We start from the raw sequence: 56,289 nt of genomic DNA, 5'->3' as shown, positions 1-56,289 counted from the left end.
ACCTGACCGCCGACACCCCCACCGATCCCAAGAAGCTGAAGAACCCCAATACCCTGGTCTTCACCTTCACCCCGGTGGAAGATCCGGCCGTCTACGACAAGATCTTCAAGCCCTTCACCGACTACCTGTCGCAATGTACCGCCAAGAAGGTGGTCTTCTTCCAGGTGCAATCCAACGCCGCTGAGATCGAAGCCATGCGCTCGGGCCGCCTGCACGTCGGCGGCTTCTCGCCGGGACCGACCAACTTCGCCGTCAACATCGCCGGTGCCGTGCCGTTTGCCGTCATTGGTGATGCGAAGGGTTATCAGGGTTATACCCTCAACGTGATCGTGCGCAAGGATAGCCCGATCCAGAAGATGACCGACCTCAAGGGCAAGAAGGTCGCCCACACCGCGCCTTCGTCGAACTCCGGCCACATGGCCCCGATGGCCTTGTTCCCCAAGCTGGGCGTGACCCCGGACAAGGACTACAAGGTCATCTTCTCCGGCAAGCATGACCAGTCCATCCTGGGCGTGAACTCGGGCGACTACGATGCTGCCGCCGTCGCCTCCGACGTGTTTGACCGCATGGTGGAACGTGGCGTCATCAAGGCCGAGAACTTCCGCGTCATCTGGCACAGCGAGAAATTCCCGACCCAGGACTTCGCCTATGCGCATGACCTGGAGCCGAACTTCCGCGACAAGATGCTCAAGTGCTTCTACGACTATCGTTTCACCGATGAGCTCAAGAAGGCCTTCGCCGGTTCCGATCGCTTCTACCCGATCAACTACAAGAAGGACTTCGAGATGGTGCGCTTCGTCGCCCAGTCCGCCGGTGAATCCTTCAACCGCGCCGCCTACGACAAGCAGAACGCCGGCAAGAAGTAAACATCGCCAGCAGGCATCCGCGGCCGTCCCGGTCCGGATGCCGCACCAGGATCCAATCACGCACCAGCAACACGGCCCCTGCTCTACGGCAGGGGTTGCGGCCCTTCGCATCCCGCGAGCTGCCGCGCAACACCAGAAACATCACCAGAGAAAGCGCCTCCCATGTCACACGCCATCGAAATCCAGGGCCTGGTCAAGGAATACAAGCCCGGTCATCCCATCCTCAAAGGCATCGACCTGAAGATTGGCGACGCCGGGCTGATCGCCATCATCGGCCCGTCCGGCACCGGCAAGTCCACCCTGATCCGCTGCATCAACCGCCTGGTCGATCCCAGCCGTGGCGCGATCTGGTTCGAGGGCGAAGGCAAGCGCGTGAACCTGGCCGAACTGCGTGGCCGCGCCCTGCGCGAACAGCGCCGCCACATCGGCATGGTGTTCCAGGAATACAACCTGGTGGAACGCCTTTCCGTCATGGAGAACCTGTTGTGCGGAAGACTGGGTTACGTCAATGCCTTCACCGCCTGGCGCCGCAACTTCGCCAAGGAAGACATCGCGCACGCCTTCGAGCTGCTGGACACCGTGGGCCTGGGCAACTTCGCCAACCAGCGTGCCGATGCGCTGTCGGGCGGCCAGCGCCAGCGCGTGGGCATCGCCCGCGCCCTGATGCAGCGCCCGCGCCTGCTGCTGGCCGATGAACCGACTTCTTCGCTCGACCCCAAGACCTCCTTCGAGATCATCTCGCTGCTCAAGGAACAGGGCCGCGCCCAGAAGATCCCGGTCATCGTCAACATCCACGACGTGGAGCTGGCCAAGCGCTATGCCGACCGCATCATCGGCATGTCCGGCGGCCACGTGGTCTACGACGGCAATGCCGAGAACCTGTCGGATGACTTCCTCAAACAGATCTACGGCGGCGAGGATTGGCTGGCATGACGACTTCCACGACTTCCTCCACGCCCCGCGTGAGCCTGGCCTTCAAGCCGCAGCTGGCCACCCGCGTGGTGATCTGGCTCATCGCCCTGTATGCGATCTATGCCGCCACGCAACTGGGTTTCTCCTGGGAGCGCTTCTCGTCCGGTCTCGGAAACGGCGCCAAGTTCCTGGGCCGCATGTTCCCGCCCGACCTCTCCAAGGGCGACATCCTCTGGGGCGGCATCAAGGAGACCCTGCAGATCGCCGTGCTGGCGTCGCTGTTCGGCATCCTCTTCTCGCTGCCCATCGGCCTCATGGGCGCACGCAACCTGATGCCCTCGTGGATCTCCTGGCCTGCACGCGCGCTGGTGTCGGTGTGCCGCTCGCTGCATCCGGTGATCGTGGCCATCCTGTTCGTCAAGGCCGTGGGCTTTGGCGCACTGGCCGGTGTGCTGGCGCTGATCGTGGCGTCCATCGGTTTCATCGGCAAGCTCTTTGCCGAAGCCATTGAAGAGATCTCCATCAAGCAGGTCGAGGCCATCCGCGCCACCGGTGCCTCTTTCATGAACGTCATTCTCTTCGGTGTGCTGCCGCAGGTGATGTCGCGCTTCGTCGGTTTCTCGACCTACCAGCTCGATTCCAACCTGCGCAACTCGACCATGGTCGGCATCGTCGGTGCGGGCGGCGTGGGCGGCGTGCTGTTCTCCGCCTTCCAGCGCTTCGACTACGACTTCGTGCTCACCATCCTGGTCACCATCATCACCATCATCGTCGTCGGCGAATTGCTGGCCAATTCGGTCAAGAAGGTCTTCAATGTCTGATACCGTCCTCCCCCGCCCCGCTGCCGCGCTCAACCCGGCCGAGCGCGAATGGCAGCGCCATACGCCCATGCAGCGCATCCTGCGCTTCACCGTGTGGCTGGTCATCGCCCTGGCCGTGGTGCAATCGCTGCGCTACATCGAGATCATCCCCGAGTTCCTCTACGATGCGCCCGAGCAGATGAGCGACATGCTCGCCCGCATGTGGCCCATCGACTGGGCCTACTTCAGCAGCGACGTGAAGGCCGGCCTGGTCGAGACCCTGCACATCGCCACCCTCGGTACCCTGCTCTCCATCGTGCTGGCCATCCCCTTCGGCCTGCTGGTGGCGCCCAACCTGACCCGCCATCGCGGCCTGAACCTGTTCGCCCGCATCGTGCTGGTGGCCAGCCGCTCGGTCAATTCGCTGGTGTGGGCACTGCTGTTCCTGGCCATCTTCGGACCCGGCCCGCTGGCAGGCACCCTGGCCATCGCCTTCCGCTCCATCGGCTTCGTCGGCAAGATGGCCGGCGAGACCATCGAACAGATGCCGCGCGGCCCCATCGAAGCCCTGCAGGCGTCGGGCGCGAGCAAGTTCTCCGAGATCTGGTATGGCTACTGGCCGCAACTGAAGCCCGCCTTCATGTCCATCGTGCTGCTGCGCTGGGACATCAACGTGCGTGAATCGGCCGTGCTGGGCATCGTCGGTGCCGGCGGCGTGGGCATGGTGCTCGATACCGCCTTGAACCTGTTCCAGTGGCCGCGCGTGGCGACGGTCCTGGTCTCGATCTTCGCCATCGTGATCGTGACCGAAGTGGTGGTCACGCAAATCCGCAAGCGCATTCTCTGACCGGGAGCCAGCATGAAAGCACGTGGCATGGAAGGCATCACCTATCCCCCGCAGTACGATGTGCTGGTAGTCGGCGGCGGCATCAACGGCGCCGGCATCGCGCGCGATGCGGCCGGGCGCGGCTTGTCGGTGGCGCTGTGCGAGCAGCACGACCTGGCGCAGCATACTTCGTCGTCCTCCAGCAAGCTCATTCACGGTGGCCTGCGCTACCTGGAACATTATGAGTTCGGGCTGGTGCGCAAGGCATTGATCGAACGCGAGGTACTCTTGCGCAGCGCCCCGCACATCATGTGGCCGCTGCGCTTCGTGATGCCGCATGACCAGGGGCAGCGTCCGGCCTGGCTGATCCGTTTGGGCATGTTCCTCTACGATCACCTGGCGCGGCGTGAACTGTTGCCCGGTTCGCGTGCGCTGGACCTGCGCCGTCACGCCTCGGGTGCGCCATTGAAAGCGCAGTTCACGCGTGGCTTCGTCTATTCCGATGGCTGGGTCGACGATGCCCGGCTGGTGGTGTTGAACGCCATGGATGCCGCCGAAAAAGGCGCGCACATCATGACCCGCACCCGCTGTGAATCCCTGACCCGCCAGGACAACGGCTGGCAAGCGGTGCTGCGCCGTGAGGACGGCCATGCCATGCAAGTGCGTGCACGCTGCGTGGTCAACGCCGCCGGCCCGTGGGTGGCGCAGTTCCTGGGCGGTGCAGCCCACGTGCATTCGAGCAAGTCGGTGCGCCTGGTCAAGGGTAGCCACATCGTGGTGCCGCGCCTGTTCGAACACGATCACGCCTACATCTTCCAGAACCCGGATGGCCGCATCGTCTTCGCCATTCCCTACGAGCAGGACTTCACGCTCATCGGTACCACCGATATCGAGTACCAGGGCCGGGTGGAAGACGTGGCCATCTCCGAGGATGAGACGGCTTACCTCTGCCAGCTCGCCAATCGCTATTTCGAGAAGCCCATTACGCCGGCCGACGTGGTGTGGTCCTATTCAGGCGTACGCCCGCTGCTGGAAGATGCCGCCGCCGATGCCTCGGCCGTCACGCGCGACTACCAGCTCGACCTGAACACGCAAGGCGCCCCGCTGCTCTCCATCTTCGGCGGCAAGATCACCACCTTCCGCAAGCTGGCCGAGGAAGCGGTGGACATGATCGCGCCGGTGCTGGGCAACCAGCGCGGTGCCTGGACAGAACACGGCTGCCTGCCGGGTGGCGACCTGTATGGTGCGCAGCCGTCGAACCGCTCGGTGCGCCAGTTCGATCACTACGTGCAGGGCTTGCAGCAGCAGTATCCGTGGCTGCCCGCCGCATTGTTGCAACGCTATGCACGCGCCTATGGCAGCCGCACGCACGCGCTGCTGGAAGGAAGAAAGAACTTGGAAGAGATGGGAGAAGAAATCCTGGGCGGGCTCTATGCCGCCGAGGTGGACTACTTGTTGCGCCACGAATGGGCCACCAATGCGGCCGACATCCTGTGGCGGCGCTCCAAGCTCGGCCTGCATTTCCCCAAGGGCAGCGAGGCCGTGCTGGACGCCTGGCTGGCCGCGCGCGGCGGCCAGTCTCCAGGTCAGGAACAACCCGCCGAAGCGGGCGAGTTGCTTCAGGCAGCCAGCAGGTAAGCACCCACGGCGGCGATACCGACGCCGCCGATGCGCACCACGCGGTCAGCCGTCTGCTTGCCCGCGACCAGGCCGATGCCCAGGCCGGCGGCATGCAGCAGTGCGGTGGCGGCGATGAAGCCGGCACCGTACAGGGCGGCCGAGCTGCCGTGCGGCAGTTCAGCGCCGTGCGCGTAGCCATGGAACATCGCGAAGACCGACACCACCAGCGTGCTGCCCCACAGCGGCAGGCGCACGGCGAAGGCGATCAGCAGGCCCAGCACGGCCACCGAGGCGGCGATACCGGTTTCCACGGCCGGCATCTGCAGGCCGGCGAAGGCCAGCAGCGCACCTGCCACCATCATCAGCGGGAAGGCCAGCGGCAGCACCCACAGGGCGCGCTGCTTGTTCTGTGCCGCCCACAGGCCCACGGCCAGCATGGCCAGCAGGTGGTCGATGCCCGAGAACGGGTGGGCGAAGCCGGCCGCCATGCTGGCCGAGGCCTCCATGGTGGAACCCGGATGGCCGGGATGCGCCAGGGCAGTGCCGGCCGCCAGTGCGGTGACGGCCAGAACGCCCAGGCGGGCGCGGGTCTTGGTCGAGAGGGTCAACATGTTTTCTCCTTGGGCTGATACGGCAGATTCTTGATCGGTGAAATGACAGGGTTCAGGTTCAGTTCTTCGGCTTCTCGTCCAGCAAGCCCTGCTTGCGGATGTATTCGATGACCTTCTCCACCCCGTCGCCACTGCGCAGGTTGGTGAACACGAAGGGGCGGTCACCGCGCATGCGCTTGGCATCGGCCGCCATGATATCCAGATTTGCGCCCACATAGGGAGCCAGGTCGGTCTTGTTGATGATGAGCAGGTCCGAGCGGGTGATGCCGGGGCCGCCCTTGCGCGGGATCTTTTCGCCGCCGGCCACGTCGATCACGTAGATGGTCAGGTCCGACAGTTCCGGGCTGAAGGTAGCGGCCAGGTTGTCGCCGCCGGACTCCACCAGGATCAGGTCCAGGTCCGGGAAATCGGCGCTCATGCGGGCGATGGCTTCCAGGTTGATGGAGGCGTCCTCGCGGATGGCGGTGTGCGGGCAGCCGCCGGTTTCCACACCCATCAGGCGTTCTGCCGGCAACGCATCGGCGCGCAGCAGGATTTCCATGTCTTCCTTGGTGTAGATGTCATTGGTGATGACGGCCATGTCGTAATGGTCGCGCATGCGCTTGCACAGCATTTCGCACAGCGCCGTCTTGCCGGAACCGACCGGGCCGCCGATGCCCACGCGCAGCGGATTGGAAGTGGAGTTGCTCATGGTTGGTCTCTTGATCTCTTGGTCGTGTTGGAACGAAAACGATATAAACGATTTCGACAATTCAATAATTAAGAACGATAGATGCGGCTGTACTGCACCTCATGCTGCATCGACAGCAGCGACAGCCCCGGTGCCCAGTTGCACAGCTCGTCATCCTCCAGCGTCAGCGCGGTGGCCGCGGCCTTTTCCAGTTCCGGCTGCAGCGACAGCAGGATGCGCTGCCCCGCCACTTGGCCCAGTGGCACGGTCTTCACGCAGGCCAGCACCTGGTTCTCGGCCCAGGCAAACAGCATGCCCAGCACCGCCGCCTCGCGCGGCACCTGCAGGGCCACGGTGGCAAAGGCCAGCGAGGTGGGCAGCGGCAGTTCCGGCTGCGCCTGCAGGAGGGCCAGCAAGCCCTCATCGCCCAGCTTCAGGTCGGTCGCCAGTTTGCCCAGCGAATAGCCCATCTGAATGGTTTCGGCACGAAACTCGGACGTATCGCGGGCCGCGATGAAGCGTTCGGTCCACAACGTGACCTTTTCTGCATCACGGGCCTCGAAGGCCGCCACCAGCCGCGCAAAGATGGGGGCCTCGAAACGCGCCACCACCTCATGCAGCGCATGGCCGATCCAGGCGCGGGCCGTGGCTTCACTGCTCACGCGTCCACCCTCGATGGCCGCCTCCAGTCCTTGCGAATAGCTGTACGCGCCGATCGGCAAGGACGGGCTGCTCAGTTGCAGCAGATGCAGCAAGGCGGCAGCTTGCATGGGGTCAGCCCTCTTCCTTCTTGTCGCCGGGACGATGGATTTTCTGGCGCAGCGGAATCGGTGCCAGCGGATTGTGGTGATGGTCATCGCCATGATGGTGATGGCCGCCCCCATAGGCGCCCGCTTCCGGCTCGAAAGCCGCCAGTTCTTCAGTCACGCGCGCCCCCAGCCCTTCCAGCATTTCCTTCAACACCGGATCCTTGCGGATACGCAGGAAACCCGCACCCCCCTCGTGGCCCACATGCGCCTGGGTGTGACGATTGCCGAGGTGGAAGGCGCAACGCAGCAGCAGGTGCGCATCGGCCGCATCGACGCGATAGGTCGCTTCGGCCTTGGCGATGATCTTGACCACGCGGCCATCATCGCCGCGCAGCAGGTCGCCATCGCGCAGCACCGTACCGCGCACGGTGAACACCGCCACGTCCTCGCCCGAACGCAGGGTGGCGCGCAGGCGGCTCTTCTCGCGCTGGTCATAGGGCAGTTCCAGTTCGCCGTCGATCTGCTCGGCCTGGGCTATCTTGGTATTGAGAGTGAGCATGAAAAAATCTAAAGAAAATCAGAACAGGAAATAACGTTGTGCCAGCGGCAGCGAGACCGCCGGTTCGCACACCAGCAGCTCGCCATCGGCGCGCACTTCATAGGTTTCGGAATCGACTTCCATCTTCGGCGTGGCACCGTTGTGGATCATGTCGCGCTTGCGCAGGTTGCGCATGTTCTTCACGGCCACCACCGGCTTGTTCAGTTTCAGCTGTTCACCGATGCCGGCATCGAAGGCCGCCTGCGAGACGAAGGTCATCGAGGTCTTCAGTCCACCGCCATAGGCACCGAACATCATCCGGTAATGCACCGGCTGCGGGGTCGGGATGGAGGCATTGGGGTCACCCATCTGGGCGGCCGCGATCATGCCGCTCTTCAGGATCATCGAGGGTTTGGCCCCGAAGAAAGCCGGCTTCCACAGCACGATGTCGGCGATCTTGCCCACTTCCAGCGAGCCGACCACGTGCGAGATGCCGTGGGTGATGGCCGGGTTGATGGTGTACTTGGCGATGTAGCGCTTGATGCGGAAGTTGTCGTTGCGCGACGTGTCTTCCTTGAGCGAACCGCGCTGCACCTTCATCTTGTGCGCGGTCTGCCAGGTGCGCATGATCACTTCACCCACGCGGCCCATGGCCTGCGAGTCGGAAGACATCATCGAGATCGCCCCGAGGTCATGCAGGATGTCTTCGGCGGCAATGGTCTCGCGGCGGATGCGCGATTCGGCAAAGGCGATGTCTTCGGCGATGGCCGGGTCCAGGTGATGGCAGACCATCAGCATGTCCAGGTGTTCGTCCAGCGTATTGACCGTGAAGGGACGCGTCGGATTGGTCGAGGACGGCAGCACGTTGCCCTCGCCCACCGCCGCGATGATGTCCGGTGCGTGGCCGCCGCCCGCGCCTTCGGTGTGGAAGGTGTGGATGGTGCGGTCCTTGAAGGCCGCCAGCGTGTGCTCCAGGAAACCGCCCTCATTGAGCGTGTCGGTGTGGATGGCCACCTGGATGTCCATGCGGTCGGCCACCGTCAGGCAGTTGTCGATGGCCGCCGGGGTCGAGCCCCAGTCCTCGTGCAGTTTCAAGCCGATGGCACCGGCGCGGATCTGTTCTTCCAGCGGCAGCGGCAGGCTGACGTTGCCCTTGCCGAGGAAACCGAGGTTCATCGGGAAGGCGTCCGCTGCGGCCAGCATGGAATGGATGTGCCAGGGGCCCGGCGTGCAGGTGGTGGCGGCCGTGCCGACGGCAGGACCGGTGCCGCCGCCCAGCATGGTGGTGACGCCACTCATGAGGGCTTCCTCGATCTGCTGCGGACAGATGAAGTGGATGTGGCTGTCGATGCCGCCGGCGGTGACGATCATGCCTTCACCGGCGATGATTTCGGTCGCCCCGCCGATGGCCATGGTCACACCGGGCTGGATGTCGGGGTTGCCGGCCTTGCCGATGCCGGCGATCTTGCCGGACTTGATGCCGATGTCGGCCTTGACGATGCCCCAGTGATCGACGATGAGCGCGTTGGTGATGACGGTATCCATCACCTCGGCATGGGCGCGCTGCGACTGGCCCATGCCGTCGCGGATCACCTTGCCGCCGCCGAACTTGACTTCCTCGCCATAGACCGTGTAATCCTTCTCCACTTCCAGGAACAGTTCGGTGTCGGCCAGGCGCACGCGGTCGCCGACGGTGGGGCCGAACATCTCGGCATAGGCCGAACGGGAGATCTTGCTCATTTGGTTTGCCCCTTCTTGTCGTTGCCATGCTGGGCCTTCAGCTTGCCCATCACCAGCGCATTGAAGCCGTAGACGCGGCGGTCCCCCGCCAGCGCCACCAGTTCCACCGTGCGTTCCTGACCGGGCTCGAAGCGCACCGCCGTACCGGCCGCGATGTTCAAGCGCATGCCATAGGCCGCTTCACGCTCGAAGCGCAGTGCCGGATTGGTTTCGTAGAAATGGAAGTGGGAGCCGACCTGGATAGGACGGTCGCCGCTGTTGGCCACCGTCACCGTCACGGTGGGGCGGCCGACGTTGAGTTCGATGTCGCCGGGTTCGACCAGCATTTCGCCTGGAATCATGACGCGCTCCTCAAGGAATCGGATGGTGGACGGTGACCAGCTTGCTGCCATCGGGGAAGGTGGCTTCGACCTGGATGTCGGGGATCATCTCGGGCACGCCTTCCATGACGTCCTCGCGGGTCAGGATGGTGGTGCCCTCGGACATCAGCTCGGCCACGGTCTTGCCATCGCGCGCGCCCTCCATGATGGCGGCGGTGATCAGCGCCACCGCTTCCGGATAGTTGAGCTTGAGGCCACGTGCCTTGCGGCGCTCGGCCAGCAGCGCGGCGGTGAAGATGAGCAGCTTGTCTTTTTCTCTTGGTGTCAGTTCCATGTTGGCTCCTGGCCGTTTGGCGGCCTTCAGGTTCTATAACGTACGGAGAGGCTTGATTCAGTTTTCCTGATGCAGCGTTTTACGTCGTGTTCAAGTATTCCAGATGCGCGGAATGGCCGCGTCCTTGCCGGTGACGGCCGGGCGCAGCACATGCCAGGCCGCATGCAGCCACTGCCGCGCCACCAGGCTGGATTGCCCCATGTAGCGTGCGATCAGTACCTGCTTCATCAGCGTGGCACCGCTGCGTCCTTCCAGCTGCAGGGCAGCGATGCTCTCGCGCAGCCGGCCCAGGAGCGCCGTATCCATGCCATCGCCCACGGCGATCAAGGTGCCGCAGATGGTCTGCCCATCCAGCGCCAGCGGGCCTTGCATGGCACCCGCCTCGGCCTGCAGGCGGCCCTGTTCGAACCACACCAGCTTGCCGCCACGGCGGATGCTGGTGCGCTGGCTGACGGCACCGGTGTTGAAGGTTTCGCCCGAAGCGGTGCGGCCAAAGCAGAGGATTTCCGCACCCAGGTAAGCCGCGTCGGCGGCCAGGGTCACTTCATGTTCCATGCGCACGTCGGCCCCATCGAAGAAGATGGTTTCCTGTGGCAGCCATTCCAGCGTGGCTCCTGCTGCCGCGTCGAGCCTGACGGCCTGGCGCGAGGATTGGCCATTGGCGCGATACCACTTGCCCGCACCGGGCGTGGTCAGCAGAACATGGGCGCGTTCGCCCGCTTCGGCGGTGATGGAGAGCTGGTCGCCACCGACGATGCCGCCCGGCGGGTGGACGATGATGGCGTGGCAGATGGACGGGTCTTCGGGATAGAGCGGTTTCTGTACGCGCAGGGGGCCGAAGTGCTGGCGGCGCATCAGGCGCGTGGTGCCTTTGTCGTCGGCAAAGCCCAGCGCCAGGCGTGCCTGGTCCGGCGCATGCCGCAGGGGCGCGCCTGGTGTCGCGGGGGCCGGCATGCTGGCGGGTTCCGGATGGCCGGGGAGTCGTTTCATACCTGGTTCTTCATTGCGTGGAAGGCGGCGTGTGCAAGCGGACAGCCTGGCCGCGAACATGCGACTTTATAGCAGACCCGCTGCAAACGCGCAGCCTTCCTTTGCGACGGCCTCAGACCGCCAGATGCTTCTTTACGTCCTCGCCATCCATCTGGTCCTGGGTACCGGCCGCGACCACTTCGCCGCGCGACATCACCACGAAGGTATCGGCCAGTTCACGGGCGAAGTCGAAATACTGCTCGCACAGCAGGATGCCGATGTCGCCGCGCTGGCGCAGCAGGCTGATGACGCGGCCGATGTCCTTGATGATGGAAGGCTGGATGCCCTCCGTCGGTTCATCCAGGATGATCAGCTTGGGCTCGGCCAGCAGCGCCCGGGCAATGGCCAGCTGCTGCTGTTGGCCGCCGGAAAGATCGCCGCCGCGACGATGCAGCATTTCCTTCAAGACCGGGAAGAGTTCATAGACCTCGCCCTTGATGGTGGAGGCACGGCGGCCCGACAGCGTAGCCATGCCCATGAGCATGTTTTCCTCCACCGTCAGGCGCGCGAAGATCTCGCGTCCCTGCGGCACGTAGGCGATGCCCAGCTTGGCGCGCTGGTGCGGCTTGAGACGGGTGATGTCCTGGCCTTCGAAGCTGACGTTGCCCTTGGCCACCGGCAGCACGCCCATCAGGCATTTCAGGAGCGTGGTCTTGCCCACGCCATTGCGGCCCAGCAGGGACAAGACTTTGCCCTTCTGCACATCGAGCGAGACGCCGCGCAGGGTATGCGCCGCGCCGTAGTACTGGTTCAGTTCATTGACTTGCAGCATGGATGATGGTCTCCGCTCTTATCGTCCCAGGTAGACTTCGATGACGCGTTCGTTGGATTGCACCTGGCGCATGTTGCCTTCGGCCAGGACCGATCCTTCGTGCAGCACGGTCACCTTGCCACCTTGGGCGATCTCCTCGACGAAGCCCATGTCGTGTTCCACCACCATGATGGAATGCTTGCCCCGCAGCTCGTTCAAGAGCTCGGCGGTGCGTGCAGTCTCGGCGTCGGACATGCCGGCCACCGGTTCATCGAGCAACAGCAATTGCGGTTCCTGCATCAACAGCATGCCGATCTCCAGCCACTGCTTCTGCCCGTGCGAGAGCAGGCCGGCCACGCGGTGTTCCTGGCCGTTCAGGCGGATCAGCTTGAGGATCTCCTCGATCTTGCCGATCTGCTCCGAGGACAGGCGCGCAAAGAGCGTGGTCTTGACGCGCTTGTCCATCTTCATCGCCAGTTCCAGGTTCTCGAACACGGTGTGCTGCTCGAACACCGTCGGACGCTGGAACTTGCGGCCGATGCCCGCATGCGCGATCTCGTATTCGGTCATCTTGGTCAGGTCGATGGTCTGGCCGAAGAAGGCGGTGCCGGCGGTGGGCCGGGTCTTGCCGGTGATGACGTCCATCATCGTGGTCTTGCCCGCACCGTTGGGACCGATGATGCAGCGCAGTTCACCGACCGAAATATCCAGGTTCAGGTTGTTGATGGCCTTGAAGCCATCGAAGGATACCGTGATGTTTTCCAGGTAGAGGATGGCGCCGTGGGTGGTATCGACGCCCTCGGGTTTGATGCGTTCGTAGGATGCGCCATGGTCGGCGCGCGGAGTATCGACGTTGCCGCCCAGGCCGCCGATGCCTACCGCGTTTTTTCCCATGCTTTTGCCGGGTTCGACTGCGCTCATGCTGCCTCCTTGGATGCGCTGCCCTCGGCGGGCGCGGCATCGCGTTTCTTGAATTTCTGCACCAGGCCCAGGATGCCCTGCGGCAGGAACAGCGTGACCAGGATGAAGATCAGCCCCAGCGCATACAGCCACAGGTCCGGGAAGGCGGCCGTGAACCAGCTCTTCAAGCCATTGACCGTGAAGGCGCCGATGATGGGGCCGATCAGCGTGCCCCGTCCACCGACGGCGGCCCAGATCACCATCTCGATGGAATTGGCCGGCGACATTTCGGAGGGATTGATGATGCCCACCTGCGGCACGTACAGCGCACCGGCGATACCGCAGATCACGGCCGAGAGCGTCCACACGAACAGCTTGAACCACAGCGGGTTGTAGCCGATGAACATGAGGCGTGACTCGGAATCGCGCACGCCCTGCAGCACGCGGCCCAGCTTGGAGGTGACGATCATGCGGCACAGCACCAGGGCACCGAACAGCAGCGCCAGCGTCACCAGGTACAGCACTGCCTTGGTGGCCGGTGCGGTGATGGTGAAGCCGAGGATGCGCTTGAAGTCGGTAAAGCCGTTGTTGCCGCCGAAGCCGGTATCGTTGCGGAAGAACAGCAGCATGAAGGCGAAGGTCATCGCTTGCGTGATGATGGAGAAATACACGCCCTTGATGCGCGAACGGAACGCGAAGTAGCCGAACACGAAGGCCAGGAGACCCGGCACCAGCACCACCAGCAGCATGGAGAACCAGAAGTGGTCGGTCATCCACCAGTACCAGGGATAGGCCTTCCAGTTCAGGAACACCATGAAGTCCGGCAGGTCGCTCTGGTACACGCCGTCACGGCCGATGGCGCGCATCAGGTACATGCCGTGGGCGTATCCGCCCAGTGCGAAGAAAACGCCATGACCCAGAGAAAGGATGCCCGTATAGCCCCACACCAGGTCCAGTGCCAGCGCCGCCATGGCGTAGCACATGAACTTGCCGACCAAAGCGACGGTGTAGGAGGACACGTGCAGCGCGCTATCTGCGGGGAACAGCAGGTTGCAGACCGGCAGCAGCGCCAGCACGATGGTGCAGATGACGATGCCGGTCCAGGACGGGCGATTGAACAGCGAGGGGCGCATGATCATGGTGCTCATTCCACGCTCCTTCCCTTGAGTGCGAAGAGGCCTTGCGGACGCTTCTGGATGAATACGATGATGAAGACCAGGATGGCGATCTTGGCCAGCACGGCACCGGCCATCGGCTCCAGGAATTTGTTGACTTCGCCCAGGCCGAAGGCTGCGATGACGGTACCGGCCAACTGGCCCACGCCGCCCAGCACCACCACCATGAACGAGTCCACGATGTAACCCTGTCCCAGGTCGGGACCGACGTTGCCCAGCTGCGAGAGCGCCACGCCGCCGAGGCCGGCGATGCCGCAACCGAGACCGAAGGTCATCATGTCGATCTTGCCGGTGGACACGCCCACGCAGTCGGCCATGCGGCGATTCTGCGTGACGGCGCGCACGAACAGGCCCAGGCGGGTCTTGTTCAAGATCAGCCACACCGCGAACACCACGAAGAGCGCAAAGAACACGATCACGATGCGGTTGTAGGACAGCACCAGCGAACCGAGCACGGTCACGCCGCCAGACATCCAGCTCGGGTTGGCCACTTCCACGTTCTGCGCACCGAAGATGGAGCGCACACCTTGCATCAGCATCAGGCTGATCCCCCAGGTGCAGAGCAGGGTTTCCAGCGGACGGCCATAGAGCCAGCGGATCACCAGACGCTCCAGCGCAATGCCGACGGCGGCGGCCACGATGAAGGCGGCCGGCAGTGCCACCACCAGATACGCATCGATGGCACCGGGGAAGAACTTGCGGAACACCAGCTGGCATACGTAGGTGGTGTAGGCGCCGATCATCAGCAGCTCACCGTGGGCCATGTTGATGATGCCCATGAGGCCGAAGGTGATGGCCAGGCCCAGTGCGGCCAGCAGCAGCACGCTGCCCAGCGAGACCCCATAGAACAGCTTGCCGGCGAAGTCGACGATGGCCAGGTGGCGGTCCAGTGCGGAGAGGGTGCGCACCGCTTCCACGCGCACGCCCTCATCGGCTTCGACGTAGGAGCCATCGGGATTCTTGGCCAGCATGTTTTCCAGCACCGGCTTCAACGAGGCATTGGTGGTCTCGGCCAGCTTCTTGACGGCGGCGCGGCGTGCCGCCGGGTCGGTCGAATGCAGGTTGGCGGTGGCTTGCACCTGCTGCAGCACGTCCTTGATCTGCGGATCGCTTTCCTTGGCGAGCGCTTTTTCGATCAGCGGGATCTGCGCCGGGTCGGCATTCTTGAGCAATTCACCGGCGGCGGCCAGGCGCTGGTCGCGCTGCGGCGAGAGCAGTTTGAGGCCCGAGAGCGCGCCATCAACAGCACCGCGCAGGCGGTTGTTGACGGTGATGCCTTCGGCGTCATCGGGCGCCGGGCCAGTCTGGTCATTGGCCGGATTGAATGCCTTGCCGGCGTCGTCGACGATGAGCACGTCACCGGCGGGGGTGACGTAGAGCGCGTCGCTGTTCAGGGCATTGAGGATCTTGAGCGCGTCTTCATTGGCCAGCGCGGCAATCTGGTTGACGGCGTCGATGCGCGCGTCGGGGTCGTCTCCGCCAAGGGGCTTGAGCAAGGCCGGATCGATGGCTGCGAACGCCCCCAGGGCGTGGACGCAAAGCCAGGTCGCGAGCAGCCCGCGTAGGAACTGGATGGCTGGTTTCATGGTCGGTGTGCGCCTCGAAGCGCGGGCCGGTCGATGCGGTGGCCGGGGCGAGTCGTCGGGCGGTTTTCTTGTGGAGGGAAATGCATTGCGGCGGACGGTGCCTTCCCTACGCCACGCTGCGGCGTAGGGAAGGCGCTCCGAAGAACGCCAAGAACTACAACAACCGCAAGCTTAGTTCTTCTGCTTGCTTTCGTTGCCCGGGATGTACGGGCTCCAGGGTTGTGCGCGGATGGTGGTCTTGGTCTTGTAGACCACGTTGAACTGGCCGTCCGCCTTGATTTCACCGATCATGACGGGCTTGTGCAGGTGGTGGTTGGTCTTGTCCATTTCCAGCGTGTAGCCCGACGGTGCCTTGTAGGTCTGGCCACCCATGGCGGCGATCACCTTGTCGGTGTCGGTGGACTTGGCCTTTTCCACGGCCTGTGCCCACATGTGGATGCCGACGTAGGTGGCTTCCATCGGGTCGTTGGTCACGACGGTATCGGCGTTGGGCAGGTTCTTGGCCTTGGCGTATTCCTTCCACTTCTTGATGAAGGCGGTGTTGACCGGATTCTTCACCGATTCGAAGTAGTTCCAGGCGGCCAGGTGGCCCACCAGCGGCTTGGTATCGACACCGCGCAGTTCTTCTTCACCCACCGAGAATGCCACCACCGGCACGTCGGTTGCCTTCAGGCCGGCGTTGCCCAGTTCCTTGTAGAAGGGCACGTTGGAGTCGCCATTGATGGTCGAGATCACCGCGGTCTTGCCACCGGCGGAGAACTTCTTGATGTTGGCCACGATGGTCTGGTAGTCGGAGTGGCCGAACGGGGTGTAGACCTCGTCGATGTCGGAATCCTTCACGCCCTTGCTGTGCAGGAAGGCGCGCAGGATCTTGTTGGTGGTGCGCGGGTAGACGTAGTCGGTGCCCAGCAGCACGAAGCGCTTGGCGCCGCCGCCTTCCTTGGACATCAGGTATTCCACGGCGGGAATGGCTTGCTGGTTGGGGGCAGCACCGGTGTAGAAGACGTTCTTCTCCAGTTCTTCACCTTCGTACTGCACCGGGTAGAACAGCAGGCTGTTCAATTCCTTGAAGACCGGCAGCACCGACTTGCGCGACACCGAGGTCCAGCAGCCGAAGACCACCGAGACCTTGTCCTGGGAGATCAGCTGGCGGGCCTTTTCAGCGAACAGCGGCCAGTTCGAGGCGGGGTCGACCACCACCGGTTCGAGCTTCTTGCCCATCACGCCGCCGGCGGCGTTGATTTCGTCGATGGTCATCAGGGCCACGTCCTTCAGGGACGTTTCGGAAATGGCCATGGTGCCCGACAGCGAGTGCAGGATACCGACCTTGATGGTGTCGGCAGCGAAGGCCGAAGGCAGCCAGGAGGATGCGGCCAGTGCGAATGCGCCCAGAGCGGTGGCTTTCAGTACGGTACGACGTGACATGTGGTGCTCCCTCGAGAAAAGTTTTGGAAGAATTTTTTCACTGCCCAGTCGCTTTAGCAGATTGCGTGCCAATGCCCGGCCGAGGGCCTGCGGCCTGCATCAAAGCGGGGCGGGGAGGGGCGGGAAGGGGAGGAAATGTTGTCAGGTACGCCATGATTGCGCACCAAAGCTGAGCGTCATTGTCGACAGTCCCATGTCGTTGCAGCAATATTCACCAGGCTGGCGCTTGCTCTTGCGCGATCTTGGTGCATCGCCCAAAGCGCCATGCCATGCGGCTTTGCGCGGAGTTTTCCGACTTCTTGGGGCGTGGGACAGATTGTTCACAATGAGAGTAAACCCGGGCCAGGCAGCGTGATCCATCACGGTGCCTGGTCCGGCGGAGCGGGTCTGGCCAGGCGCCTAGCGCAGCAAAACATGCTGCATGAACTGCCGCAGCGGGAATTCGATGAGATTCTGCAAGGCCACCGGCAACTCCAGCGGACGCATGATCATCTTGATGGTGGTCTCGGGTTTGAGGTTCACGCGCACGGTGCGGCTCATGCGCGAGGCCAGTTCCTTGACCCGTGCGGGATCGGCTGCCAGTTCCGGTTTGTGCACCATCACCACGTGGCGGATGGCGCAATCGGCATCTTCGCTCTTCAGTTCCAGGGTGCGTCGGCTGAGGGTGCCGAAGACGCGCGAGCGGCCGATGTTTTCCTGGCGGCGATAGCGGCGGAAGTACTGGTAGAAGTGCTTGTAGTGATTGACCTCGTCATTGGCGATGAGGCCGGCCAGGTGCTTCAGTACCGGCTCGTCGGTGGCACGCGCCAGCGCCCGGTAGTAGGTGGAGGTCCCGGTCTCGACCACGCAGCGTGCGGCCAGCTCCTGGGCGCGCGTGGGTTCGAGCAGCTCGACCTTGCAGTACTGCGAGTATTCATCGAGGAAGCCCTGGTAGGCGCGCTGCCAGTCGAACTCCGGCCAGACATGCTCGACATAGGCGCGCAGGGCCGCGCCATGCTGCAGCTCTTCCTGCTCCCACTGCTCGCGCAGCCAGGTCTCGACTTCGGCGTCGCCCTTGTAGAACTCCACCAGGTTGTGGGTATAGAGATCCGAACCGCTTTCGACGAAGGAGGCGCAGGCCACCAGGTAGAACAGGTCTTCATCCTGCCGTACCCGCTCTCGGTCGATACGGTCCAGGTCGATGTCATCGATGGTCCAGTGTTTTTTTTCTTGGCGACTCGGGTTCATCTGCTATACCTCTCTTCTCAAGTGACGGTTGGCATAGCGATATGATGCAGTGCGAAGGCATTGGTTCAGGGCCGCACGGTGCAGCTTGACCTAACTTTGCACATGGCGCGTCCTGGCGGTGCTGCCTGTCAGTGCTTTGTCAGCCGCAACACTCGGGCGCCTACAGCATTTGCGTGGCGTCACTGCCCAGCACCACGCGATTGCGGCCCTGGTATTTGGCGTGATACAGCGCCTGATCGGCGATGCGCAGCAATTGTTCGGAGGTGGTCTCTTCATCCGGCTGCAACGAGGCCACGCCGATACTGGCCGTGATGTAGCCGAAAGGCGAATCGGCGTGCGGCAGCTTGAGCGCGAAGATGGCCTGGCAGATGTTCTCGGCCTGCTGCACGGCGTGGGCGGTATCGCTCTCGGCGATGATGACGCTGAATTCCTCGCCGCCATAGCGTGCGACCAGGTCGGTAGCGCGGCGCGAACTCTTCTGCAATACGCGCGCCACGATGCGCAGGCATTCGTCCCCGGCCAGGTGGCCATAGCGGTCGTTGTATTTCTTGAAGTAATCCACGTCCAGCATCAACAGGGCCAGCGCATGGCCCGAGCGCACCGAGCGCCGCAGCTCGTTGGCCAGCACCTCATCGAAGCGGCGCCGGTTGGCCACACCCGTCAGGCCATCGGTGGCCGAGAGCGCTTCCAGCTTGCGGTTGGCACGCTCCAGCTCGCGCGTGCGCAGGGCTACCTGTTCTTCCAGTTCTTCCTTGTTCTGCTGCAGCTTGCCGGCCATCTCGTTGAACTTGCGCGAGAGCACGGCGATCTCGTCACCGCCGGCCTGCTCCACCCGCACCGTGGTATCACCGCTGCCGGCTTCCTTCATGGCGCCCACCAGGCGCTGCAGCGGCACGCTGATGCTGCGCGCGATCAGTGCCGAGAGCACCAGCGAGGCCGCAAAGCACAGCAAGCCGATGGCGATGATCTTGTCGCGCACCGAGCGCGTGTCGGCGTTGAGCTTGTCGCTGGGCGTGGCGCTGACCACCCACCAGGAGGTATGCGGCAACTGCGCGATGGCGGCATAAAAACGCGTGCCGTCGGCGCGCGTATAGGAAATGAAGTCGCTGTTGCGGCGCTGGCCCAGGCTGGCCGTGATGCCTTCGAGCAGGGCCGGATCGGCGCTGCTGAAGCTGGTATCGCGTCCCTGCACCACCACCGCGCCATCGCTGGCATCGACGATGAAGAGGCTGGAATCGTAGCCCAGGTCCACCCCCTCGAAGATGCTGAAGAAGTAGCTCGGCCGCACGCCCACGAAGAGCATGCCGGCCGGACGGTTGTTGCCGGTGAAGCGGATCTCGCGCAGCATGGCCACGCTCTTCTGGCCATGGCCGCCGTTGTAGAGCGTCCACCATGCGCGCCCGGAGAGGTCCGGCGCTTCCTCGGCCACGCGGCTGATGTTGCTGGCCAGGGGCGCAAAGATCTGCGGATCGATCACCTGGCGCCGACGGTCCAGCAGGTATTTCTGGTTCACATCGGGCAGCGAACCGAAGGTATCGAGCAGCACCCGCGCCACGCCGCTGCGGGCGGCGGCAGCGGCGGCATCATCATCGCCGTAGTAGTTGGCCAGCAGGCGTTGCAGCTTGTCCGACAGCGCCAGCTCTTCACTGATGTCCTCGATCTTTTCCATGCGCAGCATCAGGTTCTGCGAGATCTGCTTGGCCACCTGCACCGAGTAGGCGCGCACCTTGTCCTGGGTGGCGCGGGTGGTCTCGCGGTAGGCCAGCAGGCCCGAGATCAGCAGCGGTACCAGCGACACCAGGATGAAGGAGTTGATGAGGCGATAGCGGATCTCGATCTTGCGCAGGAAACCGAGCCAAAGGAAGTCGAGCCGTCTGGGCATGGATGGTCTCTCCCTACTTGGCCGACAGCCGCGCCTGCTCGGCGATGGAGTCCTGCAAGGCGCGCGCGGCGCGCGCCGGCGACTGGCGGCCCGACAGCACGGCCTGCAACAGCGGGTGCAGGACATCGATGGTATTGACCGGCAGCAGCGAGTAATACAGGCCCGGTGCGTTGGCCCCGGCGGCATCGCGTTTCATGTCCTCGACCAGCGCAAACAGGTCACGGTCACCGCTCACGTCCGGCGCGATCACGCGAAACGGCGGAATGTTCTGGCGCTTGGCCTGCCAGATCGACATCCCGGGACCATAGAGGAAGTCCAGGAACTGCACCGCCGCCTCGCGTTGCTGCGCGCTGCTGCGCTGGGCCACGGCAAAACCGGTCTCGCTGCCCAGCACCGGTTCCAGAGGCTGTCCCTTGTCATTCCAGGGTGGCACGAATACGCCCACACGCATGTTGCGCCCGTTCATGAGCGTGCCCGCCGCCCAGGTCCCCTGGAAGGTCATGGCTGCGCGGCCTTCGGCGAACTGGCGCAAGGTGGCGTCATAGCCGGCGCGCAGGCAGTCGGCCTGCACCAACTTCTGCTCCACCAGCGTGCGCAGGCGCGTGAAGATGGCGACCCCGTCGGGGTTGTCCAGCTGCAGCGAGCCATCGGCAATGCGTGCGCGCCAGTCCGGTACCTTGGCGGCGACCAGGTTGGCAAAGCCGTAGCTGAAGGGGCCATTGCCCAGCATGTTGGGGAAGCCGCCGGAGAGGGCCAGCGGAATGAAGCCGGCCCGGCGCAATGCCGCGCCCGTGGCAAGAAATGCGTCGAAGTCGGTCGGCGGCGCACTGATGCCGGCCCGCTCGAACATGTCGCGGTTGTAGTAGATCAGCGTGGTCGCCAGGCCCGAGGGAATGCCGTAGCGCCGACCGCCCGGTGAAGTCCACTCGCGTTGCAGGCTTTCGAGCAACTGGCCCCAGGCCTGGGTGGTGCCGACGTCAGCCAGCAGGCCCTGGTCGGCCAGGGCGGCCGTGTAGGGGCTGGCATTGACCGAGATGATGTCGGGCAGGCTGTCGGTGGCGGCGCGCGGCTTGAGGTTTTCTTCGACCGAATTGCCGATCATGAATTGCAGGTTGATGCGCACCTGCGGATGCGCACGCATGAAGGCATCGGCCACGCGATGCATTTCTTCTGCCCAGTCGGGTGCCCAGACCAACGCGGTCAGCACTACCGGCTCGGCGGTGGCCATCGCGGTGGTGCGCGAGGCTGGCGCCTCTGCGCTGTCGGTCCTCTCTTCAGTACGCTCGCAGGCAGTCAGCAGGAGGGCTGCTGCCATCCCCGCGATGAATATCCTGAGCCCGCGCATGACGCGCACGGTCATGCCTGATGGCCCGCAACTGGAGTGGCAACCCGGATCAGGCACGCCGGTTACTGATGGCGTATATCGGCCACGCATTGATTTCCCCTGCGGCTAAATTTTCTTGTTTTACAGCAATGCGCATGGTGCTGCCCTGGCCTTCGCCGCGTCGCGGTGACTGGTGTCCCGTGACGGGCTGGAGCCCGCGCTGCGCCTACCTGCCGCTCCCTTTGCACGATCCCGGCATGTGAGAATAATGACAACAAGTTTGCCAGCTTTTACAAGTTCCTGCACGAATCGCGCGCGCATTCCTTGTCGTTGCTCAGCTTTTGCCACGGTGCAAGTGAGCGGCGTTTGCGGTACCGCCTGAACGAAAATGAACAGGCCCTTATAATGATGCCCTCACGCCGCCAGGGGCAATCCTGGTTCATCTTGCATCAACCCGCTTGCATCTTCCCCTCGGCCGAGGGATGCGGCTGTCTCACGATTTCCACATGCACAACAAAGATACCCAGCTCTCCATGGGCAAATTCCCCCCATGGCTGGCCGTCCTGGCAGCCTTGACTGCACTGGGCGCGCTGGCCATCGACATGTACCTGCCCAGCTTCACGGCCATCGCCAAGGACCTCGGCGTGGGCACCAACCTGGTCCAGCTCACGCTCGCTTCTTTCCTCATCGGCCTGGCGGTGGGACAGATGTTCTATGGTCCGCTGTCGGATCGCTTCGGCCGCAAGCCGCCCTTGTTCTTCGGGATCGCGCTCTACTTCGTTTGCTCCTTGCTGTGCATTTTTGCACAGAGCATTGAGACCCTGATCGTGCTGCGTTTGTTCCAGGGCCTGGGCGGCAGCGCCGGGATGGTGATCCCGCGCGCCATGGTGCGTGATCGCATGGGGGCCGAGGGATCGGCCAAGGCGTTCTCGATGCTGATGCTGGTATTCGGGCTGGCACCGATCCTGGCGCCTTTCATCGGCGGCCTGATGCTGGTCTTTGCCAGCTGGCGCGGCATCTTCGTGGTGCTGACCATCTTCGGCCTGCTGTGCATGCTGGGCACGCGCAAGTACCTGACCGAAACGGTGGATGTCTCGCGTGCCGAACCGCTGCACCTGGGGCGCACCTTGCGGCAGTACTGGGGTTTGTTGCGCCATCGCCAGTTCATGTCCTTCGTGCTGTGCGGAGGGCTGGTGCAGGCGGGCATGTTCGCCTACATCGCAGGTGGTCCGTTTGTGGTGATCGAGCTGCACGGGATCAAGCCGCAGTATTTCGGTTTCGTGTTTGCGTCCAACGCCATCGGCTTGATCGCCGCTTCGCAGATCAATGCGCGCCTGGTGGTCAAGCGCTCGGCCGAACGCGTGCTGGGCAAGGTGCTGTGGGTACCGGCCGGCCTGTCGCTGGCGGTGGTGCTGGCCGTTCTGGCGGGACTGGAAAGCCTGCCGCTGCTGCTGTTCGGTTTCTTCGGTTTCCTGACGGCTTATGGTTTCACCGGCCCGAATGCAACCGCCATTGCGCTCAAGCACCAAGGTCGCCAGGCAGGCACCGCTGCGGCCCTGATGGGCACGCTGCAGTTCGGCATGGGCGTGCTCTCGGGGGTGGTGATGAGCCTGTGGCATGACGGCACGGCCTTGCCGCTGGTGTCGGTGATGGCCATCTGCGGCGTGAGCGCCTTCCTGCTGTATCACTTCGTGGCCAAGCATGAGCCGGTGACGCCGGCCATGCACTGAGCGCCGCACGGCGGTTGCCCAAGACAATTTCCAGCCCGGCCACGTGCCGGGCTTTTTTGTGCCCGCACGGCCCGCAAGGCTTGCGCGATTTTCGGGATCGCGTTCACCCCCGGGGTGCGTGCCGCCTCAGGAACGTACATGGCGGCGCGTCGTGACAGCGGTCCCGGCGATGTGTGCCTTGGCGCGCAAAGCCGCACCGTAGCTGGGATTGCGGTCGTAACGCCGTCGGGTGGCACGCTCATTGCTGAAGAGCTCCTCGCGGTCTGACCAGTCAGGCCAATGAGGACTCCACCATGAGCATGCCCAACATCGCAGCACAGACCTTGCAGCGGCAGATACTCTCCGGCACCTATGCGCCCGGGGCCATGCTGCCCAGCCAGCGCGAACTGGCCGAGTCCATGGGCATCAGCCGCGCCTCGCTGCGGGAGGCCTTGTCGATGCTGGAGGCGCTGGGCTTCATCCGTTCGGTTCCCGGCAAGGGCACGCTGGTGAGCCAGCGCCAGGAAGGCCGCGTGGCCCCGCCCCAGCCGCCCGCCGGTGAAGAAGGGGCCGCCGCTGCGGCACTGGACCTGGCCGCCGTGTTCCAGTTGCGCTATGCGCTGGAGTCCGCCGCTGCCGCCCTGGCTGCGCGCCATATCAGTGCGCATGCCACGCCGCGCCTGTGGGGGATCCAGGCGCGCTTCGAAGAGGCACTCAAGAATCTCGACCTGGTCAGCGCCTCGCATGCCGACCTGGAATTCCACCAACTGCTGGCCGAGCTCTCCGGCAACCCCGCTTTTTCCCAAGTGGTGCGCCAGTTCGAGCGCCCCATCAGCCACAGCCTGCGCGTGCCCTTCGCCGACCGCGAACGCATCTGGGCACCTGCCGTGGAGCATCGCGCGGTCGCCGCCGCCATCTCCGCCGGTGATATCGAAGGCGCGCGCCAGGCCATGCAGCAGCACATCGTCAACGCCGCCCAACGCGTCGGTCTCTCATTCTCTCCGCCCTGAAGGCAGGGCGCCTGATCGTGTTCTTGGCTTCGCGCAGTTTCAGTGGCATCCGTAGTTTCCATCGTCGTCCCTCAACCAGGAAAGCACCGATATGAAATTATCCAAGACCCTCCCCCTCACGCTGGCCTGTACCCTGGCCTTCGGCGCATTGGCCAGCCTGCCGGCCCACGCAGAAAAAGTATTGCGCATCGCCATGACCGCCGGCGATATCCCGCGCACGCTGGGCCAGCCCGACCAGGGCTTCGAGGGCAACCGCTTCACCGGCATTCCCATGTATGACGGGCTCACCCAATGGGACCTGTCCAAGGCCGACAAGGCCAGCGAACTGATCCCGGACCTGGCCGTGTCGTGGCAGGTCGATGCCAAGGACAAGACCAAGTGGGTCTTCAAGCTGCGTCCCGGCGTCAAATTCCATGATGGCTCGGCCTTCAACGCCGACGCCGTGGTCTGGAACGTCAACAAGGTACTCGACAAGAACGCCGTGCAATTCGACCCCAGCCAGGTCGGCACCACCGCCTCGCGCATGCCGACCCTGCGCTCCGCGCGCAAGATCGATGACCTCACCGTGGAACTGACGACCGCCGAGCCGGATTCCTTCCTGCCCATCAACCTCACCAACCTGTTCATGGCCTCGCCCGCCCAGTGGGAAAAGAAACTGGCCGCCGTGCCGGCCTCGGTGACCGACAAGGCCGAGCGCAGCAAGCAGGCCTGGGCCGCCTTCGCCGCCGATGCATCCGGCACCGGCCCCTTCAAGATGGCCAAGTTCGTCCCCCGCGAGCGGCTGGAAGTGGTCAAGAACGACGGCTACTGGGATGCCGCCCGCCGCCCCAAGATCGACCGCGTGGTGATGCTGCCGCTGCCCGAAGCCAACTCGCGCACCGCGGCCCTGATGTCGGGCCAGGTCGACTGGATCGAAGCCCCCGCCCCGGATGCACTGGACGCGATCAAGGCACGCGGCTTCAAGATCTACTCCAACCCGCAGCCCCACGTGTGGCCGTGGCAGCTGTCCTTCGTGCCCGGCTCGCCCTGGCTGGACAAGCGTGTGCGCCATGCCGCCAACCTGTGCGTGAATCGTCCCGCGATGAAGCAGCTCTTGGGCGGACTCATGGGTGAAGCCACCGGTACCGTCGAGCCCGGCCATCCGTGGCGCGGCAACCCCAGCTTCCAGATCAAGTACGATCCGGCCGCCGCCAAGAAGCTGATGAGCGAAGCGGGCTATTCGGCCGCCAAGCCGCTGACGGTGAAGGTACAGATCTCGGCCTCCGGTTCCGGCCAGATGCAGCCGCTGCCGATGAACGAGTTCATGCAGCAGAACCTGAAGGAGTGCTTCTTCGACGTGCAGTTCGACGTCATCGAATGGAACACCCTCTATACCAACTGGCGCATCGGTGCCAAGGATCCGAGCGCGCACGGTGCCAATGCGATCAACGTCAGCTTCGCCTCCATGGACCCGTTCTTTGCCATGGTGCGTTTCGTCGATACCAAGGCCGCCCCGCCGACCTCCAACAACTGGGGCTTCTACAGCAACGCCGACGTCGATGCCTTGATCGCCAAGGCGCGCACCACCTTCGATCCCAAGCAGCGTGACGCCTTGCTGGCCCAGCTGCACGCCAAGATCGTCGATGAAGCGCCCTTCGTCTGGGTGGCCCACGACACCGGCCCGCGTGCCATCTCCGCCAAGGTCAAGGGCGTGGTGCAGCCGCAGAGCTGGTTCATCGACATCGCCACCATGAGCATGGACTGATGCCCTGACGCAGGAGCACATCAGCGGCGCCGCAGTGCGCCGGCGCCGCTGACGTTTCCTGCACCAGGCTTGACGTTTTCTGCACCGTGACGTTTTTGCACCTTGACGTTTTCTGCACCAAGCACCTTTTGCGGCACTGCCGCCGCAGCCCCTGACCCGTCGCCGGAACTGCCATGATCGCCTACCTGATACGACGCTTTCTCTACGCCCTGCCCATCATGCTGGGCGTGGCCTTCCTCTGCTTCATGCTGGTCCACATCGCACCGGGTGATCCGCTGGTCTCGATCCTGCCGCCGGATGCCTCGGCCGACCTGCAAAAGCAGCTCATGGAGATCTACGGGTTCAACCGCAGCTATCCCGAGCAATTCCTGAGCTGGGTCTGGCGTGCCCTGCACGGCGACCTGGGCAGCTCGATTGCGACCGGCCGTCCGGTGGCCGCCGAAGTGTTCAAGGCGGTCGGCAATACCTTCATGCTGGCGGCCGTGGCCACGCTGATCGGTTTCGTGTTCGGGTCGCTGTTCGGCTTCGTGGCCGGCTACTTCCGCAATTCCTGGGTGGACCGCGTGGCTTCCTTCATTTCGGTGGTGGGCGTGTCGGTGCCGCATTACTGGCTGGGGATGGTGCTGGTGATCGTGTTCTCTTCCAAGCTGATGTGGCTGCCCGCCACCGGCGCCGGACCCGATGGCTCGGGCGCCTGGGTGTGGGACCTGGAACACGTGAAGTACCTGCTCATGCCGGCCGTGACCATGTCCTTCATCCCCATGGGCATCATCGCCCGCACCGTGCGCGCCCTGGTGGCCGACATCCTGGCCCAGGAATTCGTGGTGGGCCTCAAGGCGCGCGGCTTGTCCGACGCCGGCGTCTTACGCCACGTGGTCAAGAACGCCGCGCCGACCGCGCTGGCCGTCATGGGCCTGCAACTGGGCTACCTGCTGGGTGGTTCGATCCTGATCGAAACCGTGTTTTCCTGGCCCGGTACCGGCTTCCTGCTCAACCAGGCCATCTTCCAGCGCGACCTGCCGCTGCTGCAGGGGAGCATCCTGGTGCTGGCCATGTTCTTCGTGGCGCTGAACCTGCTGGTGGATGTCCTGCAAACCATCTTCGACCCCCGTATCGAGCGAGCCTGACATGAACCTCTCCACTTCCGCCCCCGCCCTCAAGGCGGCCGAGCCGGCCACCGCCATGCGCCGCTCGCGCGGCCACTGGGCCAACGTCGGTGCGCGCCTGGTGCGCAATCCCGGTGCCATGATCGCTGCTGCCGTGCTGCTGCTGCTGATCGTGGCCGCCGTCGCCGCACCCTGGGTGATGCCCGGTGATCCGTTTGCCGCCTCGATGTTCTCGCGCCTGAAACCTATCGGCACTGCCGGCCACCTGCTGGGTACCGACGAACTGGGGCGCGACATGTTCTCGCGCCTGCTGCTGGGTGGCCGACTGTCGCTGTTCATGGGCATCACGCCGGTGCTGCTGGCCTTCGTCATCGGCAGTGCGCTGGGCATCGTGGCCGGCTACGCGGGCGGCTTCACCAACACCGCCATCATGCGCAGCATCGATATCCTTTATGCCTTTCCTTCGGTGCTGCTGGCCATTGCCCTCTCGGGGGCGCTGGGTGCGGGCATCTTCAATGCGCTCACTTCGCTGACCATCGTCTTCGTCCCGCAGATCGCGCGCATTGCAGAAAGCGTCACCACCCAGGTGCGCCGCAGCGATTACGTCGATGCGGCGCGCGCCTCCGGGGCCAGCGCCTTCACCATCGTGCGCGCGCACGTGCTGGGCAATGTGCTGGGACCGATCTTCGTCTATTCCACCAGCCTGATTTCGGTCTCCATGATCCTGGCCTCGGGCTTGTCCTTCCTCGGCCTGGGCGTCAAGCCGCCCGAGCCGGAATGGGGCCTGATGTTGAATACCCTGCGCACGGCCATCTACACCCAGCCCTGGGTGGCGGCCTTGCCGGGCGCCTTCATCTTCGTCACTTCGATTTCTTTCAACCTGTTGTCCGATGGCCTGCGCTCGGCCATGGAGGTCAAGCAATGAGCCTGTCTGCCTCGCTCCTGAACCAGGACCCGCGTGATGTCGGTGGCCCGCGCCAGCCGCTCCTAGGCGTGCGCCAACTGCTGAAGCATTTTCCACTCAAGCAGCAGGGCCTGCCCTTGCTGCGCGGCCCGGCCCATGCGGTGCGCGCGGTCGATGGCGTGAGCTTCGACATCATGAAAGGCGAAACCCTGGGCGTGGTCGGTGAATCCGGCTGCGGCAAATCCACCACGGCCCGCGTGCTGATGCAGCTGATCGAACAGGACAGCGGCGAACTGGTCTTCGACGGCCAGACCGTAGGCTCGCGCGCCATGCCCTTGCGCCAGTTCCGTCGCCAGGCGCAGATGGTGTTCCAGGACAGTTATTCCTCGCTCAATCCGCGCATGACCATCGAGGATTCGATCGCCTTTGCGCCCACCGTGCATGGCCTGCCGGCGCGCGAAGCCATCGCCCGCGCCCGCAGCCTGCTGGCGCGTGTGGGCCTGCAGCCGGAACGGTTTGCCGGACGCTATCCGCATGAACTCTCCGGCGGCCAGCGCCAGCGCGTCAACATTGCCCGCGCCCTGGCGCTGGAGCCGCGCCTGGTGATCCTGGATGAAGCCGTCTCGGCGCTGGACAAATCGGTGGAAGCGCAGGTGCTGAACCTGCTGCTGGACCTGAAGCAGGAATTCGGCCTCACCTACCTGTTCATCAGCCACGATCTGAACGTGGTCCGTTTCATCTCCGACCGCGTGCTGGTGATGTACCTGGGCCAGGTGGTCGAGGTCGGTCCGGCCGAGCAGGTATTCGACGCCCCGCGCCACCCCTACACGCGCGCGCTGTTGCGCTCCATGCCCAGCATGGACCCCAGCCGCCGTACTGAAGAAGCGCCGCTGGCGGGCGATCCGCCCAACCCCATCAATCCGCCCCCCGGCTGCCGCTTCCATACCCGCTGCCAGTTCGCGCAGCCGGTCTGCCAGCAGCGCGCGCCGACCTTCGTCGAGGCCGCACCGGAACACGGCGTGGCCTGCCTGCGCTACGAGGCCGGCAGTGGCTATGACGACGCCGGCTTCGAAGCCGGCATGCTCAACAAGGAGCTGCAACATGGCTGATGCTTCCAAGAAGGCGATGGTGCGCCTGCGCGACCTGCGCGTGACCTTCAAGGCCCCCGGCAAGACCATCCGCGCCGTCAGCGGCGTGGACCTGGAGGTGGCCGAGGGCGAGGTGGTGGCCTTGATCGGCGAATCTGGCTCGGGCAAGAGCGTCACCTTGCGTTCCATCATGCGGCTGCACCCCGAGGCCCGCACCCGCATTGAAGGCGGGCTGGAAGTCGATGGCCGCGACGTCCTCACGATGAGCGGCCGAGAACTGTCCGCCCTGCGCGGCGACAGCGTCGCGATGATTTTCCAGGAACCCTTGCTGGCGCTCGATCCGGTCTATACCGTGGGAGCGCAGATCGCCGAGACCATCCGCCGCCACAAGAAGGTCTCGGCCGCCCAGGCCCGCGCGCAGGCGCTGGCGCTGTTCGAGAAGGTCCGCATTCCCAGCCCGGAGCGGCGGCTCGATGCCTATCCCCACGAGATGTCCGGCGGCATGCGCCAGCGCGCCATGATCGCCCTGGCGCTGTCCTGCTCGCCCAAGGTCCTGCTGGCCGATGAACCCACCACGGCGCTGGACGCCACGGTACAGATCCAGATCCTGCTGTTGCTGCGCGAACTGCAGCGTGAGCTGGGCCTGTCGATCATCTTCGTCACCCATGACATCGGCGCGGCCGTCGAGGTGGCCGACCGCATCGCGGTGATGTACGCCGGGCGCATCGTCGAACAGGGACCGGCCTCGCAACTGCTGGCCCAGCCGCGCCATCCCTACACCATGTCGCTGCTGCAAAGCCGCAGCCACGGTGCCATGCAAAAGGGCCAGCGCCTGCAGACCATCCCCGGCGCGCCGCCCGACCTGGCCAACCTGCCGCCGGGCTGTGCCTTTGCCGAGCGCTGCCCGCATGCGCAAGCCGATTGCCACACCCGGCAGCCGGCCGAACAATCCGTGGGCGAGCAACATACGGTACGCTGCCTGCGTGCCGAAACTTTGCAGCTGGCTGCGGCCTGATCCATGACCGCGCCGCTTTTCCACCCACACCGACCTGACAAGGAAACCGCATGAGTGCCGATGTCTCCACTGCCCGCTGCTTCATCCCCTATCCCTTCGTACCCCAGCCGCAGGCCGCCAGCGGCCCCCTGGCCGGCGTGCGCCTGGCGGTCAAGGACATCTTCGACGTGGCGGGCTACCCCACCGGCTGCGGCAATCCGCACATGCTGGCCCTGTCCGGCATCAAGGCCGCGTCTGCCCCGGCGGTGCAGTCCCTGCTGCAAGCGGGCGCGCAATTCGTCGGCAAGGTGGTCACCGATGAACTGGCCTTCTCGATGAACGGCAAGAATGCCCACTTCGGCACGCCCCGCAATGGCGGTGCGCCCGACCGCATCCCGGGCGGCTCCAGTTCCGGATCGGCCTCGGCGGTGTCCAACGGCCTGGCCGACCTGGCCCTGGGCACCGATACCGGCGGATCGGTCCGGGTGCCGGCCAGCCATTGCGGCCTGATCGGCTTGCGGCCTACGCACGGCCGCGTACCGCTCACGGGGGTGATGGACCTGGCGCGCAGTTTCGATACCTGCGGCTGGTTTGCACGCGACATGGACGTATTTGCCCGCGCCGGTGCGGTCTTGCTGGGCGAGGACAGCGCACCCTTGCCGCAGGCGCCGCGTGTGCTGGTCGCCAGCGACGTGCTGGGCCTGCTGGCGCCGCACGTGCAAGCCCAGTTCGCACAGGTGCTGGAGCGCCTGGCGGGCGTGCTGGGCGCGCCGCAGCCGGTCTCGGTGGCGACCCCTTCCTTCGATGTGCTGTACTGGGCGTTTCGCCATATCCAGGGCTATGAGGCCTGGCGGGCCCATGGCGAAAACATCGGCCGCTACGGCTTGCAGCTGGGGCCGGGCGTGGCCGAACGCTTTGCCTGGTCGGCCACCATCACGGCGCAGCAGATGCAGGAGCACAGCGCCGTGCGCGAGACCTTCCGCGCCGGATTCATCGATCTGCTGGGCGATGATGGCGTACTGCTCTTGCCCAGCGCGCCGGATGTGGCGCCGCTGCTGACCGATTCGGAGCAGTCGCTGGAAGACTATCGCAACCAGGCCGTGCGCATGCTCTGCCTGTCCGGGCTGTCGGGATGTCCGCAGATCTCGCTGCCCCTGATGCAACTCGATGGAGCGCCGTTCGGACTGTCCCTGATCGCACCGCCCGGCAGTGACCGTTCATTGATCCAGTACGCTGCAGGGTTGATGCATGCCTGCGCCTGAGGCCGCACCGCGCGTGATCCTGGCGCAAGCGCTGACGCACGAGGCCTTTGCGGCCTATGGCGCGTTGATCGCACCGGGCCAGTCCGAGCGCGACATCAACTTCGGCACCACGCGCCGCTATGACGACGTGGCCAGTCTCGATGTGGACGATGAAGGTGGCCGCGCCTGCGTGGCCATCTTTCGCACGCAGGCGCAAGGCGATGCTGCAGCCTATCCGCTGTGCGCCTTTGAACGCCATCGCCTGGGCAGCCAGAGCTTCATTCCGCTGGGGGCCAGCCGCTGCCTGGCGGTGCTGGCCGGCGATGGCGAGCGGCCGGATGAGTCGGCCATCGCCGCCTTCGTGATCGAGCCGGGGCAGGGCGTCACGCTGCGGCGTGGAGTCTGGCACCATCCCTTGATCACCCTCGGCGCGGCCGATGTGCTGGTCATCGAACGCGCGGCGGCGCAGGTTGATTGCGAGGTCGTCATGATGGCAACGCAGGCGCAAGTGAAGTTGCCCGCGGCCTGAGCCGCGCCCATCCCCGGCCGGAGGCGGCGAATCCTGCAATAATGACGGATTCTCACCGCCGTGACCGCGCCGCGCGCAGGTCCGGCTTCCGATTCCATTGCCTTGCCATGCTTCACGCCGTTTGCGCCTCCATCCTGTGGGGCCTGTTCCCGCTGTATTTCAAGCTGTTGAAGGAGATCCCCTCCTTCGATATCGTCGTGCACCGCCTCTTCTGGTCCTGCGTGTTCCTGGTGGCCGTGCTGGCCTGGCGGCGGCAATGGCGCTGGGTGGGCGAGGTCATCAAGCGGCCCATGGTGGTGCTGGGCTTCCTGCTCTCGGCCCTGCTGCTCTCCGGGAACTGGACCCTGTATGTCTGGGCCGTCAACGCCGGGCGCATCGTCGATACCAGCCTGGGCTACTTCATGAGCCCGCTCGTGAGCGTCTTCATGGGCTACCTGATCCTGAAGGAACGCATGCGTCCGCTGCAATGGCTGGCGGTCTTCCTGGCACTCGGTGCCGTGATCTGGCTGACCTTCGCCAACGGCAGCCTGCCGTGGATCTCGCTGCTGATCGCGCTGAGCTTCGCCTTCTACGGCCTCTTGCGCAAGACCGCGCACCTGGGCGCGCTCGAAGGCCTGTCGCTGGAAACCTTGCTGATGCTGCCGCTGGTACTGGTCATCTTGGGTATCGATACCTTGCGTGACAGCAACGCCTTCACCCATGCATCGACCTCGGCCAAGATCCTGCTGGTCCTGTCCGGCCCGATCACGGCGGTGCCGCTGCTGCTCTTTGCCCATGGTGCGCGCCGCATCCCCTTGTCGATGCTGGGCCTGATGCAATACATTTCGCCTACCATCCAGCTGCTGGGGGGCGTGCTGATCTACGGCGAGCCCTTCACCGGGGCGCGCGCCATCGGCTTTTGCGTGATCTGGGTGGCGCTCGCGGTATACTCCGCCGAAGGCTTGTGGCGCTACCTGCGCACCCGCGCGCAAAGCTCGGCAGAGCCCAGCGCCGGCGGCGCCTGAACGCTGCCTTATCGTTTCCCTCTCACTGGCAACTCATACCATGGCCCAATACGTCTTTACCATGAACCGCGTCGGCAAGATCGTGCCGCCGAAGCGGCAGATCCTCAAGGACATCTCGCTGTCCTTCTTCCCCGGCGCCAAGATCGGCGTGCTCGGCCTGAACGGCTCGGGCAAGTCCACCCTGCTCAAGATCATGGCCGGCATCGACAAGGAAATCGAGGGTGAAGCCATCCCGATGCCCAACCTGAACATCGGCTACCTGCCGCAGGAACCCCAGCTCGATGCCGAGAAGACCGTGCGCCAGGAAGTCGAAAGCGCGCTGGGCGAAGTCTTCGAAGCCCAGGCCAAGCTGGACGCGGTCTACGCCGCCTATGCGGAAGAAGATGCCGACTTCGACGCCCTCGCTACCGAGCAGGCCCGCCTGGAAGCCATCATCGCCGCCGCTGACGGCAACAGCCTCAACCAGCAGCTGGAGATGGCCGCCGACGCGCTGCGCCTGCCGCCCTGGGACGCCAAGATCGGCGTGCTCTCCGGTGGCGAAAAGCGCCGCGTGGCGCTGTGCAAGCTGCTGCTCTCCAAGCCCGACATGCTGCTGCTGGACGAACCGACCAACCACCTGGATGCCGAATCGGTAGACTGGCTGGAGCAGTTCCTGCAACGCTTCCCCGGCACCGTGGTGGCCATCACCCACGATCGCTACTTCCTCGACAACGCCGCCGAGTGGATCCTCGAACTGGACCGCGGCCACGGCATCCCCTGGAAGGGCAACTACAGCTCCTGGCTGGAACAGAAGGAAGCCCGCCTGAAGCAGGAAGAGGCCAGCGAATCGGCCCGCCAGAAGACCATCGCCAAGGAACTGGAATGGGTGCGCCAGAACCCCAAGGGCCGCCAGGCCAAGAGCAAGGCGCGTCTGGCGCGCTTCAACGAGCTCTCCGAATACGAATACCAGAAGCGCAACGAGACCCAGGAAATCTTCATTCCCGTGGCCGAGCGCCTGGGCAATGAAGTCATCGAATTCAAGAACGTCAGCAAGGGCTATGGCGACCGCCTGCTGATCGACAACCTGAACTTCAAGATCCCGGCCGGCGCCATCGTCGGCATCATCGGCCCCAACGGCGCCGGTAAGTCGACCCTGTTCCGCATGCTGGCCGGCCGTGAAACCCCGGACAGCGGCGAACTGGTGCTGGGCCCCACCGTCAAGGTGTCGCTGGTGGACCAGTCGCGCGAAGACCTGGGCAACAAGAAGACGGTCTTCGAAGATGTCTCGGGCGGCGCCGACATCCTCACCGTGGGCCGTTTCGAAATGCCCTCGCGCGCCTACCTGGGTCGCTTCAACTTCAAGGGCGGCGACCAGCAGAAGATCGTCGGCAACCTCTCCGGTGGTGAGCGCGGCCGTCTGCACCTGGCCAAGACCCTGCTGCAGGGCGGCAACGTCCTGCTGCTGGACGAACCGTCCAACGACCTCGACGTGGAAACCCTGCGCGCCCTGGAAGATGCGCTGCTGGAATTCGCCGGCACCGTGCTGGTGATCTCCCACGATCGCTGGTTCCTGGACCGTATCGCCACCCACATCATCGCCTTCGAGGGCGATTCGCAGGTCACCTTCTTCGACGGCAACTATCAGGAATACGAAGCCGACAAGAAGAAACGCCTCGGTGAAGAAGCCGCCAAGCCCAAGCGTATCCGTTACAAACCGGTTACGCGTTGATGGCTTGACTGAAATGGTCGAGAAAACGCCGCTGGCTCCAGCGGCGTTTTTTTCGTCCGTGCCGTGGATCGTCAGCGGAGGTAAAGAGTTGTAGGGACGCATGACGCCACCCATCGCGCTGGCTACCATCCCGGTATCACCAGACCACGGGAGCCCCGATGACAATCCGCTGCATGCTGACGCTGTCCCTTGCGATGGTGGCCGCCCTGGCCGGCTGTGCCACCTCGCAACCGGTCACGCAGATCGACAAGGACACCTACCTGCTGGTGGCCAGTTCACGCTGGCATGGCAATGACGGCGTCGCCGCACAGGGATTGCAGCAGGCCGATGACTGGTGCCGTCAGCAGGGCCGCCGTGCGCGCATCATCGGCAGCGAGCGTTCGGAGGGCGTGATCGGCGTGATGCCGCCCAAGGTGATGCTTAGTTTCAAATGTGATCTTGTTCGCCAGTAGGCCGTCCCACGGCCCGGGAGCCGGCAGGAATCGGCCTGCGCGGGTAGAATCACGCCCTTGCCGCGCCCACAAGGCGCGTGATCGAGGATAGAGAAGAGGCCGCCACCGGACCCGGTGCACGAAGTCTCTCCGCCGCAGTGTGCGTCATCCGCGCAATGAACATAAAAAACGCGCCATCCCGGCATGATCGTCTTCATGCACGGGCCTGTATTCATCATTCATCCATTGCCATGCTTGCCACCATTACCCGCCTCTTTCCCGTGTGGGCGCTGCTGCTTTCCGCCGCTGCCTATTTCTCGCCGCCGACCTTCACGCCCATCGGCAAATACATCACCCAGTTGTTGACGCTCATCATGCTGACCATGGGCGTCACCCTCACCGTGGACGACTTCAAGCGCATCATCAAGCGCCCCGCACCGGTGGCTGCCGGCATCATCCTGCACTACCTGGTCATGCCGCTGGCCGCCTGGGTCATCGCCAAGGTGCTGCGCATGCCGCCCGACCTCACCGCCGGCATGGTGCTGGTGGGCAGCGTGGCCTCCGGCACCGCCTCCAACGTGATGATCTATCTTTCGCGCGGCGATGTGGCGCTGTCGGTGACGATCTCCACGCTCTCCGCGCTGGTGTCGGTGTTCGCCACGCCGATGCTGACCGAGCTCTACGTGGATGCCTCCATCCACTTCGACGCCCACGCCATGCTGATGTCGATCGTGCAGATCGTGGTGGTGCCCATTGCGGTCGGCCTGGTGCTGAACCTGTTCGCGGGCAAGCTGATCCGCCGCATCGAGCCCTACCTGTCGCTGGTGTCGATGGTGGCCATCCTGCTGATCATCTCGGCGGTGGTCGCGGGCAGCCAGGCCAGCATCGCCTCGGTCGGCCTGGTGGTACTGGTGGGCGTGATCCTGCACAATGGCCTGGGTTTGCTGGGTGGCTACTGGGGTGGCCGCCTGCTGGGCTTTGATGAGGCGGTCTGCCGCACGCTGGCCATCGAAGTCGGGATGCAGAATTCCGGGTTGGCTGCCGCCCTGGGCAAGCTGTATTTCACGCCGGTGGCGGCCTTGCCGGGCGCGCTGTTCTCGGTGTGGCACAACCTCTCGGGGTCGCTGCTGGCCGGCTACTGGCGCGGCCGTCCGCCGCGTGACTGAAGCGCGGTTGCAATGATGCAGCGCTGAATCCAGCGGCCCGCCTCGCCTTGAGGCGGGCCGTTTTCCTTGGTGCGCAGCGCAGCGCAAAAACTGATTACAATCCGCCATCACCGCACGTCCCATCCATCTCCATCAGGAGGGTTATTCATGCAAAAACGCAAGTTCCTTGGCCTCGGTGCCTCGCTGCTGGCCGCGCCCGTCGCCTTGCCGGCACTGGCCGCCGACAAGAAGCCTGGTGCTGCCGCAGGTCCGGTACTGCTCACGGTGACCGGCGACATCAGCAAAACCAATCGCGGCCCGCTCGATCCGGCGCTGGACCAGATGATGGCCAAGCAGAAACTGGCTTTCGACCGTGCCCACACCTTCGATTTTGCCGCGCTCGCCGCGCTGCCTTCGGTGGAGATCCGTCCCACGCTGGAATATGATGGCCGCCGCCACAGCCTGCGCGGTCCGCTGCTCGCGGAGGTCTTGCGCGCCGTCGGTGGTCCCGCCGCCGTGCAGAACTGCGCCCTGCGCGCGGTGGATGGCTATGCGGTGCTGGTCTCGGCCGAGGATATCGCCAAGTATCGCTTCATCATCGCCACCCACCTGGATGGCAAGCCCATCCCGCTGGGCGGACTCGGCCCGCTGTGGGCCGTGTATGACGCCGACAGCTTCCCCGAGATGAGCGCGCGCCCCTTGCCGGAGCGCTTCGGCCAATGCCCCTGGGGCCTGTATCACATCGCCGTGCGCAAGGCCTGAGGCGATGTGATGGGGCGGCGCCTCAGACGTTGATGGCGCTGTCCGATTTCATGCGCTTGCGCAGTTCGAACTTCTGGATCTTGCCGGTGGACGTCTTGGGCAGCGGACCGAAGTAGATCGCCTTGGGCACCTTGAAACCGGCCAGGTGGCCCCGGCAGAATTCGGTCAGCTCCGCCGCATCGATGTTGGCCCCCTCCTTGAGTTCGACGAAGGCGCAGGGCGTCTCTCCCCATTTCTCATCCGGCTGCGCCACCACCGCTGCGGCCAGCACGGCCGGATGGCGATACAGCACGTCTTCCACTTCCACGCTGGAAATGTTTTCCCCGCCGGAGATGATGATGTCCTTGCTGCGGTCCTTGATCTTGATGTAGCCGTCCGCATTCATCACGCCGAGGTCGCCGGTATGGAACCAGCCCCCGGCAAAGGCTTCGTGCGTGGCCTTGTCGTTCTTCAGGTAACCCTTCATGCAGATGTTGCCGCGGAACATGATCTCGCCGATCTCCTCGCCGTCGGTGGCGACCGGTTCCATGGTGTCCGGCGAGAGCACCGTGACCCCGCTCTGCAGGTGATAGCGCACGCCCTGGCGTGACTTCTGCACCGCGCGCTGGTCCACCGACAGCGTGCTCCATGCATCCTGTTCCGCACAGACGGCGGCCGGGCCATAGACCTCGGTGAGTCCATAGACATGGGTCAGCTCGAACTGCATCGCCTCCATCTTGGCCAGCACGGCCGCTGGCGGCGGTGCACCGGCCACCATCGCCTTGACCGGACCGCGGATGCCGGCGCGCCAGCCCTCGGGGGCATTGGCCAGCGCCGCATGCACGATGGGCGCAGCGCAGTAATGGGTGATGCCATGTTCGGCGATCAGGTCGAACACCAGCTTGGGGTCGAACTTGCGCAGGCACACGTTCACGCCCGCGCGGGCCGCCACGGTCCACGGGAAGCACCAGCCATTGCAATGGAACATGGGCAACGTCCACAGGTAGACCGGATGCTTGGGCAGGTCCCATTCGAGGATGTTGGAAACCGCATTCAGGGCCGCGCCGCGATGGTGATAGACCACGCCCTTGGGGTCGCCGGTGGTGCCGGAGGTGTAGTTGAGCGCAATGGCATCCCACTCGTCGGCGGGCCATTGCCAGTCGAAATTTTCATCGCCATCGGCCAGCAGGGCTTCGTATTCCAGGTGGCCGAAACGCTCGCCGGGCACCGGTGGCGGACCGAGCACGTCGAACACCTCGACGATCTTGAGCGCCGGCAATTGCGTGCGCAACTGCTGTGCCAGCGCGGCGAACTCGCTGTCGATCAGCAGCACCTTGGCTTCGCCATGGCGCAGCATGAAGACGATGGACTCGGCATCGAGCCGGATGTTGAGTGCATTCAATACCGCACCGGCCATGGGCACACCGAAGTGCGCCTCCACCATCGCCGGGGTATTGGGCAGCATGGCCGAGACGGTGTCGTTCTTGCCGATGCCAAGACCTTGCAGGGCACTGGCCAGGCGGCGCGTGCGGCGATAGGTCTGGGCCCAGTCCTGGCGCAATGCGCCATGGATGATGGCGGGACGCTTGCCATAGACGGCGGCGGCGCGCGCGATGAAATCGATGGGGGTGAGGGCCGCGTAATTGGCGGCGTTGCGGCCAAGGCCGGTGTCGAAATCTGCCATGTCTGTCTCCTTACGGCGGGGATGAGGGCGCGGCCTGTGCATTTTTTATCAGCCGCCTGTTATTTTCTGTACTAGGGTAGCACCGAAGCGCACTTGCGCTTTGTCATCACGACGACAAGGCTGACGTGCGACAATGTTTGCCGTTTCCCTCCCCCTTCGACTATCCCATGAGCAGCCCGATGGCGCAGCTTCTGCAGCAATACGACTGGTTCGCCGCGCTGGCCGGCGAGCATCGTGCGCTGGTCGCCGCCACCACCCAGTTGACGCGCTTTTCGGCCGATGCCTTCGTGGCCCGGCGCGGTGAACTCTCGCAATACTGGATCGGCGTCCATGAGGGCTTGATCAAGCTGGCCGTCTACAACATCGATGGCCGCAGCAGCACACTCTCGGGCGTGCCCGAGGGCGGCTGGTGCGGCGAGGGCAGCGTCATCAAGCGCGAGCCGCGCCGCTATGACGTCATCGCCATCCGGGCCTCGCAGATCCTGCTGGTGCCGGCCGATACCTTCCACCGCCTCATGGCCGAGAGCCTGCCCTTCAACGCTTTCGTCATCGGCCAGTTGAACGAACGCATGGGCCAGTTCATCGCCACGGTCCAGAACGAGCGCTTGCTTGATGTCGACGCCCGCGTGGCCCAGGCCATTGCACAGCTGTTCCACCCGATGCTGTATCCGCGTACCTCCAAGGTGCTGGAACTGTCGCAGGAAGAGATTGGCCTCTTGACCGGATTGTCACGCCAGCGCGTGAACCAGGCCATGCGCCACCTGGCCGAGCTGGGGCTGGTGGAAATTTCCTACCAGAGCATCCGCGTGGTCGATCTCGATGGCTTGCGTGCCTTCGGCATGGCCTCGCTGTGAGCGGCCTGTCACCACGATGACAGTCTGGCGCAGGCTACCGGCTTAAGATCGGACGAGCATTCCGGCTCTGACACTACACCGATTCATCCATGGCCATCATCACCCACCATCACCTGCTGCTGCGTGAACTGCGTTTCGCCGCCCCGGCGCGGGTGCGGGTCTGGAAGGGGGCGGCCACCTTGAAGAGCGGGGGCGTAGCGGTCGAGCTGCAGGAGGGCGAAAGCTTCACGGTGCCGCCCTTCGTGCGTTTTTCCTGCCTCGCGCATCCGCGCGTGCCGGCACAAGGCATGCGCCCCGCAGTCTGGTCGCTGGCGCTGGAGACCGAGGCCAGCGCCGACATGGAACGCGCCGCCGACACCAGCAAGCCCCACGCCCGCCGCCTTGCCGCCGCGATCTTTGCGCAGCCTGCCGCCGACTGGTGCGCCGAGCGCATCGCGCGCGACTGGCAGATTTCCACGGCCCGCCTGCGTGCCCTGCTGTTTGCCGAGGGCGAATCGCTGCGCAGCCTGGTGCGCGAGCAGCGCGTGGCCTGGGTGCTGGCACAACTGGCGCGGATGGAAGATGCCGGCGCCAGTCCCGCTGCGGCCGGGTTCGCCTCGCTGTCGGCCCTGCAGCGCGCCTGCCAGGACCTGATCGGCCTGCCGCCCGGGATCGCCGGCCGCGCCCTGTCGCTGTTGAGCAGCCATCCCCGCCCGCCGGCCACGACGCAGGACGACCAGGCCCGCCAGCCGCGCTACCGCCCTTATTTCTGAGGCGGCTGCGGCCGGGTGGCGGCAAGTTTGCTACCATCTGCGCTTTCCCTCAATTCTGTGTGGCCCGGCCCGGGCTGATTTCTCATGAGCAAGTTCTGGAGTCCCATCGTCAGCCGCCTGACGCCCTACACCCCCGGCGAACAACCCAAGATCGCGCGCCTGGTCAAGCTCAATACCAACGAGAGCCCGTATGGCCCGTCGCCGCTGGCCCTGCAGGCCATCGCGCGGGAGGTCAGCGACAGCCTGCGCCTGTACCCCAATCCCGACGCCGAACCCCTGAAGCTGGCCATCGCCCGCCGCCATGCCGCCGACGGCATCAGCGCGCGCGAGGTATTCGTGGGCAACGGCTCCGACGAAGTGCTGGCGCACGCCTTCCAGGCCCTGCTGCAACATGGCAAGCCCATCCTGTTCCCGGACATCACCTACAGCTTCTATCCGACCTATGCCGGCCTGTACCAGGTCGACTATCGCGCCGTGCCGCTGGCCGAGGATTTCACCCTGCGCGCCGAGGATTACCTCGGCCATGGCGATGCCATCGGCGGCATCATCTTCCCCAATCCCAATGCGCCGACCGGCTGCCTGCTGGGACTGGACGAAGTGGAGCGCATCCTGCAGGGCAATCCGGAGCGCGTGGTGGTGGTCGATGAGGCCTACATCGATTTTGGCGGCGAGAGCGCCATCCCGCTGGTGCAGCGCTATCCCAACCTGCTGGTGGTGCAGACCTTCTCCAAGTCGCGTGCGCTGGCCGGCATGCGGGTCGGTTTTGCGGTCGGCCATGCCGACCTGATCGATGCGCTGGAACGCGTCAAGAACAGCTTCAACTCCTATCCGCTGGACCGCCCCGCCATTGCCGGTGCCACCGCCGCCATCGAGGACGAGGACTATTTCCGCAAGACCTGCGACATGGTCATCGCCAGCCGCACCGCACTGGTGGCGCAGCTGGAGGCACTGGGCTTCGAGGTCCTGCCCTCGGCGGCCAACTTCGTCTTCGCCCGCCATCCACAGCGCGATGCCGCCGAGCTGGCCGCTGCCTTGCGCAGCGACGGCATCATCGTGCGCCACTTCAAGAGCGAGCGCATCAAGCAGTTCCTGCGCATCACCATCGGCACCGATGAGGATTGCGGCACGCTGGTGGAGGCATTGCGTCGGCTTTTGGCCTGAGTGTCGCGCCGGCCCGTACCAGCGGCCTGCTCTGCATGAGTCGGCTGCTTTTTCTTTAACGCGGTAAAGATTACTGTGTATGATTGGGCAGCTTTTTCTTGCCCTTTTCTTTTGTCGTCCATGAAACTTCATGCTGGTTCCGCGTTGCACTCTAGGCGCCTCATTTTCAACCTGGCGTTGTGCCTGACCGTTCTTTTCGGACTGTTCCTGGTGTTCCGCCTTGGTTTTCGCGCCATGGCGATACGCGCTGACGTGGCTCCGGAAAGATTGCGGGACTTCACCTTTCCTGTCTGGAGCAGCGTGCCATGGCTCAAACACGGGTTCCTGACGTTCCTGAGTGCCGACGCCTACGCCAAGCATGAGGCTTACGCCAATCATTCCACCGTCTACCTGCTGTTCATGCGAGGCCTGCTGAAGTTGCAGCAGTGGATGCCGGTATTGGGTATGCGCATGAGCGGCGCAATCCTGGCCATGGTGGCTTCGCTGGGCGCCATCTGGGTGGTGGTGCGCAGCCATCTGGCCCATGGCACGGACTGGCGGCGTGCGCTCTTGTTGCTGGCGGCAGTCCTGTATTTCCTGACGTCTCCGGGCTTCTGGATTTCTCTGGGCAAGTTCAACGTCGACAACGCCTTCGTCTTCGTTTTCCCGGCGCTTTTGCTGAGTTCTGCCCTCTTGCATCGGGATCATGCCGGTGGCAGGCCGTTCTGGATCAGCGCGGTGGTCATGAGCCTGTTCATGCCGATGGCCTCGGCGCTGTTCGGCCTGTTCATGCTGGGGATGGCTCTGGTGGGCTATCGCGCCGACAAACGCTGGATCGTCGCTGCCCTGGCGCTCATGGCGTTGTCGGTCATCCTCTATCTGCAGCCGGTATTGGTTGCCAAGGCATTGGGTTTTTCCAGCGAAAACAGTACGTGGCTGTTCCGTTCAGGGCTGGATGGCGACATGCGTTTCTATGGCAATTTCATCGATTCGGTGATTGCGCCGCAATTCAATCGCCCTTGGTATCTGCTGGCCGTACCCGCTGCCCTGCTGGCCTCTCAATGGGCCTATTGCCGCTGGCAGTCGGCGGCTGCAGACGAGTCATCGGAGCAGCCCGGCAGCGTGCGCAGCATGGCACCGGTATTCTCGGTCTATATGCTCATGCTGTTGTTCTGGCCGCAAGCCGTTTCCATCCATCCCTACCTGTACGACGCGCTCCTGATGGGGCCGCTGATGGCCTGGATCGTGATCAACTTTGCAACGCGTGAGGTATTCGCAAGGCATTCCCTGGCCTGGCTATTCGTGCTGGCTTTTCTGATTCATTTCAACCTGACCAAGATCGCCCAGGCCGCGCAGTGCGTGGATTGTTACTTCCCGGCCTGGGGCATGCTCGGTGGAAGGGCAGGTTGAGTCCATGGCCGCCAGGAAATCCATTGCCATCCTCCAATCGAACTACATCCCGTGGAAGGGCTATGTCGACATGATGGCCAGTGTCGATGAGTTCATCTTCTATGACGAGATGCAATTCACCAAAAACGACTGGCGTAACCGCAACAAGATCAAGACACCGCAGGGTTTGCATTGGCTGAGCATTCCGGTGGGCGCGGCGATCCACCGACGGATTTGCGATGTGAGCATCAGCGACCCACGCTGGTCTGATCGCCACTGGAATACCCTGGAGGCCAACTATCGGCGCAGTCCCTTCTTCGACGAAGTGGGCGCGTGGCTGCGCCCCCTTTACGCAGCGGGTATGGACAATCTCTCCGAGATCAACCAGGCCTTGCTGGCCGGCGTATGCGCTTACCTGGGCATCGACACCCGGCTGAGCCGGTCCAGCGATTATGTGCTGGAGGGCGACAAGACGGAGAAGCTGGTCAATCTCTGTCGCCAGGCTGGTGCCACCGAGTACGTCACCGGAGGTGCTGCGCGCGATTATCTGGATGAAACCCTGTTTGAGCAGGCGGGTATCGACCTCACCTATTTTGACTACGCCGGCTATCCTCCGTATCCGCAATTGTGGGGGGAATTCGTGCACGAGGTCAGCGTGGTCGATCTGCTGTTCAACTGTGGCCGCAACGCCGCCAATTACATGAAGTACGTCAACAAATGAAGCTTGCCATCGTCGCCACCCTGTACAAGTCGTCGCCCTATCTGGCCGAGTTTCATCGCAGGGCAAGTGCTGCTGCCGCCGCCTTTGCCGGGGATGACTATGAAATCGTCCTGGTCAACGACGGCTCGCCCGATGATTCGCTTGCCGTGGCGATCGCCCTGGCCGATCAGGATGCGCATGTGGTCGTGGTCGATCTTTCGCGCAATTTCGGTCACCACAAGGCGATGATGACCGGGCTGGCGCACAGCACGGCCGATCTGGTCTACCTCATCGACAGTGATCTCGAGGAGCACCCGGAATGGCTGGCGCCGTTTTCAGAACAGATGTTCCAGGAGCAGGCCGACGTCGTCTACGGCGTCCAGGAGAGCCGCAAGGGCGGACTGTTTGAACGCTGGAGCGGTAGCTGGTTCTGGAGCCTGTTCAACATGATGACCGACATGTCCCTCACCCCCAATATCGTCACCGCGCGCCTGATGACGCGTCGCTACGTGGACGCCCTGGTGCGGCACGCGGAGCGTGAGGTATTCATGGCCGGCCTGTGGCACATCACAGGTTTCGTTCAGAAGCAGTGCGTCGTCCACAAGCTCAGTCGCGGCATGTCGACCTATACCTTGCGCCACAAGGTCGCGCTGCTGGTCAATTCCATCACTTCGTTCTCCAACAAGCCCCTGACTGCCATCTTCTATATCGGTGCGGTCATCTCGGGCGTGGCGCTGGCAGCCAATATCTACCTCGTTCTGAACTGGCTCTTCTTCAGTCGTACCCTCAGCGGTTGGACCTCATTGATGGCCTCCATCTGGCTGATCGGAGGGATGCTCATTTCTTCGGTGGGGGTCATCGGCATCTATCTCTCGAAGATCTTCTCCGAGGTGAAGCAACGGCCGTATTCCATCGTTCGCCAGATCTATCGGGGGGGCGGGAAATGATCAGGATCGCCTTTCTGTGCTCTGGCGGGGGCGGAAACCTGCGCTTCGTCGCCGAGGTCATCCGCCTGGGGCTGTTGCCTGCGCAATTGGTATCCGTCATCACGGATCGAGAATGCCTGGCCAACCGTTTCGCGCGCGAACACGCCTTGCCCAGTCATGTCATCGATTTTTCCGAATCGGGGCAGGCGACCCTGGCGAGCTTGCTTGACGAGGTGCGGCCTGATCTGGTGATCACCAACATTCATCGCATCATCGTTCCCGCCGTCGTTGACGCCTTCGCCGGCCGCCTGCTCAATCTGCATTACTCGCTGCTGCCGGCCTACGGCGCGATGATCGGGACCAGGCCGGTAGCCGCGGCCCTGGAGGCGGGCAGCCCCTTCATCGGGGTGACGGCGCATCTGGTCGATGCTGGCGTGGACACGGGGCGGCCCCTGGTGCAGGCCGCCATTCCGGTGACGCCCGCCGATACGGTGGCATCGGTGATGGACATCGTGTTTCGTGCCGGTTGCCACAGTTTGCTCAACGCCATCCTTCTGCATGCAAAAGCGGTGGCGGCGCCCTGTGCCGCGTACTCGATCCATGGCCGCCAGATATTCGTCAATCCTGACCTGGAACTGGATCGCCGCCTGATTGACGCGGCCATGTGGCAACGCATTGCGGACTATCCTCCGCAGCAGATCGAGGGCGTCGCGCCCGGAAAGTCTTCATGAAATATTATCTTCCCATCCTGCCGATCGCCCTGCTCGTCAGCTACAGCCAGTTGATCGTCAAGTGGCGTGCGCAATCCGGCGCAGGGCCGGCAGCCGACGGCATCGTACCCCGCCTGTTGGCATTCTTGATGGACCCGATCCTCATGTCGGGCTACGCCGCCGCCCTGATCGCTTCCTTTGTCTGGCTCTTCGTCGTGGCACGCTTGCCGCTGGCGGTGGCCTTTCCGGTCTACATCGGACTGACCTTCCTGATGGTGCTGCTGGGCAGCCATGTGATCCTGGGCGAGAGCCTCGGCTGGACCAAGATCATCGCCGCCTTGTTGATCCTTGGCGGCATCTTGATGGGGATGTCCGCCGATGCTTGATTCCGCTCTCGATGACATGCGGCAATGGTTTGCGCAACTGCGCGCCCGCATGCCGGACGCACAGGCACAGAGCCTGTTCGATACCTATGCGGAAGAGGCCCTGTTCGGGCGCCGTCTGATTGCGCCCGACCTGGCGCAACTACCTGTGGGCAGTCCCATCCTGGAGGTCGGCGCCGGCGCCATGTTGCTGAGCAGCCAGCTTACGCGCGAGGGTTTTGCGGTGACGGCGCTGGAGCCCACTGGCAGCGGATTTTCACATTTCGAACGGATGCGTCAGGTGGTGCTCGACAGTGCGCAGCAGGGCGGTTTTGCGCCCCGGCTTTGCCCGATCGGGGCCGAGCAGCTCGATGCGCCCGATACCTTCGCCTATGCGTTCTCGGTCAACGTGATGGAGCATGTGGACGATGTCGCCGCTACGCTGGAGCGCATTGCCGCCAGCCTTCAGATCGGCGCCACCTACCGTTTCACGTGCGCCAATTACCTGTTCCCTTATGAGCCGCATTTCAATCTGCCAACGCTGTTTTCCAAGAAACTGACAGAGAAGGTGCTAGGGGCGCGGATATTCGGCAGCACTCGCGTGACCGATCCGGCCGGGACATGGCGTTCGCTGAACTGGATCACGGTGCCGCAGGTGGCCGCCATCGGGCGCAGCTTGCCGGCGATCCAGGTGCAGTTCGATCGCAGCATGCTGGTGTCCGCCTTCGAACGCATATTGAGCGATCCGCTGTTCGCCCGCCGCCGGTCCCCGGTGGTGTGTTCTCTCATTACGGCCATGGTGAGGATGCGCCTGCACAAGCTCTTGCATTTCGTTCCGGCTAGCATGCAACCCATTATCGATTGTCGCATCCGCAAACGCGGCTGATACTGAGAGATGCGCTGCGCGGCGAGCAGCGCGAGGAAAAATTTCGTTCTCCATCGAGGTACATCAATTATGGCTGACTTCATTCCATTCAATCGTCCCTACATGACCGGCAAGGAGCTGTTCTATATCGCCGAAGCAAAATTCCAGAACAGGCTGGCGGGCGATGGAGGCTACACCAAACGATGCCATCAGTGGCTCGAAGAGCAGACTGGCAGCAAAAAGGTCCTGCTGACCCATTCGTGTACCGCGGCACTGGAGATGGCGGCACTGCTGCTGGAGCTCAAGGCCGGGGACGAAGTCATTCTCCCCTCGTTCACTTTCGTCTCCACCGCCAATGCGTTCGTCCTGCGCGGTGCGGTGCCGGTGTTCGTCGACATCCGGGAAGACACGCTCAACCTCGACGAGAAGCTGGTGGAAGAGGCCATCACACCTCGCACCCGCGCCATTGTCCCTGTCCATTATGCAGGTGTGGCGTGCGAGATGGATCGCCTCATGGAAATCGCGGCCCGGCATGGCCTTAAGGTGGTTGAGGACGCCGCTCAAGGAGTGATGGCGCATTACAAGGGCCGTGCCCTGGGCACCCTCGGACACTATGGCGCCTTCAGCTTCCACGAGACCAAGAACGTGATCTGCGGTGAGGGGGGCGCCTTGCTGGTCAACTCCGAACAGGCGGCATTGCAGGCGGAAATCATCCGGGAAAAAGGGACGGACCGCAGCCGCTTCTTCCGCGGTGAGGTCGATAAATACACCTGGCAGGAAGTGGGCTCCTCGTTCCTGCCTGGGGAGATCACTGCCGCCTTCCTTTGGGCCCAGCTCCAGGAAGCCCAGTCCATTACGGCGGAACGTCTGACCATCTGGGACCGTTATCATGCGGCGCTTGAACCTCTGGAGCGGGCTGGCGTCCTGCGCCGGCCCGTTGTGCCTGGCGACTGCCAGCACAACGCTCATATGTATTACGTGCTGCTTTCGCCCGAGCTGGACCGTCAAAGTGTGCTGAGTCGACTCAAGGAACAAGGGATCCAGGCTGTGTTCCACTACGTGCCGTTGCACGACTCCCCCGCGGGTCACCGGTTCGGACGAGTTCACGGCAGCATGGTGCAAACGATGACGCAATCCAGCCGCTTGATTCGCCTGCCACTATGGGTAGGCCTGACTGCGGATCAGCAGGCTCGTGTAGTCGATGCACTGCAATTGGCGGTACGCTGAAGCGGCAACGTATTGTCCTATGCTGCGCTCGGGCGGGCATTGCTGTCCGGGCGTAATCCGGGCTTCACTGGCTGGCGCCTGCTTTACTTCCGCCCCCGGTCAGTGGCTGGCAGCATGGGGGCGGCTTAACAGTATCCCGATCGGATCGGTAACCCTTCGTGCGTTGGCAGGGAGGATGCCTGCCCCAGCGCCAGCGACGTGCTAGCCTGGCCCGCTAGCTGGTCATCCGCTGGGCCAGCGGCCTTTGCCGCCACGCCACCAGCGCCCCTGCCAGCAGCATCAGTGCAGAAAACGTCAAACCGCGTTGCAGGCCGCCGGCACCATCGGCGATCCAGCCGACGATGGACGGGCCGATGATCTGCCCCACGGCAAAGATGATGGTGAAGGCACTGATGCCGGCCGGCCAATCTGCCGGCGGAAGGTTGTGACGCACCATGGCCGTGGTCGACGCCACGGCCGAGAGGAAGCAGCCGCCAAACAGCAGCCCTGAGGCAAACACCGCCACCGGCGCGGCCGTCATGGCCGGCAGCAGCGTGGCCAGGCACAGCAGGCCGTTGAGGATGGCCAGCGACTGCCCGCCCCGGAAGCGGTCCAGCATCCGCGCCCAGATGCGCGAAGACGCAAAGGTCGCCGCCCCCAGCAGCGCAAAGAACAGCGTGATCCGCGCGGGTGCCATTCCTTCTTCCTTCAGCAGGGCGATGACGAAGGTCATGTAGCCGATATATCCCAGCCCGAAGAACAAATAACCGGTCAGCCCGAACAACAAACTGCGCGCACGCCAGGTCCGGCCTCCTGCCGCCTGCGCCGGGGAGGTCGGCATCAGCCGCGCAGGCAGCGTCATGACCAGGCTTGCCACCAGCGCCAGTGCGCCCAGCAGGATCCACGCCCATTGCCAAGGATGGGGCGCGCCCTGGGCGGCGGCGGCCTCCATCACCGGTGGCACCAGCAGCGAGGCGGCCACGATGCCGATGCCGGTGCCGCCGTAATACAAGCCCAGCAGCAGGCCGGCGCGATGCGCATGCAAGGCCGCCAGCCGGCTCACCAGCAATCCGCCCGAGACGAAGATGAGCGCACTGGTCACACCCGTTACTATCCGCAGCAGCAATTGCAGCAGCGTATCCGTGGTCAGCGCCGGCAGGAAGGACAGCAGGGCGGTGGCGAACGCGCCCGCGATCAGCACGCGGTGCGCCTGATAGCGGCGCATCAGGCGCGGGGTCAGCAGCGCACCCAGCAGGTAGCCCAGGGCATTGCCGGTATTCATCCCGCCAGCGATGAGGTAAGGCCAGCCGAGGTCGCTGCGCATCGGGGCCAGCAGCAGGGCATAGGAGAAACGCGCCACGCCCAGCGCCACGGCCGTGCCCAGCGACAGGGCCAGGGCGGTCAGGATGGGATGGCGCAGGATGAAAGGCGAGGGCGCATGCGCGGCGTGCGGGGGCATGGAATGGCGTCTCCTGGCGGTCTTGTTGTGGTGTGGTGCCAGTGTAGCCGAAGCGGCCGGGGCACCGCGCCAGGCTAGTTGCTCAGCGGCCGCCAGTTGTGCTGCTGCACCACGTGCAGGCAGGCATCCACCACCACGGGATCGAGCCGGGACCCGCTCTGGCGCTGGATTTCTTCCAGCGCTACCGCCATGCCCAGCGACTTGCGGTAGGGACGGTCGGCCGACATCGACTCGACGATGTCAGCCACGGTCAGGATGCGCGCCTCCAGCGGCAACGCATCGCCGCCGATGCCGCGCGGGTAGCCGCTGCCATCGAGGTACTCGTGATGACACCAGACGATCTCGGCCAGGTTGAAGGGGAAGCTGATCTTGTTGAGGATTTCATAGCCGAACTGCACGTGCGTCTTGAGCACGCCGTATTCATCGGAGGTGATGCGGCCGGGCTTGGTCAGCAGCTCCAGCGGTATCCGGGCCTTGCCGATGTCGTGCACCTGGGCCGCCATGTGCAGCACGTCGATGCGTTCGGCCGGCAGGCCCAAGTGGCGGCCGATCATCACTGCCAGCTCGGCAGTCTGGTCCTCGTGATTGGGCGTATAGCCGTCAGTGAGCCGATGCAGGGCGATCAATGCATCAATGACTTCCTGGTAGATCTTGTTCGGTTCTGAAACTGGCATTCCTGTCCCTGCGTGATTGCAGCCGCTGGCAGCGTGCACGGTCGATCAGAGGTGTTGCTCGTTGGATAGTGGACAGGCGATGCGCCTGCCGTGAACCTTTGCAGGTTCCTTGGTCTCTGAATGAGCCCCCGTGAAGGGAGCCCCCGACCCGCTGGTCCGACGACGCATGTGCATGCGTTTTCCCGGTTGTCGGATAATAGCGGCCTGCAATACTGAAAATCATTTCAGGAGAGAAATGATGTTGCGCAGTTTACATTCCTGACTGATCGATGACAACCAAGCTGTCCACTTCCCGCCCGTCTTCTGCCCTGCGCCTGATCTGGCGCAAGTTTGCCATCCCGCTGTTCTTCCTGCTGCTGGGCATCGTGTTTTCCACTTGGGCGGCCCGCATTCCTGCCATCCGGGACTACCTGCAGCTCGATGCGGCCACGCTGGCGCTGGTGCTGCTGTGTGGCGGCATCGGCGCGGTCGGCTCCTTCCCGCTGGCGGCCTGGATCACCGGCCATTACGGCGCGCGCCACAGCACGCTCTACGCCGGACTGGCCCTGCTGGTATCGCTGCCCTTGCTGGGGCTGGCACCGAACGTGGCCTTGCTCATGCTGATCTGCACGATCTATGGGGCGGCTTCCAGCTGCTTCGACGTGGCCATCAATGCGCTGGGCGCACAGGCCGAACGCGACGCCGGACGGCCCATCATGTCCATGCTGCACGGCTGGTTCTGCGTGGGCACCTTCTCCGGTGCGCTGGCCGCCAGTGCCGTGGCGGGCATGGGCGTGGCGCCCATCTGGCACTTCCTGCTGGTGGCCGCGCTGTTCCTCTATCCACTCTACGCGTGCTATGAGGCGCTGCCAGACGACCGCCCCGAGCACGATCCTGCGCGCAAGCTCTTCGCGCTGCCGCACGGGCACCTGGTGGTGCTGGGCGTGATCGCCTTCTGCGGCGCCATCGTCGAAGGCTCGGTGGCGGACTGGAGCGGCATTTACATGAAAGACCATATCGGTGCCAGCGATGGTGCCACGCCCCTGGCCTATGCCGCGTTCGCCGGGATGATGCTCATCATGCGCATGATCGGCGATCGCCTCAAGGCCCGCTATGACGCGCGCCGCGTGGTGTGGGTCGGCACGCTCATCGCGAGCCTGGGCATCGCACTGGCGGTGGCGGCCCCCGGCATGGCGCTGGCGATCCTGGGCTTTGCCATTGCGGGGACCGGTGTGGCCGCGGTGTTCCCGTTCGTCTTCAGCGCCGCCGGCCGGCACGGCTCCAGCGCCCTGGCGGCGGTGGCCACACTGGGTTACAGCGGCAGCCTGATCGGCCCGCCCGTGTTCGGTTTCCTCGCCCATGGCTGGGGATTGCAGGCGGCACTGGCCTTGCTGGGCATACTGTGCCTGGCCATGGCCGGGTCCAGCCGCCGCGCGCAGTGGCTGCAGTAAGACCTCCGCTGTTTACTTCTACAACCTCTGATGCAAGGAAAAAAATCGATGCGCAACCTGGTCCTGCTGCCGGGCTTCATGCTCAATGCCCACTTGTGGGATGACATGCAGGCCGATCTGTCCACGCTGGGCACACTGAACTTTGGCGACCTCGGCCAGGATATTGGCATCCAGGCCATGGCCGATGCCGTGCTGCGCCAGGCGCCGGAGCGCTTCGTGCTGTTCGGATTCTCGATGGGCGGCTTCGTGGCGCAAGCCATTGCGCTCAAGGCCCCCGAGCGTGTGCTGGGGCTGGGCTTGCTCAATACCTCATCGCGTCCGCAGACCGAGCGCGAATCCGCAGGGACGCTGGCGCAGATCGAGCTGGCCCAGCGCACGCCCTTCAAGGGACTGACATCGCGCGCGCTGGCTTCGTCACTGCATCCGGCACGCAGCACCGATCGCGCTTTGCTGGACCGGTTGCAGGCCATGGCCCTGGCCAACGGCAAGGAGGTATTCCTGCGGCAGTTGCAGACCCTGCGCGACAGCAATGCCGAGGACCTGCAACGGCTGGAGTGCCCGGTGCTCATCGTCAGCAGTGACGAGGACAAGCTGCGCAGTGTGGAGGAATCGGAAGAGATGGCGCGCCAGATACCGCAATCGCGCCTGGAGATCATCGGCGACTGCGGTCACATGACGCCGATGGAAAAGCCGCAGGAATTGTTCCGGATCATCTCCGACTGGATCGTGCAATCGGGTCTCTGAAGCCTGCGCGTCGGCCAGTCCGGGGCCGGCGCGACAGGGCATCGGTGCTGCCTCAATCCTTGTCGAGTTGCTTGCGGGGCGCCTCGGACGAGCGGCTGCCGGGCCGCTTGTTCATTTCATCCAGGCCGCCGGTACCGCGCAGGTCGGTATCGACCTGGCCCTTGCGGATGTCGTCGTAGGCCTGGCGGATTTCGGGGCGCTCGACCGCATGGCCGCTGTTGGCGGCATCCTGGCGGTCCGCATTCTGGTCATGCTCATGCGGCAGGCGGGGTTTGTCTTGTTTGGGATGACGATCTTTTCTGGTTCTCAGGAAGCTGGTCATGGTGGTGGTCCTCGCAATTGAATGGTTGACTCTTCTTTTGCCGCAGGGCGATGCCGTGTGAGGGTGGCCACAGCGCATCAGGTGCCTTGCGTCTGCACGAAGCGAATAAGGGCCTGTTCCCATTCAATCTGCGAGTGCGAGAGGTCGCCAAGCGTTGACTGCCTAGGCGCAGCGACGCGCCGTGGTGGTGCCACGGCAAGGAGCTGCAACAACGGCAGGCGACGCTTGGCGGCCTCTCCCGGAGGGTTGCCCCCAGAAGGCGCGCTGGCCGCGTTGCACGTCAGGGCTGGTGGCACCACCACCAGCCCTGACGCGCGCCTTGCCAGCCCGCCTTCTGGGGGCAACGCATCTCGCAGATTGAATGGGAACAGGCCCTAGTACGACCGGACCTCCCAACAGAAGTGCCGCGAGTTGCAAAGTGAGACGAAAAATAAGATTTTGTCTGACAGACAATTCGTACAAGCCGGCGCACAACGCGCGGAAAGAGAAGAGCAGCTACCCGTTTGGACGCGCCAGGACTGGCTGCGTTCCTCATCGGCTGCGAATGGCACCGCAAAAAAACAAAGGCGGACCCGGGTAGCGGTCCGCCTTTTACTTAGTTTTTCACGTCGCTCATGACGGCGTGAAGCTCATCCGTTGCTGCAAAAGCGTCGCCTCACAGCGACAGCCGCGCACGCGCGGCGCGGTATTCCTCTTCCAGCCTGTCCACCATCTCGGCCACGGTCGGCACATCTTCCATCAGCCCCACGCCCTGGCCTGCGCCCCAGATATCGCGCCAGGCCTTGGCCTTGCTGCCGCCGCCGGAACCGAAGTTCATCTTGGTCTTGTCGGCCTCGGGCAGGTTGTCCGGATCGAGGCCGGCATTGACGATGGACTTCTTCAGGTAGTTGCCATGCACGCCGGTAAAGAGGTTGGTGTAGACCACATCGGCCGCCGTCGACTCGACGATGGCCTGGCGATAGGCGTCGTCGACATTGGATTCGCGCGTGGCCAGCCAGCGCGAGCCCATGTAGGCGAAGTCCGCGCCCATGGCCTGCGCCGCCAGCACCGCATCGCCCGTGGCGATGGAGCCGGACAGGGCCAGTGGCCCCTTGAACATCTTGCGTACTTCGCCTACCAGCGCGAAGGGCGAGAGCGTACCGGCGTGGCCACCGGCACCGGCGGCCACCAGGATCAGGCCATCCACACCGGCTTCCAGTGCCTTCTCGGCATGGCGCAGCGAGATCACGTCATGCAGCACGATGCCGCCGTAGCTGTGGACGGCGTCCAGCATTTCCTTGGGCGGTGCGCGCAGGCTGGAGATGATGATGGGCACCTGGTGCTTCACGCAGGTGGCCACGTCCTGGGCCAAGCGGTCGTTGGACTGGTGCACGATCTGGTTGACCGCGATCGGCCCGACCTTGCGTTGCGGATGCTCGGATTGCCACTGCGCCAGCTCGTCCTGCAGCTGGGTCAGCCAGGTATCGAGCAGCTCGGCCGGGCGCGCGTTGAGGGCAGGAAACGATCCGACCAGCCCGGCCTTGCACTGGGCTGCCACCAGCGCCGGGCCGCTGGCGATGAACATGGGCGAGCAAATGATGGGCAGGCGCAGATCTTGCAATGCTTTGGGGTAAGCAGGGGCTGGTGGCATGGTCGTCTCACTTGGGTTGTCGTTATCTCAAGGCAACAGGGCTGGACCCCATGCCGCTTTTGTCCGGCGATTATAGGACAAAAAGCGACAAAATATAACGGTCGTGCTTTTTGTTGCGCGAAGGTGAAATTTTCAGGAAATTATTTATATGATTTACTGTCTTCCCTTCAATGCGTGCTATGTTTTCCACAAGCCTGCAGCAAAACAGGCCACGCAGGGCGCTACCGGGGGCGTCTTGCGGACCGGCTCAGCCGGAAGGGCCATGCCCGCGTTCCATCTATCTATCGTCATTAGCCGTAGGGGGGAATCATGCAACACTTTGATCTCGTCAATGTCCTCATCATCGTCCTGGCCGCCGTCGCACTGATTGGGGGCGCGCTGCTGCACAAGCGTGCACTGAAAAAGGCGCTCATCGAGTCGGACAAGCTGCCGGTGCGCGGCCTGCGGCGTTATCGCCAGCAGTGAAGACAGGCGCCGCGCGCCTCGTCGCTGCCATTGCATTTCAGTACGACCATTGCAGGTTGAACCCGCCGCCCAGGGTGGCGGTGGGGAACCCGTTCGGCTTTGATACCGGGGTCGCAATGAAAAATTCAACGCCAAGCTTGTCGATACTGCCGCGCCAGCCCAGTACGGCGCCGCTCAGCCGGCGCCCGCCCAGCAATTGCGTGAGCGGACCCGCTACCGCCCCGGTATCAAGCCCCGCGTAGAGTTCCTGTCCGCTTTCTCGCCACCCCCACGCCAGCTCATTGCGCAGCAGCCAGCCGCGTTCGCCCTGCAGGCTCAGGTCGCCATCGAAGCCGCGCACCGTGTAGCGGCCACCGATGGCGAATTGATCCTGGGCCGGCAAGCGGCCGCGATTCCATTGCGCGCGTGCCAGCGCGCCATAGCGAAACCGTGCCGCGCCGACCTGGAAGGGCAGCTGCAGCGCCGCATCCGCCAGCCACAGGCCATAGCGGGTAGTGATCTGCGGCAAATCCAGCGCATCTTCGGGCGCCTTGCCCTGGCGGTCCAGCGCGCGCCGGTAGCCCAGGTTCACCTCGGCCACGGCGCTGCCGATGAAATGCCGGTGCTGCAAGCCCGCCTCCCACGCGCTCATCCGGCGTTGCTGCGGATCCAGGGGAATCTGGTCGATGAAATTGAAGGACTTGCGCAGCAACAGCTTGGCCGAGAACAGCGTCTTGCTGGTGGCGCCACGCTGCAGCAGCCGCGACAGCTTCAGCTCGCCGGTTTCTGCATGGCCGCTGTAGAGCACCGGCTCGAAGGCGCCCGCCACCGTCTGGTGATAGCGGCTGCCGGAGAGCGTCGCCGAGAGCAGCCAGTAGCCAAAGGGCAGCGAATAATGCAGCGTGTGGCTGCGGCTGCCGCGATCCCCGTAGCGGCCCAGGCTGCGTGTGAGATTGGCGTAAAACAGGTCATTGAGTGTCCACCAGTTGTCATACGCCACCGACACGCCGGCCTGATGGCGGCCGGTGGTGCGGGCGCCGCCATCGTCCAGTGAGGCCGAGAAGCGGAACGGAAAGGCCTGCCGGTACTGCACTACCAGATCGCTGTCGCCGGCTTGCGCATCGGCTTCTTCCGAGGGCGTGATCTCGATGTCGGCCTCTGCCGTTGGGACGCGCTTGAGGTTTTCCAATCCCTGCTCGATGGCCCGCAAGTCGAGGACATCTCCCTCCGACAAGGGCAGTGCCGAAAACGTGTTACCCCGCGCATCGGCACCCTCGGCCATGCGCACCTTGCGCAGCCTGCCCGGTATCACCGTCAGTACCAGCCTGCCGGCCGAAAGGTCCTGCGGCTGTGCCAGCACGCGCGTGGTGGTGTAGCCGCGCGCGATGATGTCGGCCTGCACGCGAGCCAGCAGGATTTGCAGACCCTGGCTGCCCAGGCAGCGGCCTGCGGCACCACCATCCCCGGCCGCCTGCATCATCGTGCCCAGGGCGGGCCGGAAGCGCTCCGCAGAATCTCCTTCCATGATGATCGTGTCGATGCGGCTGCAAGGTTGTTCGTGCTCGGGATAGTCCAACGATGTGGAAGCGGGAGGGGGCAGGCCCAGCGTGAGCACATCGGGCGCTTGCTCCAGGGTCTCGCGCAAGACGCGCGCTCGTTCGCGCTGCAGTTGTTCTTACTGGATACCGGGAGATTGTGCTGCGCTGTAGAGCGGGAGGGAGAGCGCGCCGAGCAGCAGCGGAGAAAGGAGGTAGTAGCGATTCATAAGGAAATGGTCAGCGAGCAAAACAACAGCGGGCACGCGTGTCGCGATCACTCAAAAATTGGGGAGATCGCAATTTCTCTTTTTATCGTCTGCACATAAATCAGACTTTTCTGATTTTTTAATCCGCTCTAAAAAAATAGACTGCGCCTCGAATCGATAAGGCATCCGGCCCGGGTCGATCTCGCAACAAGGGGCGATCCATGAACCGTCAGCGCTATCAGTTGGTCTTCAACCGTCATCGCGGCATGCTGATGGCGGTCGCAGAAACCGCCTCGGCCATCAGTGGCCAGAAGTTGCCGACGGCTCGTGGGGGAGCCGGTGTGGTGGCACCGGCATCGTGGAAGTTCTGCACGCTGGTCTTGGCCCTGGCACTGACGTGGCAGAGCGTGGCACATGCGCAGATCCTGGTCGACCGCAACGCACCCCGCGAAGAGCAGCCGATGGTGCTCAAGGCCGCCAACGGTGTGCCGGTAGTGAACATCCGGCAGCCCAACGCCAAGGGCCTGTCGGTCAACAGCTACCGGCGTTTTGATGTGGATGGGCAGGGAGTCATCCTCAACAACGCGGGTGGCGCCAGCAAGTCCGAACTGGGCG

General features: G+C 64.1%; 55 protein-coding genes (1 of these 55 only partly in view). 33 read left to right on the top strand and 22 right to left on the bottom strand.

Going from position 1 to position 56,289, the window contains the following annotated elements; all coding sequences use genetic code 11:
* From phnD to glpD, 5 genes are all read left to right on the top strand, one after another.
* Window positions 1-866, top strand: the 3' portion of a protein-coding gene (gene phnD, locus FYB76_RS24725) for a phosphate/phosphite/phosphonate ABC transporter substrate-binding protein (RefSeq protein WP_088755403.1). 124 nt of this gene lie to the left of the window's left edge; 866 of the gene's 990 nt are visible here — the last part of the coding sequence; its start codon lies beyond the left edge, outside the window; its stop codon occupies window positions 864-866.
* A gap of 162 nt (window positions 867-1,028) precedes the next feature.
* Window positions 1,029-1,799 carry a phosphonate ABC transporter ATP-binding protein gene (gene phnC / locus FYB76_RS24720; RefSeq protein WP_013236645.1) on the top strand — a complete coding sequence of 257 codons (771 nt, stop codon included), beginning with the start codon at window positions 1,029-1,031 and terminating at the stop codon, window positions 1,797-1,799.
* Complete coding sequence (gene phnE, locus FYB76_RS24715) at window positions 1,796-2,599, top strand: phosphonate ABC transporter, permease protein PhnE (protein ID WP_088755404.1); 804 nt, start codon at window positions 1,796-1,798, stop codon at window positions 2,597-2,599. The genes phnC and phnE (FYB76_RS24715) overlap by 4 nt, the downstream gene beginning before the upstream one ends.
* Window positions 2,592-3,425 carry a phosphonate ABC transporter, permease protein PhnE gene (gene phnE / locus FYB76_RS24710; protein ID WP_154135382.1) on the top strand — a complete coding sequence of 278 codons (834 nt, stop codon included), beginning with the start codon at window positions 2,592-2,594 and terminating at the stop codon, window positions 3,423-3,425. Before phnE (FYB76_RS24715) ends, phnE (FYB76_RS24710) begins: the two co-directional genes overlap by 8 nt.
* 12 nt (window positions 3,426-3,437) lie before the next feature.
* Window positions 3,438-5,042, top strand: coding sequence for a glycerol-3-phosphate dehydrogenase (gene glpD / locus FYB76_RS24705; protein ID WP_154135381.1), 1,605 nt, complete (start codon window positions 3,438-3,440; stop codon window positions 5,040-5,042).
* On the opposite strand, the gene FYB76_RS24700 is transcribed toward glpD, so the two are convergent.
* The 16 genes from FYB76_RS24700 to FYB76_RS24625 all read right to left on the bottom strand — a co-directional run bounded on the left by FYB76_RS24700 (window position 5,024) and on the right by FYB76_RS24625 (window position 21,321).
* Entirely contained in the window at window positions 5,024-5,635 is a 612-nt protein-coding gene (locus FYB76_RS24700) for a HupE/UreJ family protein (protein ID WP_154135380.1), read from the bottom strand. The two genes, glpD and FYB76_RS24700, sit on opposite strands and share 19 nt — an antisense overlap.
* Window positions 5,636-5,693: 58 nt before the next feature.
* On the bottom strand, window positions 5,694-6,326 hold the full coding sequence (ureG, locus tag FYB76_RS24695; RefSeq protein ID WP_154135379.1) for an urease accessory protein UreG: 633 nt from the start codon (window positions 6,324-6,326) through the stop codon (window positions 5,694-5,696).
* Window positions 6,327-6,394: 68 nt separating this feature from the next.
* Window positions 6,395-7,075: an urease accessory protein UreF gene (locus FYB76_RS24690; protein ID WP_088755408.1), complete on the bottom strand. Its 681-nt coding sequence runs from the start codon at window positions 7,073-7,075 to the stop codon at window positions 6,395-6,397.
* Between the two features lie 4 nt (window positions 7,076-7,079).
* Window positions 7,080-7,613, bottom strand: coding sequence for an urease accessory protein UreE (ureE, locus tag FYB76_RS24685; protein WP_088755409.1), 534 nt, complete (start codon window positions 7,611-7,613; stop codon window positions 7,080-7,082).
* Between the two features lie 18 nt (window positions 7,614-7,631).
* The gene (gene ureC / locus FYB76_RS24680; protein ID WP_154135378.1) at window positions 7,632-9,332 is read right to left on the bottom strand and encodes an urease subunit alpha; all 1,701 of its coding nucleotides are present in this window, start codon (window positions 9,330-9,332) and stop codon (window positions 7,632-7,634) included.
* Window positions 9,329-9,673: an urease subunit beta gene (locus FYB76_RS24675; RefSeq protein WP_034339857.1), complete on the bottom strand. Its 345-nt coding sequence runs from the start codon at window positions 9,671-9,673 to the stop codon at window positions 9,329-9,331. Before FYB76_RS24675 ends, ureC begins: the two co-directional genes overlap by 4 nt.
* A gap of 10 nt (window positions 9,674-9,683) precedes the next feature.
* Window positions 9,684-9,986, bottom strand: coding sequence for an urease subunit gamma (locus FYB76_RS24670; RefSeq protein WP_088755411.1), 303 nt, complete (start codon window positions 9,984-9,986; stop codon window positions 9,684-9,686).
* Between the two features lie 90 nt (window positions 9,987-10,076).
* Window positions 10,077-10,976, bottom strand: coding sequence for an urease accessory protein UreD (locus tag FYB76_RS24665; protein ID WP_370516411.1), 900 nt, complete (start codon window positions 10,974-10,976; stop codon window positions 10,077-10,079).
* 112 nt (window positions 10,977-11,088) lie between these two features.
* Window positions 11,089-11,787 carry an urea ABC transporter ATP-binding subunit UrtE gene (urtE, locus tag FYB76_RS24660; protein WP_008333719.1) on the bottom strand — a complete coding sequence of 233 codons (699 nt, stop codon included), beginning with the start codon at window positions 11,785-11,787 and terminating at the stop codon, window positions 11,089-11,091.
* 18 nt (window positions 11,788-11,805) lie between these two features.
* Complete coding sequence (gene urtD, locus FYB76_RS24655; RefSeq protein WP_145607800.1) at window positions 11,806-12,687, bottom strand: urea ABC transporter ATP-binding protein UrtD; 882 nt, start codon at window positions 12,685-12,687, stop codon at window positions 11,806-11,808.
* Window positions 12,684-13,814, bottom strand: a complete 1,131-nt coding sequence (urtC, locus tag FYB76_RS24650; protein ID WP_034339869.1) for an urea ABC transporter permease subunit UrtC — start codon at window positions 13,812-13,814, stop codon at window positions 12,684-12,686. Before urtC ends, urtD begins: the two co-directional genes overlap by 4 nt.
* A complete protein-coding gene (urtB, locus tag FYB76_RS24645) occupies window positions 13,811-15,427 on the bottom strand; it encodes an urea ABC transporter permease subunit UrtB (protein WP_154135377.1) in 1,617 nt (538 codons plus the stop codon). The genes urtC and urtB overlap by 4 nt, the downstream gene beginning before the upstream one ends.
* A gap of 171 nt (window positions 15,428-15,598) precedes the next feature.
* Window positions 15,599-16,852, bottom strand: a complete 1,254-nt coding sequence (urtA, locus tag FYB76_RS24640; RefSeq protein ID WP_013236630.1) for an urea ABC transporter substrate-binding protein — start codon at window positions 16,850-16,852, stop codon at window positions 15,599-15,601.
* A gap of 399 nt (window positions 16,853-17,251) precedes the next feature.
* Window positions 17,252-18,079: a ferritin-like domain-containing protein gene (locus FYB76_RS24635; protein WP_154135376.1), complete on the bottom strand. Its 828-nt coding sequence runs from the start codon at window positions 18,077-18,079 to the stop codon at window positions 17,252-17,254.
* 160 nt (window positions 18,080-18,239) lie between these two features.
* Window positions 18,240-19,961, bottom strand: a complete 1,722-nt coding sequence (locus FYB76_RS24630; protein WP_088755415.1) for a sensor domain-containing diguanylate cyclase — start codon at window positions 19,959-19,961, stop codon at window positions 18,240-18,242.
* A 13-nt stretch (window positions 19,962-19,974) separates the two neighbouring features.
* Window positions 19,975-21,321: an extracellular solute-binding protein gene (locus FYB76_RS24625; protein ID WP_154135375.1), complete on the bottom strand. Its 1,347-nt coding sequence runs from the start codon at window positions 21,319-21,321 to the stop codon at window positions 19,975-19,977.
* A 470-nt stretch (window positions 21,322-21,791) separates the two neighbouring features.
* On the opposite strand from FYB76_RS24625, the gene FYB76_RS24620 reads away from it, so the two are divergent.
* From FYB76_RS24620 to FYB76_RS24555, 14 genes are all read left to right on the top strand, one after another.
* Entirely contained in the window at window positions 21,792-23,015 is a 1,224-nt protein-coding gene (locus FYB76_RS24620) for a Bcr/CflA family multidrug efflux MFS transporter (RefSeq protein WP_088755570.1), read from the top strand.
* A 293-nt stretch (window positions 23,016-23,308) separates the two neighbouring features.
* On the top strand, window positions 23,309-24,004 hold the full coding sequence (locus tag FYB76_RS24615) for a FadR/GntR family transcriptional regulator (protein WP_154135374.1): 696 nt from the start codon (window positions 23,309-23,311) through the stop codon (window positions 24,002-24,004).
* A 91-nt stretch (window positions 24,005-24,095) separates the two neighbouring features.
* Window positions 24,096-25,748 (top strand): ABC transporter substrate-binding protein, encoded by a 1,653-nt coding sequence (locus tag FYB76_RS24610; protein ID WP_088755418.1) that lies wholly within the window; start codon window positions 24,096-24,098, stop codon window positions 25,746-25,748.
* Between the two features lie 173 nt (window positions 25,749-25,921).
* Entirely contained in the window at window positions 25,922-26,875 is a 954-nt protein-coding gene (locus FYB76_RS24605) for an ABC transporter permease (protein WP_088755419.1), read from the top strand.
* 1 nt (window position 26,876) lies between these two features.
* Complete coding sequence (locus tag FYB76_RS24600) at window positions 26,877-27,779, top strand: ABC transporter permease (protein WP_088755420.1); 903 nt, start codon at window positions 26,877-26,879, stop codon at window positions 27,777-27,779.
* Window positions 27,776-28,867 (top strand): ABC transporter ATP-binding protein, encoded by a 1,092-nt coding sequence (locus FYB76_RS24595; protein ID WP_088755421.1) that lies wholly within the window; start codon window positions 27,776-27,778, stop codon window positions 28,865-28,867. Before FYB76_RS24600 ends, FYB76_RS24595 begins: the two co-directional genes overlap by 4 nt.
* The gene (locus tag FYB76_RS24590; protein WP_088755422.1) at window positions 28,860-29,861 is read left to right on the top strand and encodes an ABC transporter ATP-binding protein; all 1,002 of its coding nucleotides are present in this window, start codon (window positions 28,860-28,862) and stop codon (window positions 29,859-29,861) included. Before FYB76_RS24595 ends, FYB76_RS24590 begins: the two co-directional genes overlap by 8 nt.
* Before the next feature lie 50 nt (window positions 29,862-29,911).
* A complete protein-coding gene (locus FYB76_RS24585; protein ID WP_154135373.1) occupies window positions 29,912-31,102 on the top strand; it encodes an amidase in 1,191 nt (396 codons plus the stop codon).
* The gene (locus FYB76_RS24580; RefSeq protein ID WP_154135372.1) at window positions 31,089-31,610 is read left to right on the top strand and encodes an ureidoglycolate lyase; all 522 of its coding nucleotides are present in this window, start codon (window positions 31,089-31,091) and stop codon (window positions 31,608-31,610) included. Before FYB76_RS24585 ends, FYB76_RS24580 begins: the two co-directional genes overlap by 14 nt.
* Window positions 31,611-31,717: 107 nt before the next feature.
* A complete protein-coding gene (rarD, locus tag FYB76_RS24575; RefSeq protein ID WP_088755424.1) occupies window positions 31,718-32,614 on the top strand; it encodes an EamA family transporter RarD in 897 nt (298 codons plus the stop codon).
* Window positions 32,615-32,654: 40 nt separating this feature from the next.
* Window positions 32,655-34,322 (top strand): energy-dependent translational throttle protein EttA, encoded by a 1,668-nt coding sequence (gene ettA / locus FYB76_RS24570; protein WP_088755425.1) that lies wholly within the window; start codon window positions 32,655-32,657, stop codon window positions 34,320-34,322.
* 158 nt (window positions 34,323-34,480) lie between these two features.
* Window positions 34,481-34,774 carry a hypothetical protein gene (locus tag FYB76_RS24565; protein ID WP_195724715.1) on the top strand — a complete coding sequence of 98 codons (294 nt, stop codon included), beginning with the start codon at window positions 34,481-34,483 and terminating at the stop codon, window positions 34,772-34,774.
* Window positions 34,775-35,004: 230 nt separating this feature from the next.
* Window positions 35,005-35,919, top strand: coding sequence for a bile acid:sodium symporter family protein (locus tag FYB76_RS24560; RefSeq protein WP_088755427.1), 915 nt, complete (start codon window positions 35,005-35,007; stop codon window positions 35,917-35,919).
* Between the two features lie 147 nt (window positions 35,920-36,066).
* Window positions 36,067-36,660, top strand: a complete 594-nt coding sequence (locus FYB76_RS24555) for a molybdopterin-dependent oxidoreductase (RefSeq protein WP_154135371.1) — start codon at window positions 36,067-36,069, stop codon at window positions 36,658-36,660.
* A 22-nt stretch (window positions 36,661-36,682) separates the two neighbouring features.
* Here the strand turns inward: FYB76_RS24555 and FYB76_RS24550 are convergent, their stop codons facing one another.
* The gene (locus FYB76_RS24550) at window positions 36,683-38,323 is read right to left on the bottom strand and encodes an acyl-CoA synthetase (protein ID WP_154135370.1); all 1,641 of its coding nucleotides are present in this window, start codon (window positions 38,321-38,323) and stop codon (window positions 36,683-36,685) included.
* Window positions 38,324-38,502: 179 nt separating this feature from the next.
* Between FYB76_RS24550 and FYB76_RS24545 the strand changes: the two genes are divergently transcribed.
* From FYB76_RS24545 to rffA, 10 genes are all read left to right on the top strand, one after another.
* A complete protein-coding gene (locus tag FYB76_RS24545; protein ID WP_088755430.1) occupies window positions 38,503-39,177 on the top strand; it encodes a Crp/Fnr family transcriptional regulator in 675 nt (224 codons plus the stop codon).
* 89 nt (window positions 39,178-39,266) lie between these two features.
* Entirely contained in the window at window positions 39,267-39,929 is a 663-nt protein-coding gene (locus tag FYB76_RS24540; protein ID WP_154135369.1) for a helix-turn-helix transcriptional regulator, read from the top strand.
* Window positions 39,930-40,013: 84 nt separating this feature from the next.
* Window positions 40,014-41,090 carry a histidinol-phosphate transaminase gene (gene hisC / locus FYB76_RS24535; RefSeq protein WP_154135368.1) on the top strand — a complete coding sequence of 359 codons (1,077 nt, stop codon included), beginning with the start codon at window positions 40,014-40,016 and terminating at the stop codon, window positions 41,088-41,090.
* A 300-nt stretch (window positions 41,091-41,390) separates the two neighbouring features.
* Window positions 41,391-42,479, top strand: coding sequence for a hypothetical protein (locus FYB76_RS24530; protein ID WP_154135367.1), 1,089 nt, complete (start codon window positions 41,391-41,393; stop codon window positions 42,477-42,479).
* 4 nt (window positions 42,480-42,483) lie between these two features.
* Entirely contained in the window at window positions 42,484-43,179 is a 696-nt protein-coding gene (locus FYB76_RS24525; RefSeq protein ID WP_154135366.1) for a WbqC family protein, read from the top strand.
* Window positions 43,176-44,105, top strand: a complete 930-nt coding sequence (locus tag FYB76_RS24520; protein WP_154135365.1) for a glycosyltransferase family 2 protein — start codon at window positions 43,176-43,178, stop codon at window positions 44,103-44,105. Before FYB76_RS24525 ends, FYB76_RS24520 begins: the two co-directional genes overlap by 4 nt.
* A complete protein-coding gene (locus tag FYB76_RS24515; protein WP_154135364.1) occupies window positions 44,102-44,815 on the top strand; it encodes a phosphoribosylglycinamide formyltransferase in 714 nt (237 codons plus the stop codon). Before FYB76_RS24520 ends, FYB76_RS24515 begins: the two co-directional genes overlap by 4 nt.
* Window positions 44,812-45,180 carry a hypothetical protein gene (locus tag FYB76_RS24510; RefSeq protein ID WP_154135363.1) on the top strand — a complete coding sequence of 123 codons (369 nt, stop codon included), beginning with the start codon at window positions 44,812-44,814 and terminating at the stop codon, window positions 45,178-45,180. The genes FYB76_RS24515 and FYB76_RS24510 overlap by 4 nt, the downstream gene beginning before the upstream one ends.
* A 49-nt stretch (window positions 45,181-45,229) precedes the next feature.
* Entirely contained in the window at window positions 45,230-46,042 is an 813-nt protein-coding gene (locus FYB76_RS24505) for a class I SAM-dependent methyltransferase (protein ID WP_154135362.1), read from the top strand.
* Window positions 46,043-46,111: 69 nt separating this feature from the next.
* Window positions 46,112-47,248 (top strand): dTDP-4-amino-4,6-dideoxygalactose transaminase, encoded by a 1,137-nt coding sequence (rffA, locus tag FYB76_RS24500; protein WP_154135361.1) that lies wholly within the window; start codon window positions 46,112-46,114, stop codon window positions 47,246-47,248.
* A gap of 214 nt (window positions 47,249-47,462) precedes the next feature.
* Here the strand turns inward: rffA and FYB76_RS24495 are convergent, their stop codons facing one another.
* Window positions 47,463-48,686, bottom strand: a complete 1,224-nt coding sequence (locus tag FYB76_RS24495) for a YbfB/YjiJ family MFS transporter (RefSeq protein ID WP_154135360.1) — start codon at window positions 48,684-48,686, stop codon at window positions 47,463-47,465.
* Window positions 48,687-48,760: 74 nt separating this feature from the next.
* The gene (locus tag FYB76_RS24490) at window positions 48,761-49,360 is read right to left on the bottom strand and encodes an HD-GYP domain-containing protein (protein ID WP_154135359.1); all 600 of its coding nucleotides are present in this window, start codon (window positions 49,358-49,360) and stop codon (window positions 48,761-48,763) included.
* Window positions 49,361-49,629: 269 nt separating this feature from the next.
* On the opposite strand from FYB76_RS24490, the gene FYB76_RS24485 reads away from it, so the two are divergent.
* Both FYB76_RS24485 and FYB76_RS24480 read left to right on the top strand, forming a co-directional pair.
* Entirely contained in the window at window positions 49,630-50,790 is a 1,161-nt protein-coding gene (locus FYB76_RS24485; protein ID WP_154135358.1) for an MFS transporter, read from the top strand.
* A gap of 48 nt (window positions 50,791-50,838) precedes the next feature.
* Window positions 50,839-51,534: an alpha/beta fold hydrolase gene (locus FYB76_RS24480; RefSeq protein ID WP_154135357.1), complete on the top strand. Its 696-nt coding sequence runs from the start codon at window positions 50,839-50,841 to the stop codon at window positions 51,532-51,534.
* A gap of 52 nt (window positions 51,535-51,586) precedes the next feature.
* Here the strand turns inward: FYB76_RS24480 and FYB76_RS24475 are convergent, their stop codons facing one another.
* Together FYB76_RS24475 and FYB76_RS24470 are read right to left on the bottom strand one after the other, a co-directional pair.
* On the bottom strand, window positions 51,587-51,856 hold the full coding sequence (locus FYB76_RS24475) for a hypothetical protein (RefSeq protein WP_154135356.1): 270 nt from the start codon (window positions 51,854-51,856) through the stop codon (window positions 51,587-51,589).
* Window positions 51,857-52,511: 655 nt separating this feature from the next.
* Complete coding sequence (locus FYB76_RS24470) at window positions 52,512-53,486, bottom strand: nitronate monooxygenase family protein (RefSeq protein ID WP_154135355.1); 975 nt, start codon at window positions 53,484-53,486, stop codon at window positions 52,512-52,514.
* Window positions 53,487-53,795: 309 nt separating this feature from the next.
* Between FYB76_RS24470 and FYB76_RS26740 the strand changes: the two genes are divergently transcribed.
* Window positions 53,796-53,951 carry a hypothetical protein gene (locus FYB76_RS26740; RefSeq protein WP_166675113.1) on the top strand — a complete coding sequence of 52 codons (156 nt, stop codon included), beginning with the start codon at window positions 53,796-53,798 and terminating at the stop codon, window positions 53,949-53,951.
* Between the two features lie 37 nt (window positions 53,952-53,988).
* Here FYB76_RS26740 and FYB76_RS24465 read toward each other — a convergent pair whose 3' ends face one another.
* The gene (locus FYB76_RS24465) at window positions 53,989-55,575 is read right to left on the bottom strand and encodes a ShlB/FhaC/HecB family hemolysin secretion/activation protein (RefSeq protein WP_229297088.1); all 1,587 of its coding nucleotides are present in this window, start codon (window positions 55,573-55,575) and stop codon (window positions 53,989-53,991) included.
* A gap of 320 nt (window positions 55,576-55,895) precedes the next feature.
* Between FYB76_RS24465 and FYB76_RS24460 the strand changes: the two genes are divergently transcribed.
* Window positions 55,896-56,289: ESPR-type extended signal peptide-containing protein (locus tag FYB76_RS24460; RefSeq protein ID WP_154135354.1), on the top strand; the 394-nt coding region annotated here is incomplete at its 3' end.

The organism is Herbaspirillum sp. CAH-3, from assembly GCF_009668275.1.
Taxonomy (GTDB): domain Bacteria; phylum Pseudomonadota; class Gammaproteobacteria; order Burkholderiales; family Burkholderiaceae_D; genus Herbaspirillum; species Herbaspirillum aquaticum.
The sequence above is the reverse complement of the archived record's forward strand: the minus strand, read 5'-3'. Positions and strand labels throughout refer to the sequence as shown.

Coding starts and splice junctions, on each gene's coding strand:
- phnC (WP_013236645.1), top strand. CDS start 1,029: ATGTCACACGCCATCGAAATCCAGGGCCTGGTCAAGGAATACAAGCCC.
- phnE (WP_088755404.1), top strand. CDS start 1,796: ATGACGACTTCCACGACTTCCTCCACGCCCCGCGTGAGCCTGGCCTTC.
- phnE (WP_154135382.1), top strand. CDS start 2,592: ATGTCTGATACCGTCCTCCCCCGCCCCGCTGCCGCGCTCAACCCGGCC.
- glpD (WP_154135381.1), top strand. CDS start 3,438: ATGAAAGCACGTGGCATGGAAGGCATCACCTATCCCCCGCAGTACGAT.
- FYB76_RS24700 (WP_154135380.1), bottom strand. CDS start 5,635: ATGTTGACCCTCTCGACCAAGACCCGCGCCCGCCTGGGCGTTCTGGCC.
- ureG (WP_154135379.1), bottom strand. CDS start 6,326: ATGAGCAACTCCACTTCCAATCCGCTGCGCGTGGGCATCGGCGGCCCG.
- FYB76_RS24690 (WP_088755408.1), bottom strand. CDS start 7,075: ATGCAAGCTGCCGCCTTGCTGCATCTGCTGCAACTGAGCAGCCCGTCC.
- ureE (WP_088755409.1), bottom strand. CDS start 7,613: ATGCTCACTCTCAATACCAAGATAGCCCAGGCCGAGCAGATCGACGGC.
- ureC (WP_154135378.1), bottom strand. CDS start 9,332: ATGAGCAAGATCTCCCGTTCGGCCTATGCCGAGATGTTCGGCCCCACC.
- FYB76_RS24675 (WP_034339857.1), bottom strand. CDS start 9,673: ATGATTCCAGGCGAAATGCTGGTCGAACCCGGCGACATCGAACTCAAC.
- FYB76_RS24670 (WP_088755411.1), bottom strand. CDS start 9,986: ATGGAACTGACACCAAGAGAAAAAGACAAGCTGCTCATCTTCACCGCC.
- FYB76_RS24665 (WP_370516411.1), bottom strand. CDS start 10,976: ATGAAACGACTCCCCGGCCATCCGGAACCCGCCAGCATGCCGGCCCCC.
- urtE (WP_008333719.1), bottom strand. CDS start 11,787: ATGCTGCAAGTCAATGAACTGAACCAGTACTACGGCGCGGCGCATACC.
- urtD (WP_145607800.1), bottom strand. CDS start 12,687: ATGAGCGCAGTCGAACCCGGCAAAAGCATGGGAAAAAACGCGGTAGGC.
- urtC (WP_034339869.1), bottom strand. CDS start 13,814: ATGAGCACCATGATCATGCGCCCCTCGCTGTTCAATCGCCCGTCCTGG.
- urtB (WP_154135377.1), bottom strand. CDS start 15,427: ATGAAACCAGCCATCCAGTTCCTACGCGGGCTGCTCGCGACCTGGCTT.
- urtA (WP_013236630.1), bottom strand. CDS start 16,852: ATGTCACGTCGTACCGTACTGAAAGCCACCGCTCTGGGCGCATTCGCA.
- FYB76_RS24635 (WP_154135376.1), bottom strand. CDS start 18,079: ATGAACCCGAGTCGCCAAGAAAAAAAACACTGGACCATCGATGACATC.
- FYB76_RS24630 (WP_088755415.1), bottom strand. CDS start 19,961: ATGCCCAGACGGCTCGACTTCCTTTGGCTCGGTTTCCTGCGCAAGATC.
- FYB76_RS24625 (WP_154135375.1), bottom strand. CDS start 21,321: ATGACCGTGCGCGTCATGCGCGGGCTCAGGATATTCATCGCGGGGATG.
- FYB76_RS24620 (WP_088755570.1), top strand. CDS start 21,792: ATGCACAACAAAGATACCCAGCTCTCCATGGGCAAATTCCCCCCATGG.
- FYB76_RS24615 (WP_154135374.1), top strand. CDS start 23,309: ATGAGCATGCCCAACATCGCAGCACAGACCTTGCAGCGGCAGATACTC.
- FYB76_RS24610 (WP_088755418.1), top strand. CDS start 24,096: ATGAAATTATCCAAGACCCTCCCCCTCACGCTGGCCTGTACCCTGGCC.
- FYB76_RS24605 (WP_088755419.1), top strand. CDS start 25,922: ATGATCGCCTACCTGATACGACGCTTTCTCTACGCCCTGCCCATCATG.
- FYB76_RS24600 (WP_088755420.1), top strand. CDS start 26,877: ATGAACCTCTCCACTTCCGCCCCCGCCCTCAAGGCGGCCGAGCCGGCC.
- FYB76_RS24595 (WP_088755421.1), top strand. CDS start 27,776: ATGAGCCTGTCTGCCTCGCTCCTGAACCAGGACCCGCGTGATGTCGGT.
- FYB76_RS24590 (WP_088755422.1), top strand. CDS start 28,860: ATGGCTGATGCTTCCAAGAAGGCGATGGTGCGCCTGCGCGACCTGCGC.
- FYB76_RS24585 (WP_154135373.1), top strand. CDS start 29,912: ATGAGTGCCGATGTCTCCACTGCCCGCTGCTTCATCCCCTATCCCTTC.
- FYB76_RS24580 (WP_154135372.1), top strand. CDS start 31,089: ATGCCTGCGCCTGAGGCCGCACCGCGCGTGATCCTGGCGCAAGCGCTG.
- rarD (WP_088755424.1), top strand. CDS start 31,718: ATGCTTCACGCCGTTTGCGCCTCCATCCTGTGGGGCCTGTTCCCGCTG.
- ettA (WP_088755425.1), top strand. CDS start 32,655: ATGGCCCAATACGTCTTTACCATGAACCGCGTCGGCAAGATCGTGCCG.
- FYB76_RS24565 (WP_195724715.1), top strand. CDS start 34,481: ATGACAATCCGCTGCATGCTGACGCTGTCCCTTGCGATGGTGGCCGCC.
- FYB76_RS24560 (WP_088755427.1), top strand. CDS start 35,005: ATGCTTGCCACCATTACCCGCCTCTTTCCCGTGTGGGCGCTGCTGCTT.
- FYB76_RS24555 (WP_154135371.1), top strand. CDS start 36,067: ATGCAAAAACGCAAGTTCCTTGGCCTCGGTGCCTCGCTGCTGGCCGCG.
- FYB76_RS24550 (WP_154135370.1), bottom strand. CDS start 38,323: ATGGCAGATTTCGACACCGGCCTTGGCCGCAACGCCGCCAATTACGCG.
- FYB76_RS24545 (WP_088755430.1), top strand. CDS start 38,503: ATGGCGCAGCTTCTGCAGCAATACGACTGGTTCGCCGCGCTGGCCGGC.
- FYB76_RS24540 (WP_154135369.1), top strand. CDS start 39,267: ATGGCCATCATCACCCACCATCACCTGCTGCTGCGTGAACTGCGTTTC.
- hisC (WP_154135368.1), top strand. CDS start 40,014: ATGAGCAAGTTCTGGAGTCCCATCGTCAGCCGCCTGACGCCCTACACC.
- FYB76_RS24525 (WP_154135366.1), top strand. CDS start 42,484: ATGGCCGCCAGGAAATCCATTGCCATCCTCCAATCGAACTACATCCCG.
- FYB76_RS24520 (WP_154135365.1), top strand. CDS start 43,176: ATGAAGCTTGCCATCGTCGCCACCCTGTACAAGTCGTCGCCCTATCTG.
- FYB76_RS24515 (WP_154135364.1), top strand. CDS start 44,102: ATGATCAGGATCGCCTTTCTGTGCTCTGGCGGGGGCGGAAACCTGCGC.
- FYB76_RS24510 (WP_154135363.1), top strand. CDS start 44,812: ATGAAATATTATCTTCCCATCCTGCCGATCGCCCTGCTCGTCAGCTAC.
- FYB76_RS24505 (WP_154135362.1), top strand. CDS start 45,230: ATGCCGGACGCACAGGCACAGAGCCTGTTCGATACCTATGCGGAAGAG.
- rffA (WP_154135361.1), top strand. CDS start 46,112: ATGGCTGACTTCATTCCATTCAATCGTCCCTACATGACCGGCAAGGAG.
- FYB76_RS24495 (WP_154135360.1), bottom strand. CDS start 48,686: ATGCCCCCGCACGCCGCGCATGCGCCCTCGCCTTTCATCCTGCGCCAT.
- FYB76_RS24490 (WP_154135359.1), bottom strand. CDS start 49,360: ATGCCAGTTTCAGAACCGAACAAGATCTACCAGGAAGTCATTGATGCA.
- FYB76_RS24485 (WP_154135358.1), top strand. CDS start 49,630: ATGACAACCAAGCTGTCCACTTCCCGCCCGTCTTCTGCCCTGCGCCTG.
- FYB76_RS24480 (WP_154135357.1), top strand. CDS start 50,839: ATGCGCAACCTGGTCCTGCTGCCGGGCTTCATGCTCAATGCCCACTTG.
- FYB76_RS24475 (WP_154135356.1), bottom strand. CDS start 51,856: ATGACCAGCTTCCTGAGAACCAGAAAAGATCGTCATCCCAAACAAGAC.
- FYB76_RS24470 (WP_154135355.1), bottom strand. CDS start 53,486: ATGCCACCAGCCCCTGCTTACCCCAAAGCATTGCAAGATCTGCGCCTG.
- FYB76_RS26740 (WP_166675113.1), top strand. CDS start 53,796: ATGCAACACTTTGATCTCGTCAATGTCCTCATCATCGTCCTGGCCGCC.